Here is a 57671-nt window from a genome sequence, read left to right as displayed (position 1 = left end):
CGGCTGAGCGGCCGATGCTCACCCCATCGACACAGCAGAGCGGCCCGCCCCGTGAGGGGAGCGGGCCGCTCTGGCGCGGGGAGGGTCAGCCGAGGAGCGAACCCACGCGGGCCTGGGCGTTGCCGAAGGCCGAACCGGACGCGACGCCGGTGTCGATGATCGGGCCACCGGCCTTGCGCTTCACCTCGACGACGGCCGGACGCGGCTGGCGGTAGTCGTCGTAGGGGAAGACCGAGACCGGGTGGGCCGGGGACGCGCCGTCGGCCTCACCGGGGTGCTGGACGGCGATGAACACCGAGGTGCCGTCAGCGCCGATCCAGGGGCCGCAGCACTCGGCGGCGGCGGGGACGGAGAGGAACTGCTGCAGCTTGCCGCGGTCCTCACCCTCCACCGGCATGATGTAGAGGCCGTCGCAGTGACCGAGGCCGCTGGGCATGCCGTCGGTGGCGATCCACAGGTTGCCCACCGAGTCGAAGGCCACGTTGTCCGGGCAGGAGATGGGGGCCACCCGGGACTTGTCGTAGCCGGCGAAGTAGGTGGTGGGGTCGGTGGGGTCACCGGCGATGAGCACCAGCATCCACGTGAACTCCTCGGCCGTGTGGTCGCCACCGGCCTCGGTGAGCTCGATGATGTGGCCGTGCTTGTTCTCGGCGCGCGGGTTGGCCTCGTCGATCTCGGAGGGCGAGCGCTTGGAGTTGTTGGTCAGCGCGGCGTAGATCTTGCGGTTGACCGGGTTGGGCTCGACGTCCTCGGGGCGGTCCATCTTGGTGGGGCCCACCTTGTCGGCGGCGATGCGGGTGAAGATGAGCACCTCGGCCACGGACATGCCCTCGACGGCGCTCTTGCCGTCCTTGACCAGCGGGATCCAGGTGCCGGTGCCGTCGCAGACGCCGTCCTCGAAGCCGTCGCCGGTGAACTTGGCGACGTAGAGGTCGCCCTCGGAGAGCAGCGACATGTTGTGCTTCTTGTCGCCCTCCTTGTAGGTGCCGGCGGAGACGAACTTGTACATGTAGTCGTAGCGCTCGTCGTCGCCCATGTAGACCACGACCTTGCCGTTGTCGGCGATGATCGTGTTGCCGCCCTCGTGCTTGAAGCGGCCCAGGGCGGTGTGCTTCACCGGCGTCGAGGTCGGGTCGGTGGGGTCGACCTCCACGATGTAGCCGAAGCGGTGGGTCTCGTTCGGCTCGGCGGCCAGCGAGAAGCGGTCGTCGACCTTCTCCCAGGCGAAGCGGCCCTCGTCGCCGATGCCGTAGCGCTCGATCTCCTCGGCCATCTCGGCCGGGGCGCCGGCGCCGGCGAAGTACCCGTGCCAGTTCTCCTCACCGGAGAGGATGGTGCCCCAGGGGGTCAGGCCACCGGCGCAGTTGTTGTTCGTGCCCAGCACGACCGTGCCGCTCGGGTCGGCGGAGGTCTTCATGAGGTCGTGGCCGGCCGCGGCACCGGTGAGGGTGAACTCGGTGCCCATGTGGATGCGGCGGTTCAGCGGGGAGGACAGGTCGTGGCGGTAGAACTGCTTGTCGTTGCCGCGCTTCAGGCCGACGATGGTCAGGCCGTGCGCCGCCATCGTGATGCGGATCTGCTCGTCGGTGAGGTCCTCGCCGTCGGCGGCGGACTGCCACATCAGCTCGGGGTTCACGTACTCGTTGTTGAAGCCCAGGACGGCGGTGTGCTTGCCGGTGGGGACCACGGTGACGAAGTCGGCGTTGTAGCCGACCTGCTCGAGCTGCGCGGCCTCGGTCTGGTTCTCGAAGTCCAGCTTCGGGGCACCGGCGCGGATGGGGTCACCCCAGCTGGAGATGGCCTTCCACTCGAAGCCGTCCGGCACGCGGAGCTCGTCCACGTCGGCGGGGGTGGGGACGATCGGGTCGAAGCCCAGGACGTTCGCGCCCTCGGTCTGCACGTTCGCGGCGCCGGCGGACGGCATGTTGGCGGTCCCGGCCGCAGCGGCGGCCGCGAGGCCCAGGCCGCCGGCCAGGAGCACCTGGCGGCGGCTGGCGCCGTCGGCCACGACGTCGCCGAAGTAGGTGTTGTCGGAGGTGTTCGGCGTGGGCTGCGCGCACTGGTCGGCGCAGCGGTACTTGCAGGTCATGGACTGACGGCCACCGGTGAGGGGCTGGGTCAGGAGGGGCAGGAGGCGACGGCCTTCGTTGCGCATGGGTTCTCCGCAGGGGTCGGGATGGACGAGGGGTGGTGGGCGTGAGGGCCCAGTCCGTGACCCTAGGGAGAGCACATGGACCGCTGGTGTTGGCGTGGTGAACGCCCGGTGACCGGTCAGTGACCGGTGGGTGCCGGGAGGCGCCAGCCCGCCGGTCCCGGGTGCCCGCGCCCGGGACCAGCGGGTCCCTGCGCCGGGCCTGATCACCCCGCTTGGCTCACCCCGCCTGGCTCAGGTGCCCGAGAGGCTCGTCGCGGATCGGGCCAGCCGGTCGTGGCGACGGCGTCGTCCGGCCGCGGCCACGGTGTCCGCCATCAGCACCACCAGGGCCACCCAGACGATCCCGAACCCGACCCACCGGCTGGCGGGCATGGTCTCGCCCATGATCGTCACGCCCACCAACAGCTGCAGGATGGGGGTGACGAACTGCAGCAGGCCGATGGTCACCAGGGTCACCCGGGAGGCCGCGGCCGCGAAGAGCAGCAGCGGGATCGCCGTCGCGATGCCGGCGGAGGCCAGCCAGAGCATGTGGTCCACCCCGTGGCCGGTGAAGGTCTGGTGGGTGACGGTCGACCCGGCGGGGGACAGGGCCAGCCACACCAGGATGGCGACGGCCACCGGGAACAGGGCGATCGTCTCGGCGGTGAGCGAGTGCACGGCCGAGACCTTGCCGCCCACCTGCTTCTTGATCAGGCCGTAGGTGGCGAAGCTGAGGGCCAGCGAGAGGGAGATCCACGGCGGCTGGCCGTAGTCGATCGTCAGGTAGACCGCGGCCACCGACGCGATGGCGACGGCCACCCACTGCATCGGGCGCAGCTTCTCGCGCAGGACGACCACGCCGATGATGACCGTGGCCAGCGGGTTCATGAAGTAGCCCAGCGCGGCCTCGGTGACGTGCCCCGTGGTCACGGCGGCCACGTAGATCGTCCAGTTGATGCCGATCGTCACCCCCGCGGCGACCATGGTCACCGCGCGGCGGGCCGGCGTGAACAGCGAGCGCAGCGCACCGAGCTGGCGCAGCGCGCCGAGCAGCAGCAGGCAGAAGACGAGGGACCACACCACCCGGTGGGCGAGGATCTCCCACGGGCCCGCAGGGGCCAGGGCTGCGAAGTACAGCGGGAAGGCGCCCCACAGCAGGTAGGCGCCGAAGCCGTAGGCCACGCCCCACGGGGCGGGCGCCCGGGTGCCGCCACCGGGTGTCGGGGTGTCGTTCCCGGCAGGGGTCTGGGAGGTCATCGGGCTCCTTCCGGGGAGTTCGTGCGCTCGCGCTGTTCACGCCGCAGGTCGACCACGCTGATCGCCAGGGCGATCGCTGCGATGACCACGATGGTCAGGAGGGTGACGCGGAAGGCGTCCGACCAGGGGTGGCCGGCGCCCACCATCGCGAAGAGCACGCCCGGCACCAGGGCGGTGCCGATCGCGGTGCCCACGCGCTGTCCGAGCGACATGAGTCCCCCGGCGACCCCGCCCTGGCGGGAGTCCATGGCCTGCAGCGTCAGGGTCGTGTTCGGGCTGACCACGCTGCCCTGGCCCAGGCCGATGAGGACGGCGGCGAACGCGGCCGTCCACCACGGCAGGCGGCCGTCCTCGATGAAGGGCGTCAGCACCGCCATCAGCAGCAGCGCGGAGATCACCACGCAGAAGCCGCCGATGACCAGCTTGCGCCCCCACTGCAGCACCCGCCGCCCGGCGAACTGGGCAGAGAGCCCCGCGGCCACCGAGGAGGGCAGCAGCACCAGGGCCGCGGCGAACGCGCTGTGCCCCAGATGCATCTGCATCCACAGCGGGATCACCAGGAAGATGCTGGTGGCGCCCAGGAAGTGGATGGAGACCACGGCGATGCCGTTGCGGAAGGGCTCGCTGGAGAACATGCTCAGGTCCACCACCGGGGCCCGTCCGGCGGCGCGGTACCGGCGCTCCCAGGCCAGGAAGGCCACCAGCAGCAGGGCCCCGAGCGCCAGCGGCGCCCACCCCAGCACGCCCCCGCGACGCTCCACGAAGGGGAACATCACGCTCAGCACCGTCGCCCCGAGCAGGAGGGTGCCCCACGGGTCGAGGTCCGGCTTGGAGCCCCGGGCGGCGCTGTCGTCGGGCAGCCAGCGCAGGCCGAGCACCACGGTCGCCACGCCCAGCGGCACGTTGAGGGCGAACATCCACCGCCAGCCCGCCTCCGGCCCGAGCACCTCGATGAGGAAGCCGCCCAGCACCGGTCCCACGGCGGTGGCGAGCGCGACCGTGGTGGCCATGGTCGCGAAGGCCCGCGCGCGGGACTGGCCGGTGAAGTGCTTCTGGATCAGGCCGATCGTCTGCGGGTTGATGAGGCCCGAGCCGAGGCCCTGCGCCACGCGCGCGGCGTTGAGGAACTCCGAGGAGGGGGCCACCGCGGCGCCGAGGGAGCCGGCGGTGAACACGCCCACGCCGAGCAGCAGGAGCCGCCGGCGGCCGATGAGGTCGCCCAGTCGGCCCGCGGGCACCAGCAGCACCCCGAAGGCCAGGGCGTAGCCGGAGACCACCCACTGCAACTGGGAGGAGGAGGCCTCCAGGGAGTCGCCGATGGGGGCCAGCGCCACGTTCACCACGGAGACGGCCACCAAGGCCATGAACAGCGGCACCAGCAGGACGGCGAGGAGCTTCCAGCCCGCGGTCTCGGTGGAGGGGGAGCGGGAGGGATCTGTCACCCGGTCAGTCTAGGAGGCTGCGGGCAGTGGCAGGATTCGGCCATGAGGAAGCATCACAACGGTTTGAAGACCACGCTGTTGTTCGCGCTCATCTGGGCCCTCTTCCTGGCGATGGGGGCGCTCATCGGCGGCGGCCGCTTCATCTGGCTCTTCGCCGTCTTCGGCCTGCTCTCCACGGCGTACACGTACTGGAACTCCGACAAGCTGGCGATCCGCGCGATGCGGGCCCGCGAGGTGGGGCCGCACGAGGCGCCGGAGATGCACCGCATCGTCACCGAGCTCGCGGCCACGGCGGGGCAGCCGATGCCGCGCCTGTACATCTCGCCCACCAGCGCCCCGAACGCCTTCGCCACCGGCCGCAACCCGCAGAACGCGGCGGTCTGCTGCACCACGGGCATCCTGGGGCTGCTCGACGAGCGGGAGCTGCGCGGCGTGCTTGGCCACGAGCTCATGCACGTCTACAACCGCGACATCCTCACCTCGGCGGTGGCCTCGGCGATCTCCGGTGTGATCACCTCCATCGCGCAGATGATGTTCTTCTTCGGCGGCGGGCAGGACCGTCCGAACCCGCTGGCGATGCTGGCGATGGCCCTGTTGGCGCCGCTGGGGGCGACCGTGATCCAGCTGGCGATCAGCCGCACCCGCGAGTTCGACGCGGACGAGGACGGAGCCCACCTGACCGGTGACCCGCTCGCGCTGGCCAGTGCGCTCCGCAAGATCGAGGCCGGCGCCTCGGCGCGCCCGCTGCGTCCCGAGCCCAGGCTCGAGAGCGTGAGCCACATGATGATCGCGAACCCCTTCCGGGGCAGCGACGTGGCCAAGCTGTTCTCCACCCACCCGCCGATGGACCAGCGGGTGGCGCGCCTGGAGGCGATGGCGCGGCACGGCACCGGGCGTTGAGCATCAACCGGGTGGTGGGGGTCGCGGCGGGACAGGCAGGATGGGGCCCATGCCCTCGCTGACCCGTGACGAAGCCCAGGCCCGTGCGTCCCTCATCGACGTGGAGTCGATGGAGGTGGACCTGGACCTGACAACCAGCTCGACGACCTTCGAGTCCGACACCCGGATCGTCTTCCGGGCCGCTGCGGCCGAGCCGACCTTCGTGGACCTCAAGGCGGTCGACGTCCACGAGGTGGAGCTGAACGACGTGGCGCTGGACCCAGCCACGGTCGTCGACGGGCGCCTGCCGATCACGCCGGACGAGGGGCGCAACACCCTCTGCGTGCGCGCCACCATGCCCTTCTCCAACGACGGCCAGGGGCTGCACCGGTCGGTGGACCCCGAGGACCACCGGGAGTACGTCTACGGGCACCTCTTCCTGGACGCCGCGCCCAAGGTCTTCGCCTGCTTCGACCAGCCGGACCTCAAGGCGCCCTACACGGTGACGGTCACCGCGCCCCGGGAGTGGGTCGTCACCGGCAACGGCGACCCGGTCCACGAGGGTGACGGGCAGTGGCGCCTGGCCACCACCAAGCCGCTGTCCACCTACTTCGTCACCGTGTGCGCCGGGCCGTACGTGCAGCAGCGCGACACCTGGCGCGGCCCGGACGGCCAGGTGGTGCCGCTGGTGCTGCACGCCCGGGCCTCGCTGGCCGAGGAGCTTGCGGCCCAGGCCCCGCAGATGTTCGAGGTCACCCGCCAGTGCATGAGCTACTTCCACGAGCTCTTCGGCATCGACTACCCGTTCGGCGAGTACCACCAGATCTTCGTGCCGGAGTTCAACGCCGGTGCCATGGAGAACCCCGGCTGCGTGACCTTCCGGGACCAGTTCGTCTTCCAGGGGGCGATCACCCGGCAGGGCCTGCTCTCACGCACGAACACCATCGCCCACGAGATGGCGCACATGTGGTTCGGCGACCTGGTGACCCCCGTCTGGTGGGACGACCTGTGGCTCAACGAGTCGTTCGCCGAGTACATGGCGCACCGCGCGTGCGTCGCGGCCACCGAGTTCACCGAGGCCTGGGTGGACTTCGGCGTCGGTCGCAAGCCGTGGGGGTACGCCGCCGAGCGCTCGCCCTCCACCCACCCGGTGGCCGGCGCCCCGGCGCACGACGGCGACACCGCGCTGCAGAACTTCGACGGCATCAGCTACGCCAAGGGCGCCTCGGCGCTGCGGCAGCTCATCGAGTGGATGGGGGACGAGCACTTCATCTCAGGCGTGCGCGACCACCTCACCACGCACGCCTACGGCAACGCCACGCTGGCGGACTTCCTGGGGTCCATGGAGAGCGCGTCCGGTCGTGACGTCCAGGGCTGGGCGGCGGCGTGGTTGGAGACCGCGGGGCTCGACCGGATCTCGGTGGAGCTCACCACGCGGCAGGACGCCGACGGGGTGCCGGTCATCGAGACGGCGACGGTCGTGCGCGACCAGCCGCAGGATGCCGCCGGTGCGCCGGCGAACCGCCCCCACGCCCTCACCATCGCGGGGTGGACCGACGGCGACCGCGCCTGGGAGGTGGAGCTGGAGCTGGACGCCGACCGCGTGGAGGTGCCGGAGCTGGCGGGCCGCCCCGTGCCGCGCCTGGTGGTCCCCAACGCCGCCGACACCACCTGGGCCACGGCGGTGCTCGATGCGGAGTCCCTGGCCGCGCTGCCCGCTCAGCTGCCGCAGGTGGACGAGCCGGTGACGCGGGCGATGTTGTGGGCCGCCCTCTTCGATGCGGTGGCCGAGGGGGAGACCGACCCGCGCGAGCTCGTGGCGACCTTCACCCGGGCCTTCCCGGCGGAGTCCGACGCCTCGATCCTGGCCACGGCCGGTGCCTCCACCGCACGCTTCGTGCGCACCATGGTCCCCGCCGCCGAGCGGGAGGGTCTGCTCGAGGCGCTCGCGGCCGCGGGCCGGGAGCGCACGGCCACCGCCGAGCCGGGCACGACGACCGCGTGGCTCGGGGCCCGGGTGGTGGCCAGCTGTTCCTCCGATGCCGAGGAGCTGCGCCGCTGGGCGCGGGGGCAGGACCTGCCCGAGGGCCTGGAGGCCGATGACGACTTCCGGTGGCAGGCCGTCAAGCGCCTGGCGCAGCTCGGGGCCCTGGACGGCGAGCTGGAGCTCATGGCGCAGCACGACACGTCGCTCTCCGGGCAGCTCTCGGCGCTCATGGCGCGGGCCGCGCAGCCCGATGCGGAGTCGAAGGCCTGGGCGTGGGCGGAGCTTGCGGGCCGGGAGTCCGGCCGCAGCAACTATGAGCGGAACAACCTCGCACAGGGCTTTTGGTCCTCCGGCGAGCCGGAGGTGCTCGCGGGCTACGTGGAGCGCTACCTCACGGAGGTGCCGGCCCTCTCCGGCGTGGTCGGGGAGGACGCGCTGGCCCGTGTGGCCCAGCTCGCGTTCCCGCTGCCGGTGCCCACGCAGGCCACGGCCGACGCGGTGGACGCCGTCCTGGCCGGTGGCACGGTCTCGCCCGCGGTGCGCCGCAGCATGGTCGACCAGCGGGCGGTCCTGACGGAGGTGCTGCGCTCGCAGGAGCGGCACGGGGCATGACCACGGCCCGGGAGGGTGCGCAGGACCCCACCACGGCCCGGGAGGGTGCGCAGGGCGGGCGTCAGCGGGCGCCCGCGCCCGTCACCTGTAGTTGGTGAAGCTCAGGGCGGCGTCGATGTCGGCGGCGGCCTTCAGGGCCCGCTGGACGGCCTGCAGGTCGTCGCGGCTCTTGGAGCTCACACGCACCTCGTCACCCTGGATGACCGTCTTGACGGTCTTGCCGAACTCGTCGCGGATCAGCTTGGTGACCTTCTTGGCGTTCTCCTGGCTGAGGCCCTCCTTGAGCACCCCCTCCAGGCGGTACTCCTTGCCGGAGGGCTTGGGCTCGGAGTCCTCGCCGAAGTCCACGGACTTCAGGGACACCCCGCGCTTCACGAGCTTGGTCTGCAGCACGTCCAGCACCGCCAGCACGCGCTCGGCGGTGTTGGCCTTCAGCATCAGGTTGTCGCCGTTCAGCTCCACCGAGGCGCCGACGTTCCGGAAGTCGTATCGCGTGCCGATCTCCTTGGCCGCCTGGTTGACGGCGTTGTCCACCTCCTGGCGGTCCACCTTGCTGACGACGTCGAAGGACGATTCGCTGGCCATGGGGAAGCTCCTGTCGGTCGGGGGACGCCGGTTTGGTCATCCCGGGTGCTCGGGCTAGTATCGCCCCGCAGTTTGGCAGGTTGTCCGAGCGGCCAATGGAAGCGGACTGTAAATCCGTCGGCGAAAGCCTACGCAGGTTCGAATCCTGCACCTGCCACCATCCGGGCCCCGGGGAGGATCCTCCCCGGGGCCCGTCGTGTACCCGGTTCCGACAGTCGGCCGGCCGGGGTGCAAGACCCAGCAGCTCAGCGCAAAGGAGCGCCATGGCCACGTTGTCGCGCCCTGCCCTTCCCCCCTCCGGCGGGCGACCCGCGGGAGGGCTGCAGACCCCCGACCAAAACGCCACCCAGGCAGCTGACCTGGGCCAGCGCTTGGGCGGGCTGCGCTTCAACGCCCAGCACCGCAAGCTCATCACCGGGTCCGGGGTCGGCTGGGCCCTGGACGCCATGGACGTGGGCCTCATCTCGTTCGTGATGGCCGCCCTGGCCGCGGAGTGGGGGCTGGGCAAGACCGAGCTCTCCTGGGTGGCCTCCATCGGCTTCCTCGGCATGGCGATCGGTGCAACCTTCGGCGGGCTGCTGGCCGACCGCTTCGGGCGCCGCAACGTCTTCGCGGCGACCCTGCTGGTCTACGGCCTGGCCACCGGCGCCAGCGCCCTGGCCTGGTCGCTGGGGGCGCTGCTCGCCTTCCGCTTCCTGGTGGGGCTGGGGCTGGGGGCGGAGCTCCCGGTGGCCTCGACGCTCGTCTCGGAGCTGTCCCCCACCCGTATCCGGGGCCGCATGGTGGTCGCCCTGGAGTCCTTCTGGGCCGTGGGCTGGATCCTCGCCGCGGCCATCGGCTACTTCGTCGTGCCGGACTTCGGGTGGCGCTGGGCCCTCGCCCTGGGTGTGGTGCCTGCCCTCTACGCGGCCGTCATCCGATGGGGTCTGCCCGAGTCGCCGCTCTGGCTCGCCTCCCAGGGGCGTAGCGCTGAGGCCGAACGGGTCGTCCGCCGCTTCGAGGACGCGGCGCCCACCCACACCGCGCCCGCCGACCCCGCCGCACCCGACGCCCCGCCCACCCCGCGCGCCCCCGCCGATGCGGGGAGCACCCGCCGCGCGAACCGGGTCACCGAGGGCCTGTGGTCCGGTCGGTTCGCGCGCCGCACGGTGGGCATCTGGGCCATCTGGTTCCTGGTCAACTTCTCGTACTACGGCGCCTTCATCTGGCTGCCGACCCTGCTCGTGGACCGCGGCTTCGACATCGTGCAGTCCTTCGGGTACGTCCTGATCATGACGCTGGCCCAGCTGCCGGGCTACCTGCTGGCGGCCGTGCTCATCGAGGTCTGGGGGCGCCGCGCGACCCTGGCCACCTTCCTGGCCGGCTCCGCGGCCTCGGCGGTCCTGTTCGGCATGGCGGACTCGCTGCCGGTGCTGTTGGCCACCGGTGCGGCGCTGTCCTTCTTCAACCTCGGCGCCTGGGGTGCGCTCTACGCGGTCACCCCGGAGATCTACCCCACCCGCCTGCGGGGGTCCGGTGCCGGGGCGGCGGCGGGTTTCGGCCGCATCGCCAGCATCATCGCCCCGCTGCTGGTGCCCGTCCTGCTGCCGGGCATCGGGGCGGCGGGAGTCTTCGCGGTGTTCGCCGTGGCCTTCTGCCTGGCGGCCCTGGCGACGACGCTGCTGCCGGACCGCACGGGGGTCGCGCTGGAGACCTGACCGAGCCTCGTGCCCCGGGCCGCAGACCGTCCGGTCCGGGGGTGGGTTGGCCGCAGGATCACCGGCAGGACTACCGTGGGAAGGATGACCCAGACTGTGACTCCCGTGGACCTGCCCGACGACCAGAACTCGAACGACCCGCAGTGGTACATCGGCCTCGAGGACGAGCACGCGGCTCACAACTACGGTCCGCTGCCCGTCGTGCTGGCCGAGGGGCACAACGCCCAGGTCACCGACGTGGCGGGCAAGACCTACATCGACGCGTTGGCTGGGTACTCCGCGCTGAACTTCGGCCACGGCAACGAGCGCCTCGTCGAGGCGGCGCGCGCACAGCTCGGCACGATGACGCTGACCTCCCGCGCCTTCCACTCCGACCGGCTCGGCCCGTTCGTGCGTGACCTGGCCGCCCTCATCGGCAAGGACATGGTGCTGCCGATGAACACCGGTGCCGAGGCCGTGGAGACCGCCCTCAAGATCGCCCGCAAGTGGGGCGCCGACGTCAAGGGCGTCGAGAACGGCAAGCAGCACATCATCGTGATGGACGGCAACTTCCACGGCCGCACCTCCACCATCATCAGCTTCTCCACCGACGAGGAGGCCCGCGGCGGCTTCGGCCCGTACGCGCCCGGCTTCGAGATCGTGGAGTACGGCAACGCGCAGGCCATCCGCGATGCCATCACCCCGGACACCGTCGCCGTGATGCTCGAGCCCATCCAGGGTGAGGGCGGCGTCGTGATCCCGCCGGAGGGCTACCTGGCCGAGGTGCGCGAGATCACCCGCGAGAACAACGTGCTGATGATCGCCGACGAGATCCAGTCCGGCCTGGGCCGCACCGGCACCACGCTGGCCTGCCAGTACGAGGGTGTCGAGGCCGACGTCTACACCCTGGGCAAGGCGCTCGGCGGCGGCATCGTGCCGGTCTCCGCGGTGGTGGCGAACGCCGACATCATGAACGTGATCACCAAGGGCACCCACGGCTCCACCTTCGGTGGCAACCCGCTCGCGGCCGCCGTCGGCCACGAGGTCGTGAAGATGCTGGCCACCGGCGAGCACCAGAAGGCCGCCCAGGAGCGCGGCAAGCAGCTGGCCGAGGGCCTCGAGTCGCTCATGGGCAAGGGCCTGGTGGCCGTTCGCACCCGCGGCCTGTGGGCGGGGCTCGACATCGACCCCGAGCTCATGACCGGGCGCGAGGCCTGCGAGAAGCTCATGGAGGCCGGCGTCCTGGCCAAGGACACCCACGGTTCCACCATCCGCCTGGCCCCGCCGCTGACCTCCAGCGAGGAGGACATCGACGCGATCATCGGTGCCGTGCGCACCGCGCTGGGGGCCTGAGCACCTCCCGCCCGCGTGACCGAAGGGGCCCACCTGCACTCGATGCGGGTGGGCCCCTTCGTCGTGTCCGGCACCTCAGGTGAGGGTCAGGAAGAGCTTCTCCATCTGCGCCAGGGTGAGGCGGTTCGGGTCGTCGGCTCCGCCGTCGGCGCCCGTCGCGTCCTCCCGGTTCTCCCGGTCCTCCTCCACGAGGCAGTGGCGCATCCCGGTGGCCACGAGGGTGAAGCCTGCGCGGTCGACGGCCTTCGAGGCAGCGGCCAGCTGGGTCATGACGGCACGGCAGTCCTGCTCCTCCTCCAGCATCCGGATCACGGCATCGAGCTGGCCGCGGGCGCGACGCAGGCGGTTGAGGACGGGGGCGGTCTCCTCGGGGGGCAGGTGCACGGGAACCTCCTGGTGGGGTGGTTGGGGGGTGGGGCCTGACGGGCCGGGCTCCTGCTGTCACCGGCTGTCACCAAGACCACATCCTATACCCCCACCCCTATGTTTGCGGAGGTACCCCGGGGGGTATTACTCTTCCGGCCATGACCCCTCGGGAGGAGACCCAGACCATGCAGATCGAGATCATCGAGACCCCGTCCCTGGGCGACCGCAGCTACCTGGTCCACGACGACCGGGAGGCCCTGGTCGTCGACCCGCAGCGCGACATCGACCGCGTGCTGGAGGCGGCCGAGCGTGCCGGGGTGACGATCACCGCCGTCGCCGAGACCCACATCCACAACGACTACGTCACCGGCGGGCACGCGCTGGCCCAGCAGGTCGGTGCCACCTACTACGTCAACGCCGAGGACGAGGTGTCCTTCGAGCGCCACGGCATCCGTGACGGCGAGGAGTTCGCCGTGGGCAGCCTCACCGTGCGCGCCCTGTCCACCCCGGGCCACACCTTCACCCACCTGTCCTACGTCGTGACCCCCGCCGACGGGTCCGAGCCGGCCGTGTTCACCGGCGGCTCCCTGCTCTTCGGCTCCACCGGCCGCCCGGACCTGCTGGGCCCCGACCACACCGAGGCGCTCGCCCACCACCAGTACGACTCCGCCCACCGGCTGGCCCGGGAGCTGCCGGACGAGACGCGCATCATGCCCACCCACGGCTTCGGCAGCTTCTGCTCGGCCACGCAGACCGCCGGCGACAGCTCCACCATCGGGGCCGAGCGCCAGCAGAACCCGGTGATGCACCAGGAGCGCGACCAGTGGCTCGCCGAGCTGTACGAGGGCCTGGCCGCCTACCCGGCCTACTATCGGCACATGGCCCCCGCCAACGCCTCCGGTCCCTCGGCCGCCGTGCTGGAGCGCCCGGCCGTCGCGGACCGGGAGGTCATCGCCGACGCACTGGCCGCCGGGCACTGGGTGGTGGACCTCCGCAGCCGCCGGGCCTTCGCCGAGGGGCATGTCGAGGGCACCATCAGCATCGACCTGGAGGGCCAGTTCGCCACCTACCTCGGCTGGCTGATCCCGTGGGAGACCCCGCTGGTGCTCCTCGGCCAGGACGCCGACCAGGTGGACGAGGCGGTGCGCGAGCTCTCCCGCATCGGCATCGAGGAGACCCTCGCCGGTCACGCCACGGGCTCGCCGTCCGACTGGACCGACCGGGCCGTCCAGAGCTTCCCGCAGGCGACCTTCGCCCAGCTGCGCGACGTCCGGCACCACCGGGAGGTGACGATCGTCGACGTCCGCCAGCGCGCGGAGTGGGAGGACGGCCACCTCGAGGGCGCGGTGAACCTGCCGCTGACCCAGATGGGCGACCTGCGCCAGGGCGAGCTCGTCGCGGGGCTCGACCCGCGGGCCGAGCTGTGGGTGCACTGCGCCGGCGGCTTCCGCGCCTCGGTGGCGGCCTCCCTCCTGGCCCGCGCCGGTCACCGGGTCGTCGCCATCGACGACGGCTTCGACAACGCGGCCAACAGCGGTCTGGCCATTACCCCGTGACTTGGGCCATCGTCCTCGGCGTCGGCGCCCTCGTCGGCCTCCTCATGGGGTCGATGGGGGGCGGCGGGGCGATCATCGCCATCCCGGCCCTGATCTACCTGCTGGGGCAGGACCCGCACCAGGCGACCACCACCTCGTTGGTGATCGTCGGGCTCACCAGCCTCGTCGGCATCGCCCAGCACTCCCGCGGCGGCCGGGTCGTCTGGGGCGAGGGCATCGTCTTCGGCGTGCTCGGCATCGCGGGGTCCGCCGCCGGTGCCGTGGCCTCCCGCACCGTCCCCGAGGCGGCGCTGCTGACGGCCTTCGGGCTGCTGCTCCTCGTCGTCGCAGCCCTCATGTGGCGGCGGGCGGCCGCCGGCCGACGTCGGCAGCGGGCCGGCCAGTCCGATGCGGTGAGCACCCGCCGGGCGCTGGTCTCCTTCCGCCCGTTGAGGGTGGACACCGCGCGCGTGCTGCCCGTGGTGCTCGCGGCCTCGGCGGTCGGCTTCCTCACCGGCTTCTTCGGCGTCGGGGGCGGATTCGCCGTCGTGCCGGCCCTGGCCCTGGTGCTCGGCCTGCCCATGGGACGTGCCGTCGGCACCTCGCTGCTGGTCATCCTCATCAGCGCCGCCTCGGCCCTGGCCGTCCGTGCGTTCGACGGGGGGCTGGCGCTGGACTGGCCGATCACGCTGGCCTTCACCGCCACGGCGATGGTGGCCAGCGTCGTCGGTGGCCGCATCGGCGCCGCCCTGCCGGCCCACCGCCTGCAGGCGGCCTTCAGCGTGCTGCTGGTGGTCGTCGCCGCGGTCACGCTGCTCGAGACCGCCCTGGCCTGAGCACGCCGGCCACCCCGTCCCAACGAACACCCTTCTGTCCACACCTGCAAGGAGAACCCATGACCACCATGACCAACCTCGCGCCCACCACCGAGTCGACCAGCGGTCAGGAGTCCGGCACCCCCGGCATCCGCTCCGTGGCCGACCTGCGCCGCGCCCTCGACGCCGGCGGGCAGACCCCGCTGCTGCTCGACGTGCGCACCGACGGTGAGTTCGGGGCCGGCCACGTCCCCGGCGCGGTCCTGCTGCCGCTGCACCGCATCCAGGAGGACCCTGCGCGCGTGGCCCGCGAGCTGTCGGCCTGTGGCGAGGTCGTCGTCATCTGCCGCTCGGGCAACCGCGCCCGCTCTGCTGCCGAGGCGCTGCGCGGCCACCTGCCCGCAGCGAGCGCCCCGGCCGTGCTCGAGGGCGGGATGGTCGCCTGGGAGCAGGCCGGCGGCGAGACCCGCGAGGGCACCGGCACCGGCGTGTGGGACATGCAGCGGCAGGTGCGTTTCGTGGCCGGCGCCATGGTGCTGACGGCCGTCGTGGCCTCCACGCGCGTCCCGGCCGTGAAGTGGGCCGCCGCCGGCGTCGGGGCCGGCCTGGCCACCTCCGGAGCCACCGGCGCCTGCCCGATGGCGGGTGCGCTGGCCCTGATGCCGTGGAACCGCGGCACCTCCCTGGAGGACGGGCTCTGCGCGGTGCGGGAGCGCCACGCCGGTGGCTGAGCGCCAAGACGCCGGTCACGCAGAGGGCGGGGCCCGGAGGAACGTCCTCCGGGCCCCGCCCCGTCGCTGCGGCCGCTGTGGTCGCTCGACCTCGGTCGCCCGCGGCCCCGCATCCCGCGGCCTGAGTGCTCCCGCGGCTCAGTCCTCCCGCACGAGCCCCGCGTCGTCCTGCCCGTCGAGCAGGGTGCTGGCCAGCCAGGCGTCCGGGATCGCGAAGGCGTCCACCAGGGTCACCGCGTGCGGGCGCAGGTCGGCGCACAGGGCGTTGATCGTGGACGTGACGGACTTCGACTTCGCCGGGCGCATGTGCTCGTGCTCCAGGAACCAGGCGGCGTTCTCCTCGATCACCGACAGGGCGTACAGGTCGCACACCTGGTCGAGCAGCTCGGTCAGTGCCGGGTCCTCGCACTCCTCGACCTGCTGGGCGAAGGCCTCCAGCACCACCCGGTCGATGTGGGCGCGCGCCGCCAGCAGCAGGTGGTCCTGCACGTCGTTGAACGCGGCGAACTGCTCGGCCTCGGTGCCGCGGTCCGCACGCCGCATCCGCTGCGCAGCGGTCTCCAGCAGGTGCTTCTCCCGGAACTCGAAGCACTCCACCTGCCACGCGCGGTCCATCACCACGTCCTCGGTGTCGCGGCGGCGGGCGGCCTCCACGAGCCGGTTCACGAACCCCTTGGCCGCGGTGCGCTCGATGACCACCCCGGAGAACTGGGTGGCGCCGAAGCGCAGCATGCCGGTCATGTTCAGCGAGCCGATGGCCTTGGAGTAGTTGGTCAGCAGGCCCTTGGCCACCAGCTGCAGCAGCACCGTGTTGTCGCCCTCGAAGGTGGCGAACACGTCGGCGTCCATGCGCCGCTGGGTCAGGCCGGAGGTGGCCATGTAGCCCGCGCCGCCGCACGCCTCGCGGCAGAGCTGCAGCACCCGGTTGGCCTCCTCGGTCTGCACCGCCTTCAGCCCCGCGGCGCGAGACTCCAGCTCGCGCTGGGCACGCTCGTCGCGGTCGGCGGGGTCCGCGGTCTGGATCTCGTCGAGGGTCTCCACCAGCTCGTTCTGCGCGAACGCGAAGGCGTAGCTGCGGGCGATGGCGGGCAGCAGCTTGCGCTGGTGCGCCCGGTAGTCCAGCAGGGTCACCTCGCCGTCGGGCCCGTCGAACTGCGAGCGCTGCGCGGCGTATCGGGTGGCGATGGTGAGCCCCGCCCGGGCGGCCGAGCTCGCCCCGCCACCGACGCTCACACGCCCACGCACGAGCGTGCCCAGCATCGTGAAGAAGCGCCGCCCGGGGGAGTCGATGGGGGAGCTGTAGACCCCCTGGGCGTCCACGGCGCCGAAGCGGTCCAGCAGGTTGCCGCGCGGCACGCGGACCGCGTCGAAGCTGATGGTGCCGTTGTCCACGCCCGGCAGGCCGCCCTTGGCGCCGTTGTCGCCGAGGGTGACGCCCGGCATCGGCTGGCCGGCCTCGTCGCGGATTGGCACCACCAGGGCGTGGATGCCCCGGTGCGTCGGGTCGTCGTCCTCGATGCCGTCCGGCAGCGAGTCGTCGTCGGGGGTGATGAGCTGCGCGAAGACGACGGCCATCTGCCCGTCGCGGGCGGCGTTGCCGATGTAGGTCTTCGTGGACGAGCGGGTGGGGGAGTCGATGACGAACTCGCCGGTGGCCGCGTCGTAGGTGGCCGTGGTCTCCAGGGACTGCACGTCCGAGCCGTGGCCCACCTCCGTCATCGCGAAGCAGCCCAGCAGCTCGCCGCTCCCGGTCAACGGCAGCCAGGCGGCGTGCTGCTCGGGGTTGCCCAGGTTGGAGATCGCGCCACCGAACAGTCCGAACTGGACGCCCATCTTCACCGTGAGCGAGAGGTCCAGGGCCGCGATCGTCTCGAAGGCGACGACGGTGCCGCCGACGTCGTTGCGGGCGCCACCGGTCTCGGCGTAGCCCATGCCGGCGAGGTCTTGCTCGGCCAGCTGCAGGAGGGCCGCGGTGGTGGCAGCCCGCTTGTCCTCCAGCGATCCCTCGGCCGGGAGGAGCACCGTGTGCGGGTCCACCTCGGCGCGGATGCGCTGGCGGGTGCCGGCCCAGTGCCCGTCGAGGCAGGCGGTGATCGCGGCGGTGAGCTCGGGGGTCGGCGTGGTGGTCATCGGGTCGCTCCTGGGGTGGGGTGCGTGCAGGGTGTGTCCTGGGGGCCCGGCTGGGCGGCACGGGGCGTGGCGGGCCCGGCGGCGATCGCGTCGAAGCGCGCGCCGAAGAGCTCGGCCACCTCGTTCACCAGCTGCTCACGGGGCGGGCGGTCGTGGCGGGAGACCCAGTCCTCGCAGACGAAGCGCACCAGGCCCACCAGCCCGTGGGCCAGGGTGCGCGCGGTCTCGCTGGTCACGGACGCCGCCCCGGCTGCCCCGCCGGCGCGTGCGGCGGTCCGCAGCAGGTGCTCCATCACCGGGGTGAGGCGTTCGCCCATGCGGCTCGACATGCCGGCCACGGGGTCGTCCCCGTCGGTGTCGTTGAGCGGACGGGTCACGACGAAGCGGTAGATCTCGGGGTCCCGCTCCACGAGGGCCAGGTAGGAGTCGGTGATGGCCGCGATCACCGTCCGCGGGCTCCGCTGGGTGCCGGCGGCCTCGGTGGCGGCGGCCATGTCGCCCCAGACCAGGGCGTCGACGGACTCGATGACGGCGCGCCAGGCGCCGGCCCGGTCACCGAGGTGCCGGTAGAGCACGGTGCGGGAGGTGCAGGCCTCCGCGGCGATCTCCTCCATGCCGATGCCGGGACCGTGCCGGCGCAGTGCGCGCAGGGCCGCCTGGGTCAGCTCGGCCCGGCGTCGCGCCCGGTGGGCGTCCCACCGTGTGGTCCGTCCGTCGATCCGGCGCGCGGCGCCGTGCGGCAGGGTCTCCATGCGCGTCACTGTAGCCGGAAATGACCATATACGGAACGTCGTGTACCTGTTATTCTCGGCAGCAGACCCAGCGTGTGGCCGGGCCCGTCAGGGCCGCCGCGCCAGGCGTCGGGTGACCGAGATCTGCAGCACCCCGCTCTCACACCAGGAGTTCGCAGCATGGCCGAGCACCACCCTCCCACCCCCCGGGGCACCGCGCTCGTGGTGGGCGCCAACCGCATCCCCTTCGCCAAGGCCGGTGGGCACTACGCCCAGGCCAGCAACCAGGACATGCTCACCGCCACGCTCGACGGGCTGGTCGCCCGCTACGGGCTGGCCGGTGAGCGACTGGGTGAGGTCGCAGCCGGCGCCGTGCTCAAGCACGCCCGGGACTTCAACCTCACCCGCGAGGCCGTCCTGGGCTCGGCCCTGGACGCGCGCACCCCTGCCTACGACCTGCAGCAGGCCTGTGGCACGGGTCTGGAGACGGTCATCCAGGTGGCCAACAAGATCGCCGCCGGCCAGATCGAGGCGGGCATCGGCGCCGGGGTCGACACCGCATCGGACGCCCCGATCTCCCTGGGCGACGGCCTGCGCCGGGCGCTGCTCGACCTCTCCCACGCCAAGAAGCCGGCCCAGAAGCTCAAGGCGCTGGGCTCCATCCGCCCCGGCGACCTCGCGCCGGAGTCCCCCCAGAACGCAGAGCCCCGCACCGGCCTGTCGATGGGGGAGCACATGGCCCGCACGGCGGCCGAGTGGAAGATCACGCGCGAGGCGCAGGACGCGCTCGCGGTGCGCAGCCACCAGAACCTCGCCGCGGCCTGGGACGAGGGCTTCTTCGACAAGCTGGTGACGCCCTACCTGGGTCTGTCGCGCGACGCGTTCCTGCGGCCGGACACCACCGAGGAGAAGCTGGCCGGGCTCAAGGTCGTCTTCGGCAAGGACGGCTACGCGGGCCAGCCGGGGACGCTCACCGCCGGGAACTCCACGCCGCTCACCGACGGGGCGGCGGCTGTGCTGCTCTCCTCGCCCGAGTGGGCCGCGCAGCACCGGCTGACCCCGCTGGCGCGCTTCGTGGACGCCGAGGTGGCGGCCGTCGACTACGTCCACGGCGACGACGGGCTGCTCACCGCCCCGATCTTCGCGGTGCCGCGTCTGCTCGAGCGCCAGGGCGTGAGCCTGCAGGACTTCGACTTCTACGAGATCCACGAGGCGTTCGCCTCCACGGTCGAGGTCACGCTGGCAGCGTGGGAGGACGAGGAGTTCTGCCGCACCCGGCTGGGGTTGCCCGGAGCGCTGGGGGCCATCGACCGCAGCCGGTTGAACGTCAAGGGCTCCTCGCTGGCTGCGGGGCACCCCTTCGCCGCCACCGGCGGCCGCATCGTCGGCACGCTCGCCCAGCTGCTGCACCAGAAGGGCAGCGGCCGCGGGCTCATCTCCATCTGCGCCGCCGGTGGTCAGGGTGTCGTCGCGATCCTGGAGGCCGTGTGATGGCCGGGCGCGACGTGAGGACCGATGACCGTGCGACGACTGGAGGCGCTGTGAACCGCTCGCGGGACGGCTACCTGAACTTCGTGAACTCCGACCTCGGGGCCAAGCTCGCCAGCACGCTGGGGCTGCCCCGCCCGGTGCCGCTTCGCCGCTACGAGCCGGGCCAGCTGCTGCTGGACGGCCCGGCCGTGCTCGCCGGTGCCGGGGCCGCCCCGCTGCTGGGTCAGGTCGAGACCTTCCTCGCCGGCCACGGGGTGGAGGTGCTGCGCCCCGAGCTGCCGGTGGAGCAGGCCGACGAGGCACCGCAGCAGGTTGCCGGCGACGCGCGCCCCGCCGCGCTGGTGCTGGACATGACCGCGGCCACCACCTTGGCCGACCTCGACCTGCTGCGCCGCGCCGCACGGGCCACCCTCAAGCGCCTCGCCCGCAGTGGACGGGTCCTGGTGCTGGGCACCACGCCCGACGCCCTGGTCGCGTCGGGCGCTCCCACCGAGCAGGTGGCTGCTGCCCAGGCCCTCGAGGGCATCATGCGCTCCATCGGCAAGGAGCTGCGCGGCGGTGCCACGGCCAACCTGCTCTGGGTGGACCCGGGCCTCGGTCGGGCCGCGGGCGCTGGTGCCGACGGCGGTCAGGTGGCCGCGGCCATCGCGCCGGAGCTGGTCGAGCCGTTGGAGTTCTTCCTCTCGGCCCGCTCGGCCTACGTCTCGGGCCAGCCGCTGCGCGTCTCGCAGTCGGTCGCGGGGCGGTCGGGCGAGGCCCTGGGCTGGCTGGACCCGCAAGCCGCCGACGCGCAGCCGTACGCCGGTGCCACCGTGGTGGTCACGGGCGCTGCGCGCGGCATCGGCGCCGACATCGCCCGCACCTTCGCCCGTGACGGGGCGCGCGTGATCGGCGTGGACGTGCCGCCCGCCGGTGACGCGCTCGCCGCGGTCATGAACGAGATCGGCGGGGTGGCGCTGCAGCTGGACATCACCGCCGCCGATGCGGGGGAGCGCCTCGCCGCCGCCGTGGTCCGGTCCGGTGCGGACCGGCTCCACGCGATCGTCCACAACGCCGGCATCACGCGCGACAAGCTGCTGGTGAACACCGACGCTGCCCGCTGGAACTCGGTGCTGCAGGTGAACCTGCAGGCGCAGTTCGGCATCAACGAGGTGCTGCTGTCCGGCATCGACGGCGGCCTCGGTGCGGGCAGTGCCATCGTCGGCGTGGCCTCCACCTCGGGCATCGGCGGCAACCGGGGGCAGGCGAACTACGCCGCCTCCAAGGCCGGGGTCATGGGTATGGTGCGCTCGATGGCGCCGACTCTCGCCCCGCGGGGCGTGACGGTGAACGCCGTGGCCCCGGGCTTCATCGAGACCGAGATGACCGGCAAGATCCCCGCGGTCACCCGCGAGGTGGGCCGGCGCATCAACTCGATGGCGCAGGGTGGCCTGCCGGTGGACGTCGCCGAGACCATCGCGTTCCTCGCCCGTCCTGCCAACGGCGGGGTCACGGGCCAGGTGCTGCGGGTCTGCGGCCAGAGCCAGTTGGGAGCCTGACATGTCGACCCGAGCCAGCACGCCCGGTATCCCGTCGTCCGGGGCTGCCACCCCCGCACCCTCCCGTCGCGATCTCGAGGTCGAGCACCTGGACGCGGTCCCCAGCCCGGTCTCCCTGTTCGGGCGGGCGGTCCGCGCGAAGGGCCGTTCGTCCCTCGGCCCCGACGACCTGCCGGCACGCCGCCTCGTGGTGGCCGATGCGGGGTGGTCCACCCGCGAGCTCGCCGACTACGCGCGCCTCTGCGGGTACTCGCTGGGCGGTCCGGTCCCCTCGACCTGGCTGCACGTGCGCACCTTCGGCCTGCAGATGAAGCTGATGACGGCCACGGACTTCCCGCTGGCCGTCCTGGGCCTGGTGCACATCGCCAACCGCTGGCGCATGCACGCCCCGGTCGCGCCCGATGCCGAACCCACCCTCTCGGTGTGGGCCGACGGGCTCGCGAGCCACCCCAAGGGGGTGCTCGTGACCCTCGCCGCCTCGGCGGAGGTCGACGGGCGCGTGGTGTGGGAGGGCTGGAGCGACTACCTGGCCCGTGGCGCGCGACTGGAGGGCGCGCCTGGTGACGCAGCCGGCCCGTCGCACGGGGCGGTCGATGCCGGGGCGTTGCCCGAGCGGGCCCGGTGGCGGCTTGGGGCCGACACCGGCCGGCGCTACGCCGGGGTGGCCGGCGACGCCAATCCCATCCACCTCTCGAAGCTCACAGCCAAGGCGTTCGGGTTCAAGCGCGCCATCGCGCACGGCATGTACACCGCCGCCCGTGCGGTGGCCGCGCTGGGACCCCGGGTGCCGGAGGTCCACGAGATCGAGGTGCAGTTCGGCAAGCCGCTGTTCCTGCCCTCGACCGTCGCCCTGCGGACCTCCTCGACGACCCCGGGCGACCTCGCGGCGGCCGCGGGCGGCACTCCGGGTGGCACCGGTCGCGCCGGCGCGCGGCCGGTGCAGATCGCCGTGACCGCGAAGGACCCCTCGATCGTGCACATGACCGGGGTGGTGAGCCCCCTGGGGTGAGCCGAGTTTCGGCGTGCTGGAGCCGATTGGCGCTTCTCGGGGTGCGTGTGTAAGATTCTCCGAGCGGTTCACGCCGCAGGCCCCCATAGCTCAGTCGGCAGAGCGTCTCCATGGTAAGGAGAAGGTCAACGGTTCGATTCCGTTTGGGGGCTCTGGTGGAGGCCGACCAGCCGGTCGGTCATCCCGCCGAGGCGGGGTAGCTCAGCTGGTTAGAGCGCACGACTCATAATCGTGAGGTCAGGGGATCGAGCCCCCTCCCCGCTACTGGTAGACGGCCCTGGACCAGGGCCCGACACCGTGCCCGTCCAGGGCACACCACGAACCATCGTCCGAGAGCAGGTTGCCCCATGGCCAGCAAGAGCGCTGACGTCCGCCCGAAGATCACTCTGGCGTGCACGGACTGCAAGGAGCGCAACTACATCACCAAGAAGAACCGTCGGAACAACCCCGACCGTCTTGAGTTGAAGAAGTTCTGCGCGCGCTGCCAGTCCCACACCGCGCACCGCGAGACCCGCTGAGGTCCGCACCGACGCACACCAGCGAGGGCCGCTCCTACCACGGGGGCGGCCCTCGCGGCGTCCCCGGTCGCATAGGGTTTGGGGCATGACGCCCCAGGACACCCCCGCCGCGTCCCCCGGCACCCTCGCCGAACGGGTCAGCGGCCGCCGTTGGACGTTGTCGGACCCCTACCAGGTGGCGCGTCCCGCCATCCGGGACTTCGCCCGCGCGGTGGGTGCCACGCACCCGCTGCACCACCACGTGGAGTCCGCCGTGGCGGCGGGCTACGGCGACCTCGTGGCGCCGCCGACCTTCGTCGTGAAGGTGACGCAGGCCGCGGACTTCCTGATGCTGGCCGACCCCGACCTGGGCATCCGGCTGCAGAACGTCGTGCACGGGGCGCAGGCGTTCACGCACGAGCGTCCCGTCGTCGCCGGCGACGAGCTCACCGCCACCACCGAGGTGACCAGCGCGAAGATGGTCGGCACCACGTGCATGCTGTCGCTGTCCACGCAGGTGCGGGACGCCGCCGACGAGCTCGTGGCGACCGGTACCTCCACACTCGTCATCGCCACGACACCGGAGCCCGCCCCGGAGGGCGCAGGGTCCGCGCCGGACGCCGCCCCCGCCGCTGGGAAGGACGCCTGATGACCCGTTACGTCGACACCCCCTGCACCACCCCCCCGGAGGCCTCGGAGCTCACCGTGGGCGACCAGGTCCTCGAGCGGGCGATCCGCCTCACGCGCGCGGACCTCATCGCGTACGCCGGCGCGTCGGGTGACCACAACCCCATCCACTGGAGCGACCGCATCGCCTCCGAGGTCGGCCTGCCCGGCGTCCTGGCCCACGGCATGCTCACGATGGGGCAGGTCGCCAGCTGCATCGCGTCCTGGGCGGGCGATCCCGCGCGGGTCACCTCGATCTCCACGCGCTTCTCCGCGCCGGTGGTCGTGCCGGACCCCGGGGAGGCGGTCCTGACGCTGGTGGCGACCGTGCAGGCCGTCGAGGACCAGACGGTCACCCTGAAGCTCGCCGTCACCGCTGAGGGCGCCTCCAAGCCCGTGCTGGGCAGGGCCACCGCCGTGGTCGACCTCTCCGGGGACCGCGCATGAGCACCCCCGCGCTCTCGGAGGCCTCGACCGTCGAGCACGACGCACCGCTGGCGCCGCTGACGACGCTGCGGGTGGGCGGCCCGGCCCGCACCCTGGTGCGCGCCGGGAGCACCGACGACCTGGTGGCCGCGGTCCGCGCCGCGGACGAGGCCGGGGAGGACCTGCTTCTCGTCTCCGGTGGGTCCAACCTCGTCATCAGCGATGCGGGTTTTGCCGGCACCGTCGTCCAGGTCGCCACGCGGGGCATCGAGCTGCTCGAGGACGCGGTGCGGCCCGCTGGTGACGGTGGCGAGCCCGGCCGGTCGGGCGAGCGCGTCCTGGTGCGCGCCGCCGCGGGAGAGCCCTGGGACGGGTTCGTCGCCCACGCGGTGGAGCAGGGGTGGAGCGGCGTCGAGGCGCTCTCCGGCATCCCCGGCTGTGTCGGGTCGACCCCCATCCAGAACGTCGGGGCCTACGGGCAGGACGTCTCGCAGACGATCACGGGGGTGGAGGTGCTGGATCGTGACTCGGGCGAGCTCGAGCGGTTCAGCGCCGCCGACTGCGGGTTCGCCTACCGCGACTCGGTGTTCAAGCGCACCCGGAAGGGGTCGACGGGGCGTTACGTCGTCCTGGCGGTCACCTTCTCCCTGGAGCGCAGCGAGCTCTCGCAGCCCGTCGGCTACGCCGCCCTGGCGCAGGGGCTCGACGTCGCGATGGGGGAGCGCGTCCCCTTGGCGGACGCTCGGGAGGCCGTGCTGGCTCAGCGGCGCCAGCGGGGCATGGTCTGGGACGCCGACGACCACGACACGTGGTCCTGTGGCTCGTTCTTCACCAACCCGATCATCACGACCGCCCAGATGGACGACGTCCGGGCCCACGTCATCGAGCGGATGGGGCCGAACGCGCCCGAGCCGCCGGAGTTCGACGCCGGTGAGGGGCTGGTCAAGACCAGTGCCGCGTGGCTGATCGACAAGGCCGGCTACGGCAAGGGCTACGCGATGCCGGGGCCGGCGGCCCTGTCGACCAAGCACCCGCTGGCCATCACGAACCGGGGCGGCGCCCGCGCGGCAGACGTCGCCAATCTGGCGCGCGAGATCCGCGAGGGCGTCGAGGACGCCTTCGGGGTGCGGTTGGTGAACGAGCCGGTGTTCGTCGGCCACCAGCTCTGACCCGTCCGTCAGGACTGCTGGGCCACCCAGGCGCTGATGCCGCGTTCGGCGGCGTCCCGCACCTCCTGCGGTGCCCGGCTGGCGGTGAACGACGCCCGGGCGAGGTCGCCCAGCTCCGCGGCGCCCAGGCCGTGCACGTCGCGTGCGGCCACGTACTGGTCGGCGAGTCGGGAGCCGAACAGCAGCGGGTCGTCGGCCCCGAGCGCGACGACCGCCCCCGCATCGAGCAGGCGGCGCAGGGGCACCTCGGCGAGCGCGGAGTAGACGCCCAGCGCCACGTTGCTGCCCGGGCAGACCTCCAGCGCGATGCCGCGGCGCACCACCTCGGCGAGCACGTCGGGGTCCTCCACCGAGCGCACGCCGTGCCCGAGCCGGTCCGGGCCCAGCGAGTCCAGGGCGTCGGTGACGTGCTGCGGGCCCAGCAGCTCCCCGGCGTGGGGGAGGGACGCCAGCCCGGCACGGCGGGCGATCTCGAACGCGCGGCCGAAGGCGGCGGTGTCGCCGCGGCGCTCGTCGTTCGACAGGCCGAAGCCCACCACCTCGCCGGGCCCGTCCCCGGCGTACTGCGCGGCGAGGCGGGCCAGGGTGCGGGCGTCGTAGGGGTGCCGGGTGCGGCTGGCGGCCACGACGACGGCCACGCCGATCCCCTCCTCGGCACTGGCCAGGCGGGCCTCGTCGAGGACGATCTCCAAGGCCGGGGTGATGCCCCCGACGTGCGGGGCGTAGCTGGTCGGGTCCACCTGGATCTCGAGCCAGTGGGAGCCCTCGGCGGCGTCGTCGATCGCGGCCTCGCGCACGATGCGGCGCATGTCCGCCTCGGTGGTGACGCAGGCGCGGGCGGCGTCGTAGAGCCGTTGGAAACGGAACCACCCGCGTTCGTCGGTGGCGCGCAGGCGCGGCGGCCACTCGTCCACCAGGGCTGACGGCAGGCGCATGCCCTTCTGGCGGGCGAGGTCACGCAGGGTGTCGATCCGCATCGACCCCGTGAAGTGCAGGTGCAGGTGCGCCTTGGGGAGGTCGAGCACCGGGTCGCCCGCGGTGACGAGCCCCCCGGTCACCAGCCCCTCGTCGGTCGGGCCGCCGGAGGGGGTGGCGGGATCAGACCTCATCCGCCAGGGGTGCCTCGGTCGCGTCGTCGGCGCTGCCGCCGTCGGTGCCGGTGGGGTCCACGGGGTCGTTCGGGTCCGCCGCGGCGGTATGGTCGACGCTCGGGTCGCTGGGCGCGCCGGCGCCGGAGCCCGTGCCGGCTTGCTCGTTCACCAGCCGGTCCTGGTCGTCGGTCCCGGGATCGGCGTCGGTGAGCTCCAGGTCGGCCGAGGCATCGGCGTCCTCGACCAGCTCGCTGCCGTCCTGCACGAGCTCGTCGGTGCTCAGGTCCTCGGCGGTGACCTCGCCGTACTCCTGCTGGACGTCGACCTCCTCGGCCGCGGTGTCGGGCTCGTCGTCGAAGGACAGGGTGCCGTCAGTGGTGGTCTCCTGGTCCGGGTCGACCAAGCCGTCGACGGAGTCGAGGTTCTCGGCGGGGCGGGGGAAGGTGTCGTTGCTCATGACCCGAGTCTGTCACCCCGGCCCCGGCGGTGCAGGGGGTGTGGGCCCCGTTCGGCCGCCTGTTCCCTCGGGAGCTCGCCGTGTGGAGGACGCTTTGCCTTCCGTGCGAATGGCCTGGCTGCCTCATGGAGTCCTTGACCAACCGGGGGGGGTGGCTAGCGTGCTGTGTGCACAGTGGATCACGAGAAAAGGGCTCTTCCCAATCCAGGGTGGGTCGCGGGGCGGCGCGTCGGTCCTGGGGTAGGCGTCGAGGTCTCCACATGATGGGAGTTCTCACACTCCCCACCTGGAAGACCTCGACATGCCTGACGGTACCTGCACCACGCCTGATCTGACGACGTTCTGCCGCCTCGACGGCCTCGGGTTGGAGGTGACCGGGCAACGCCTCGAGCCGGACCGGGCGGTGCTGGCCTGCCGGGTCGTCGATGATGACCGGTGGTGCCGGCGGTGTGGCTGTGAGGGGACCGTGCACGACGTGGTCACGCGACGCCTGGCACACGAGCCGTTCGGGTGGCGACCCACGACGTTGCTGGTCGCGGTCCGCCGGTACCGGTGCACCGGCTGCGCGCGGATGTGGCGGCAGGACACCACTGCGGCGGCGGAGCCGAGGGCCAAGATCTCCCGCGGTGGGCTGCGCTGGGCGTTGCTCGCGCTGGTCGTGCAGCACCTGACCATCGCTCGGGTCGCCGAGGCGTTGGCGGTGGCGTGGGACACCGCCAACGACGCCGTCCTGGCCGAGGGCCGGCGCGTCCTGATCGGTGACCCGGCCCGGTTCGAGGGGGTGAAGGTGGTCGGGGTCGACGAGCACGTGTGGCGGCACACGCGCAAGGGCGAGAAGTACGTCACCGTGATCATCGACCTCACCCCGATCCGAGACGACACCGGCCCCGCCCGGTTGCTGGACATGGTCGAAGGCCGGTCCAAGGCCGCGTTCAAGACCTGGCTCGCCGAGCGGCCACAGGCGTGGCGTGACGCCGTGGAGGTGGTCGCGATGGATGGGTTTCCCCCGGCTGCGCCGCTGACGCGGAGTATCGCAGCGGGCGGTGCCCCCACCGGCTTCAAGACCGCAGCCGCCGAAGAGCTCCCGTGCGCCCTCGCGGTGATGGACCCCTTCCACGTCGTGCGCCTCGCCGGGGACGCCCTGGACTCCTGCCGCCGCCGGGTCCAACAAGACCTCCACGGCCACCGCGGCCTCAAGAACGACCCGCTCTACCGGGCCCGGCGCACCCTACACACCGGAGAGGACCTGCTCACCGACCGCCAACGAGAACGACTCATCGTCCTGTTCACCAACCCCGACCACGTCGAGGTCGAGGCCACGTGGGGCATCCTGCAACGGATGATCGCCGCCTACCGACACCCCGACCGGGCAACCGCCCGCGCGGCGATGACCGCCGTCATCGACGCCCTCCGCGACGGCGTGCCCGCGGCCCTCGTCGAGCTCCGTCGCCTCGGCCGGACCCTGAACCAGCGCGCCGCCGACGTCCTGGCCTACTTCGAGCGGCCCGGTACCTCCAACGGACCCACCGAAGCCCTCAACGGCCGCCTCGAACACCTACGCGGCTCCGCCCTCGGCTTCCGCAACCTCACCAACTACATCGCCCGCAGCCTGCTCGAGACAGGCGGCTTCCGAACCCACCCTGGATTGGGATGAGCCACCAATGCGAGGAACAGGTGGTCGATGTCGGCTTCGCGGAGCCCGAGCCGGGATGCTTCCTCCATGGCGGCCAGGGACAGCGATTGGCTGGTTTGAGCGGCGCGGACGAGTTTGTTCATCTGTTCCTCCTGGGTGTCGAGATCGCTGGGTCAATTCTTTTGGAGTGCTTCTTGTGGGCGGCTTGTCGCGTCACTCCGAGCGCGTCGGCGATCTCCTGCCAACTCATGCCCGAGCGCAACGCGGCCTCGACCTGTCGAAGTTCCAAGGTGTCCGCGAGTACGCGCAAGGACGCTACGGCCCGCAATCCTGCTTTCGGGTCGCTGGTATCGGCTGCTACTGCTGCGATCCGCGGAGAGTCCATGCCGTCAACCTACGTTGCTAAGTGACGGGTTGTCAACCTGGGTTGCGCCCCCCGCTCGGCGAGCTCGATAATTGCCGAGCCAGTCGAGGGCCGTCATTTTTGGGGATTCGCCGGGTTCACAGAGGTTGGTATCTGCGGCGACGTGGTGGAGTTCCGGTTCAACGTGTAGTTGATTCTGGCCCAGACGTGCTGGCTGGGAGGGGCAGGCCCAGCCGGCCTGGGTTCACGCTGGGTCTTCGCCCTGCGTGCCCCGGCGGGTGATCATCCGGTCGATGTGGCCGATGTGTTCATCGATGCGATCTGCGGGAATGCGCGCAGATGCCTGGAGTGTGGCCAGGCCGTGACAGCAGGCCCACAGGAGCTCGGCTGCGGCTACCGCGTCGTCGATGTGAGGCGCTTGGCGAGCCACATGCTCCGTGAGCGCGTTGAACGCGCCGGTGAGTTCAGGTGGAGTATGGGTGTCCGCAAAGGGTAGTGGCGTGGGGTTCGTGAACATGGCCTCGTATAGGCGCGGATGCTCGCGCACGAAGCCGAGATAGGTGTGGCATACCGCTTCGAGGCCAGGGCGTTCGCCGATTCCGGCGTCGAGAGCGCGGACGCGTTGCTCGAGGTCGGCGAACCCTTGGAGGGTGACGGTCCGGATCACATCTTCGCGGCTGGAGAAGTGTTGGTAGAGCACCGGTTGGCTGAAGTCGATGCCGTCCGCGAGTCGACGAGTCGTGACCGCCTCCCAGCCGTCTGCTTCGGCTATCTGGCGAGCCAACTCGATGATCTGCTGGCGACGGGCGAGTTTTCGGCGTTCGCGCGGTGTCGTATCGGTGCTGCGGCTGTTCATCGGGACCCCATAATCAGGAGGGCGGCCCCGACAATCATGAGCAGGGCGGTCGGCGCGTGGATGCACCACGCGGCCAGCCGACTTCCTCGTGAGGCGAGAACCGTTGCTGCGTCTCCGAGTGGGATGAGTGCGAACGCGAGCACAGCCCATCCGATTGTGTCGAGGGGGGCGGTCAGCAGGAGCACCCCAGCGACGACACCGCAGGTTGCATCGCGCACTCCTTTGATTCGCAGCCAGGGCGTGCTGCTGGACTCGGGGATCTCCGTGAGTCCGAAGGAGGTGGCGGCGGCCCTGGGTGCGAGAAGGTACATCAAGCCGATGGCGGCAATGGCCAGACCGGATAGAGCGGTGATGACGAGGCCCGTGAAGATCATGGCACCAGGTTATCGGTGATAGATCTTCTGTCAATGACAGGCACAGGTTCGGCCGGACATCGTGAGCGCGGTTCGGCCGGGGGACTGCTGAGGGTTTGGTTGATACCTGATCTGTGGGGACTGGGTCCCTGCTGGAAGGATGTCACCATGCCTGCACCTCTCCCCAAGGAGTTCCGTGACGACGTGATCGGTGTCGCCCGTCGTGGCGAGGCGTCGATCGCGCAGACGGCGAAAGACTTCGGGATCTCGGAATCAACCCTGCGCAACTGGCTCCGCCAGGCCGACGTCGAGGACGGCGCCCGTCCGGGCGTGACGGTGGCCGAGTCCGAGGAGGTGCGTGCCCTGAAGCGCCGTAACCGGTTGCTGGAGCAGGAGAACGAGGTCCTGCGCCGAGCAGCGGCGTACCTGTCACAGGCGAACCTGAAGCTGGGCCAGTCCCCAAAGTGACCTACCCGCTGGTCCGTGACCTTGCCGCTGACGGGATCCCCGTCACGGTGACCTGCCGGGTGCTGAAGTTCTCCCCGCAGGCGTTCTACGCCTGGTGTGCCCACCCGGTCAGCGACCGGGACCTGGTGGATGCCTACGCGATGAACGCCGCGTACGAGATCCACGCCGAGGACCCTGGACTGGGGTATCGATTCATCGCTGATGAACTCGCGGACGCCGGTCATGCCCTGTCTGAGCGACGCGTGTGGAAGATCTGCCACCAGGGGCAGATCGTCTCCGCGCACTCCCGTACCCGGGGTCGGTGGAAGAAGCCCGGCCCGCCGGTCCCCGACGACCTCGTCCAGCGCGATTTCACCGCCGAGGCCCCGAGTCGGTTGTGGTTGACCGACATCACCGAGCACCCCACGGCCGAGGGGAAGTTGTACCTGTGCGCCGTGAAGGACGTCTGGTCACGGCGGATCGTGGGGTACTCCATCAATGACCGGATGACCTCCCAGCTGGCCGTCGACGCCCTGGAGATGGCCATCGCCCGCCGGGGCCGCGACACCACCGCCGGGTGCGTGGTCCACGCCGACCGGGGCAGCCAGGGTGGATTCAACTGGTCGTCGCAACACCTTCAGTGCGGAGGTGGTCAGGGATGGCGACGGTGGACTGGAGCAGGAAGACCAGCGATGTGCCGGAGGGGCTTCGTCGACAGTGGCGTGCTGATCGGGCGTTGCGCCCGCCGATGCGTTCGCCGGGCCGGCCTGAGCCCTCGCGTGCGGTCCAGCGTCAGTTCTGGCGATTGATCGCCACGGGTATCACCTCGGCCGAGGCTGCGGTGAGGGTGGGCGTGTCCGTGCCGGTCGGTTCTCGCTGGTTTCGTCACGCTGGCGGCATGCCACCGATCTCGCTGGTTGAACCCACCGGCCGCTACCTGTCTTTCGAGGAACGCGAGGAGATCGCGATCCTGCGCGCCCGAGGTCAGGGCGTGCGCGAGATCGCGCGCGCGATCGGCCGTGACCCTGGGGCGATCTCGCGTGAGCTGCGCCGCAACGCCGCGACCAGGAGCGGGAAGCAGGAGTACCGGGCGGTGGTGGCGCAGTGGAAGGCTCAGCAGGCTGCGAAGCGTCCCAAGACCGCGAAGCTCGTCAAGAACGACCGGTTGCGGGAGTACGTCCAAGAGCGGCTCGCTGGCAGCATCCGTCGACCTGACGGCACGTTCGTCGATGGTCCGACACCACCGGCATGGAAGGGCTTGAACAAGGCCCGCCGGGCGGATCGTCGCTGGTCGAGGGCATGGAGCCCGGAGCAGATCAGCCAGCGTCTGAAGGTCGACTTCCCCGATGATGAGTCCATGCGCATCAGCCACGAGGCGATCTACCAGTCGCTGTTCATCCAGGGCCGCGGCGCGCTCCAGCGCGAACTGGTCGCCTGCCTGCGCACCGGCCGGGCTCTGCGTCGTCCGCGGGAGCGGTCCCGGAACAAGGCGCAGGGGCATGTCACCGCTGATGTGGTCCTGTCCGAGCGTCCGGCCGAGGCCGATGACCGGGCGGTGCACGGACATTGGGAGGGCGATCTGATCATCGGAACCGGTAGGTCGGCGATCGGCACCCTCGTCGAACGCAGCAGCCGCGCCACCCTGCTGGTGCACCTGCCGCGCATGGAAGGCCATGGCGAGACGCCGTACGTGAAGAACGGGCCAGCGCTGGGTGGCTACGGTGCCGTGGCGATGAACGCCGCGCTGACCGCGTCGATGACCACGCTGCCCGAGCAGCTGCGCAAGACCATCACCTGGGACCGCGGCAAGGAACTGTCCGGCCACGCGACGTTCGCGCTGGAGACCGGCACCAAGGTGTTCTTCGCCGACCCGCACTCGCCCTGGCAGCGGCCGACCAACGAGAACACCAACGGGCTGCTGCGGCAGTACTTCCCCAAAGGCACGGACCTGTCGCGCTGGTCGGCCGAAGACCTCGAGGCCGTCGCGTACACCCTCAACAACCGCCCCCGCAAGGTCCTCGGGTGGAAGACCCCCGCCGAGGTCTTCGACGAGCAACTACGCTCCCTTCAACAACCCGGTGTTGCATCGACAGGTTGAACTCGCCCAGTTCCGGTCGCGCACGTACCTCTGCGCGCTGCACCGGCATGGCCTGACCGGGTCCATGGGTCGGGTGGCTTCCAGCGCGGACAACGCCGCGATGGAGTCCTTCTTCGCCCTGGTGCAGAAGAACGTCCTGAACAGCCGCCGCTGGGCCACCCGGGAGCAGCTCCGGCTGGCCATCGTCACCTGGATCGAGCGGACCTACCACCGCAGACGCCGGCAACGGGCTCTGGGCAAGACCACCCCGATCGAGTTTGAGACCATCTACTGGCCCGCTCACGCGGCCTGAAACACCACACCCGAAGTGTCAACCGAACCTACAGCAGTCCCGTCTGCTCGTATGGCGAGTGAGTCACCGCTCAGCGCCGGATGGGCGGTCGTGACCCCGTGACCGCGCGGCCCGTCCTTTCGGGCCCCGCACGACACCCAAGGGCCGGTCACCACATGGCACGTGGTGACCGGCCCTTGGGTGTCGCGCGTCGTGCGCGCCGGTCAGTCCCTCGCCTCGGCCAGCAAGCGCTGGATCCGGGCCACGCCCTCCACCAGGTCCTCGTCGCCCAGTGCGTAGGCGAGGCGCAGGTAGCCCGACGGCCCGAAGGCCTCGCCCGGCACCACGGCCACCTCGGCCTCGGTGAGGATCAGCTCGGCCAGCTCCAAGGAGGTCTGCGGACGCTGGCCGCGGATCTGCTTGCCCAGAACACCCTTGACCGACGGGTAGGCGTAGAAGGCGCCCTCGGGGATCGGGCACTCCACCCCGTCGATCTCGTTGAGCATCGCCACCATGGTCCGGCGACGGCGGTCGAAGGCCTCGCCCATACGGTGCACGTCCTCCAGCCCGCCGTTCAGGGCGGCGATCGCGGCGCGCTGGGAGACGTTGGCCACGTTGGAGGTCGCGTGCGACTGCAGGTTGGTCGCGGCCTTGATGATGTCGGCGGGGCCGGCCATCCAGCCCACGCGCCAGCCCGTCATCGCATAGGTCTTGGCCACCCCGTTGAGCACCACGCAGGTGTCGGCCAGCTCCGGCACCACGACCGGCACCGAGTGGAACTCGGCGTCGCCGTAGACGAGGTGCTCGTAGATCTCGTCGGTCACCACCCAGATGCCGTGCTCCAGGGCCCAGCGGCCGATCTTCTCCATCTCGTCGCGCGTGAACACGGCGCCGGTGGGGTTGGACGGGGAGACGAACACCAGGGCCTTGGTCTTCCCGGTGCGGGCGGCCTCGAGCTGCTCGACGGTGACCTTGTACTCCTGGGTCTCGTCGGCGAACACCTCGACGGGCGTCCCGCCCGCCAGCGCGATGGACTCCGGGTAGGTCGTCCAGTAGGGCGCGGGCAGCAGCACCTCGTCACCGGGGTCGATGAGGGCGGCGAAGGTGTTGTAGACGGCCTGCTTACCGCCATTGGTCACCAGCACCTGCTGGGGCGTCAGCTCCAGTCCGGAGTGGCGCGCGGTGGCCTCGATGATGGCCTGCTTCAGCTCGGGCAGGCCGCCGGCAGCGGTGTATCGGTGGTTCGCCGGGTCGTGGCAGGCCGCGGCCGCGGCCTCGACCACGTGGTCCGGGGTCGGGAAGTCGGGCTCGCCGGCGCCGAAGCCGATGACGGGCCGGCCCTGGGCCTTGAGCTCCTTCGCCTTGGCGGTGACCGCCAGCGTCGCGGATTCGGCGATCGCGCCGATGCGGCGGGAGACGCGGGCGGGCTGCTGCGGTGCGGACTGGTCCGGTGTCATGGGGACATTCTGGCAGCCGGCCATGAGGAGTTCCTGAGTGCTGCATGAGGGGGCCGTCACGGGGGCCGGGTGGAAATCCGCCCCGCGACTGCAGTAGAGTGCCCGGTCGGTGCATCGACGCGATGCGCCGCCTCGACGTCCACCCCACCCGGACGTCGAAGGGCATTAGCTCAATTGGTAGAGCACCGGTCTCCAAAACCGGGGGTTGGGGGTTCGAGTCCCTCATGCCCTGCGCAGTCCGTCCCCGCGGCACCAGTACGTGAAGGAGTCCACCGTGACCGAGCACAGCCCGGCTACTGCCGAGCGCGGCCCGGCCCCGGCCGATCCGAACGCCGAGGTGCCCCTGCGGGAGCGCAAACCCCGCGGCAACAACCCGATTTCCCGTTTCTCCAGTGCTGTCGTGCTGTTCCTGCAGCAGGTCATCGATGAGCTGCGGAAGATCGTCCGCCCGACGCGGGACGAGCTCGTGAGCTACACCATCGTCGTGATCGTGTTCGTGGTGGTGCTCATGGCGTTCGTGTTCGGACTCGACCAGTTGTTCTCGCGCCTCATCAGCTTCGTCTTCGGCTGAGACCGGGCGCGGGCCCCTGAGTAGGGGGCTGCCGCCAGCAGGCCCGCCAGGGCCGCGGCCGACGTGGGCGCCGTCCACGGCAATCGGCCATCAGTTCACGTGGAGGTACCAGAGCATGTCCGAGCAGACGCCCGATCCGGCGACCGAGGTCGAGGCCGACCAGGCCGTCGAGGAGGCCACCGTGGCCGATGAGGTCGAGGTGGCCGGGGCTGACGCTGCCCCGCAGCCCGACGAGGCCCCCGAGGGTGACTCCGTGGACGCCGCGGACGACGAGGCCGCTGCCGACGCCGCTGACGAGTCCGCCGCCGACGCGGAGGGGGACGCGACCGACGAGGCTGCCGCCGAGGGGGAGTCCGACGAGGACGCCACCCCCACCGCCGAGGACCAGGCCGCCGAGTTCCGCGACATGCTGCGTGGCCAGTTCGGTGACTGGTACGTGCTCCACACCTACGCCGGCTACGAGAAGCGGGTGAAGGCCAACCTGGAGCAGCGTGCGGTCTCCATGAACATGGAGGACTACATCTTCCAGGCCGAGGTGCCCATGGAGACGGTCACCGAGATCAAGAACAACCAGAAGAAGACCGTCGAGCGCGTCCGCATGCCCGGGTACTGCCTGGTGCGCATGGACCTGACGAACGCCTCCTGGGGCACCGTCCGCAACACCCCGGGTGTGACCGGATTCGTCGGCAACGCCACTGACCCGGTGCCGCTGAGCCTCGGCGAGGTCTTCGACATGCTGGCCCCCGACTTCGAGTCGCAGGCCCAGGCCGCTGCCGGCTCCCAGGAGGGCGCCACCACGGTGGAGCCGAAGTCCGGCACCCCCCAGATGCCACTCGTCGACTTCGAGGTCGGCGAGGCCGTCACCGTCATGGAGGGTCCGTTCGAGACCCTTCCTGCCACGATCTCCGAGATCAACGTCGAAGCACGCAAGGTGCAGGTGCTGGTCTCGATCTTCGGCCGGGAGACCCCGGTCGAGCTCGCGTTCAACCAGGTCGCCAAGATCTGATGCGGGCAGCGGGGCCCCGTGCCCCGCGCCGCCGGACCCTCCACGGGTCCTGACCAGCCACCGTGCGCGACGGTGGTCATGCAACCGGGTCATCGCCCACGGCGTCGGCCCACAACGAAAGAGGAACTCACATGGCTCCCAAGAAGAAGGTCGCCAGCTTCATCAAGCTGCAGATCGAGGCCGGTGCCGCCACCCCGGCGCCCCCGGTCGGCCCGGCCCTCGGTGCCGCCGGTGTCAACATCATGGACTTCGTCAAGGCGTACAACGCTGCGACGGAGAACCAGCGCGGCAACATCATCCCGGTGGAGATCACGGTCTACGAGGACCGCTCCTTCACCTTCATCACCAAGACCCCGCCGGCCGCCCAGCTCATCAAGAAGGCTGCGGGCGTCCCCAAGGGTTCCGGTGAGCCGCACGTGACCAAGGTCGGCAAGATCAGCGACGCCCAGATCGCCGAGATCGCCGAGCTGAAGATGGCCGACCTCAACGCCAACGACCTCGACATGGCCAAGCGCATCATCGCCGGCACCGCCCGCTCCATGGGCATCACCGTCGAGGGCTGAGGCCCCCGTGCCGGTGCACCTGCACCGGCCCACCCCCAGTGGTAGGGCCAGCGCTGGCCCGCACGACCACGAACTCCCACCACGCACATCAGGAGAATCATGAAGCGCAGCAAGAACTACCGCGCCGCAGCGGAGAAGATCGAGGCCGGCAAGGCCTACGCCCCCGCCGAGGCGATCGCCCTGGCCCAGGAGATCTCCACCACCACGTGGGACTCCACCGTCGACGTCTCCCTGCGCCTGGGCATCGACCCGCGCAAGGCCGACCAGATGGTCCGCGGCACCGTCAACCTGCCGAACGGTACCGGCAAGACCGCCCGCGTGCTCGTCTTCGCGAACGCCGAGAAGGCCGAGGCCGCGCGTGAGGCGGGCGCCGACCACGTCGGCTCCGACGAGCTCATCGAGAAGGTGGCCGGCGGGTGGCTCGACTTCGACGCCGTCGTCGCGACCCCGGACCTCATGGGCAAGGTCGGTCGTCTGGGCAAGGTGCTGGGTCCCCGTGGCCTGATGCCGAACCCGAAGACCGGCACGGTGACCATGGACGTCGCCAAGGCCGTCAACGACATCAAGGGCGGCAAGATCGAGTTCCGCAACGACAAGCACGCCAACGTGCACTTCATCATCGGCAAGTCGTCCTTCCCCACTGAGCAGTTGGTGGAGAACTTCGACGCCGCGATGGACGAGATCATGCGTCTGAAGCCGTCGGCCTCCAAGGGTCGCTACATCACCCGCGCCGTGCTGAGCACGACGATGGGCCCCGGCATCCCGCTGGAGATCGCTTCCAAGAGCGAGTGACCCACCGCGTCGCCCGGCGCACCGCGGCACCGCCGCACTGACCGGAGCCCGTCCCACCGAACGGTGGGGCGGGCTCCGGTGCGTCCGCCGCTCAGAGGGGCCAGCTCTCGTGGGCGTCCGAGGGGCGGATGCTGAGACCGGCGATGCTGCCCGCGCGGCCCACCAGGACGTGGGCGACGGGGCGGCCGTGCTCGGCCACGAGCTCGATGCGGGCGACCAGCGGCAGCGCCCCGGTGGCAGGGACGGCCCCCTCCGGCGTGTGGGTCGTGGGCGGTTCCAGCCGCCAGACGGGGCCCACGGCGTCGGGCAGCTCTTCGGCGAGCTCCGAGAGCACCTGGTGAGTGAGCTGTCGCCGGGCGGTGCTGCTGAGCAGACGCCGCAGGGTGGCGATGTCGTGTTCCAGCAGGCGCTCGAGGGCCGTGGTGGCCAAGCGTCCCACCCGGTCACCGACTGGGTCGTCGACGGGTCCCCCGTGGTCGTACATGGGGGAACGGCCGGGGACCGGTGGGGCGTCGGTGGGCCCCCCACCGAACCGCTGGGCCGCCGCCTGGCGGGTGACCCCCAGCAGGTCAGCGAGCTGCTGCCAGCTGAGCCCCACGCGGCGGGCCGCGTGCACTGCATCGACCAGCTCCTGCTCGGCGCGGGCCCCGGCGGCAAGGGCAGCCTCACGGGAGGCCAGGGCACGGCGCACGGCGTCGACGGCCGCGGTGTGGTCGGCGGCTCCAGCGTCGGTCACGCGTCGCGGTGGGCGTGCGGGTTGGCGGCGTCGTGCTGGGCGTCGACCCTACCCGGCGCGGGGAGCAGCGCCCCCACCCCGATCGCGACGGCAATCCCCAGGATGGCTGCCGTGCCCGGTTGGAACTGCAGCGCCAGCACCAGGACTGCGGTGGCGATGGTTCCCGAGAGCACCTGGAGGGTCTTGGGTCGGTCCCACTCCGGGCGCCACCGGGCGAAGAGGGTGCCGGGCAGGGCGCCGTCGGCGGCGAACAGCGGTGCGCACCAGACACCCACGAGGGTCGCGAGGGCCCCGAGGGCAGCAGTGGCCCACCGGCCCCACAACCCCCCGTCCGCCAGCGTGGGGTGCAGGGTGCTGACGACGGTGAGTGCGACGAACGCGACGACGGTGACGAGACGGGGAGCCATGGGGCAAGCGTGTCGAGGAGTGCGTGCCGTTGTCAACCCACCGTTGACAGCGACCAGGGGTTCGGGATGCTGGGTCACCCCCTGCCCCGCGCCCCGGCTTTGCGCTGGCGCGCACAGGCGGCTATCGTTGGCTGGACCAATGACCGCCGGTCGTTGGTGTTCTGCTGTGAGTCCTCGGTGCAGAGGCATGCCGGACACCATCGAAGGTTCCGCTCGACGGACGACCCGCGTAGGTGTGAGACGAGTTCCGGTGGAGCCGTCACGTTCCCTCCCAGGAGGTGACGTGCACGATCCGCGGGAGTTTGCCCCGTGCCTGCGCACGGGGTTTTTTCGTTCGTGGGGCCCGGCACCACCACTGTAAGGAGGCCCACATGGCGAATCCCCAGAAGGATGCCGTCATCGCCGAGATCGCGTCTCAGCTGCGCGACTCGAACGCGGCCGTGCTGACCGAGTACCGCGGCTTGACCGTGGCGCAGATGGCGGAGCTCCGCAAGGCGCTCCGCGGCAACGCGACGTACTCCGTGGTGAAGAACACGCTGACCGCCCGTGCGGCGGCCGAGGCGGGCGTCGACGCGTTCGACGGCTACCTGTCCGGCCCCACCGCCATCGCCTTCGTCACCGGTGACGCGGTCGAGGTGGCCAAGGGCCTGCGTGACTTCGCCAAGGAGAACGAGGCTCTGGTCATCAAGGCCGGTCTCGTCGACGGTCAGGCCTACACGGCCGACGACCTGACGAAGCTCGCCAGCCTGGAGAGCCGCGAGGTCCTGCTGGCCAAGCTGGCCGGCGCGATGAAGGCTCCGATGGCCAACACCGCGGCGCTGCTCAACGGCGCCCCGGCCCAGATGGCGCGCCTGGCCGAGGCCCTGCGCGCCAAGGTCGAGACGGAGGGCCCGGTCTCCGGCGCCCCCGCCGACTCCGCCGAGGCCCCGGCCGCGGACGAGCAGACCGACACCGACGTCGCCGAGGGTGGCGACGACAACTGATCGCCCGGGACCCCTCCCGCGCATCAGCCCCCTGAAACACCGCCCGATCCCGGGCAACGCCACTCACGGCAGGAACGAAAGGAAGCCATCATGGCCAAGCTCAGCAACGACGAGCTCATCGAGCAGTTCAAGGAGATGACCCTCATCGAGCTCTCCGAGTTCGTGAAGCAGTTCGAGGAGGTCTTCGAGGTCACCGCCGCCGCCCCGGTCGCGGTCGCCGGTGCCGCCCCGGCCGCTGCCGGTGACGCCGGTGACGCCGCCGAGGAGAAGACCGAGTTCGACGTCATCCTGGCTGCCGCCGGTGACAAGAAGATCGGCGTCATCAAGGAGGTGCGCGGTCTGACCTCCCTGGGTCTGAAGGAGGCCAAGGACCTCGTGGACGGCGCCCCCAAGGCCGTCCTGGAGGGTGTCTCCAAGGAGGAGGCCGACAAGGCCAAGGAGGCCCTCGAGGGCGCTGGCGCCACCGTCGAGGTCAAGTGATCTCCGGGGGTCGCTGACCCCCTCTCCGTCCACGGGCGGGCTCCCCACTGCGGGGGGCCCGCCCGTGGCGTGTCCGGGGTGGGGAAAATGCGGTGCGCGTGTCGGAGGGGGGGTTACTGTGCGCGGGTGATTCCGAGCGCCGACGTGCCCACCACCCCGCCCCGCCCCGTGACCTGGCGGCGGCTGGCCACCCCGGTCTCGGCAGGGGCGCTGCTCGTGCTCACGGTGGGTGGCGTCGGCCAGTCGGTCGGGGCGGTGCTGGCGGGCCGGCTCGCCGAGGACGCCCGCATGGGCCTGGTCGGCTGGCTGGCGCTGGCGCTGGTGGGGGGCGCCCTCCTCGACGCGCTGGGACGCGTGCTCTGGGTGGGGGAGGTCGACCGGGCCGAGGGGGAGCTGCGACGGGACGTCCTGCGTGCCGTCACCGCCCAGCCGGTCTCCGCGCTCGGGGACCAGGCCGTCGGCGAGCTGCTCGACCGGATCGACGACGACGCCTACGAGATCGGCTCCCTGAGCCGGGACATCCTCTGGGGTGTCCTGTCGACCCTCGTGACGATCGTCCCGATGTGGGTGGTCGCGGGGCTGACCTGGTGGCCGGCATGGTTCCTCTTCCCGGCCATCGGGGTGCTCACGCTCGTGGTCATCCGTCCGTTGCTCCCCCGGATCGCGGAGCTCAAGGTGCACGAGGAGGCCGCCTTCACCGCCCACGCCGCGGCGCTGGAGGAGGGGATCGCCGCGCGGGACGACCTGCGCACGAGCCTCGGGCAGCCCTTCGCGGTGCGTCGCCTGGCCGAGCTCTCGGCAGAGGTCCACCGGCGCTTCCTGGCGGTGCTGCGCCAGGAGATCACGGTGATCCTCCGCAGCGGCCTGACCCTGCAGCTCCTCATGGTGCTCCTGGTGGTCGGGGGCGCCCTGGCGGTGGAGGGCGGGGCCCTGGGGGTGTCGGCGCTGGTCACGCTCTTCCTGGTGAGCAGCCGCTTCGTGGGGGTGATGTCGCAGCTCGCCGAGCGCCTCCCGGACCTGCAGGCGGGCATGGGGGCGGTGATCCGGGTGCGGCAGATCATGGACTCCGAGCCGGAGCCGGCGGGCGGTGCGCCGGTCCCCGAGGGGCCGCTGGACCTCACCGTCCGGGATCTCACCTTCTCCTACGGCGAGGGGACCTTCGCCCTGCAGGGGATCGACCTGCACCTCCCGGCGGGCCAGACCCTGGCCCTCGTCGGGCGCACCGGCTCCGGCAAGTCCACCCTGGCCTCGATGGTGACCCGGGCGATCGAACCGCCTGCCGGGACGGTCCTCCTCGGGGGACAGGACGTCACGGACACGGACCTGGCCTCCCTGCGGGAGACGGTGGGCACGGTCACGCAGCGCACCGAGGTCCTCGCCGGCACGCTGGCCCAGAACATCACTCTCTTCGACGACCGGCCGGACCACGAGGTCGAGGCGGTGGTCGCTGAGCTGGGACTCACCGACTGGGTGGCAGCCCTCCCCGAGGGCATCCACACGCCGCTCGGTCCCGGCGGGCTGACCCTGTCGGCGGGAGAGGAGCAGCTCCTGGCCTTCGCCCGCCTGCTCATCCGCGACGTCCGGGTGGTGGTGCTCGACGAGGCGACGGCCCGCATGGACCCGCTCACCGAGCAACGGGTGGTGCGGGCCTCCGAGCGGCTCCTGACCGGCCGCACCGGCATCCTCGTGGCCCACCGGCTGGGCACGATCGAGCGGGCTGATCTCGTGGCGGTGCTCGACGCGGGCCGGATCTCTCAGTTCGGCTCGCACGCCGACCTGTCCCTGCAGGAGGGGCACTTCCGGGACCTGCTCTCCGCGGCGAGCGAGGCGGAGCGGGAGGTGGGGGAGGAGCCCCCGGCGTCCTCGGCCGAGCTCGTCGCACCGCCCGCAGGTGCGGCCCAGGAGGACGCTGGGCGGGGGATCGGGACCGCCCGACGGGTGACGACGCCCCCACCCAGCCGTGTCGCCGGCCGAGCGCCGGCGCTGGCCCGTGCGGTCTGGCGGGCGATCACCACCCGGCCGGAGTGGGGACTGCTCTCGGTGCTCCTTTTCCTCCTCCTCTCGCTGACCGGAGCCGTGGGGGCCGGAACGGCCTGGGCCTGGGGGCGTCTGGTGGAGACCCTCCAGGCCGGCGAGAGCCCCTGGTTCTGGGTGGGGGTCATCGTCGTGGCACTCCTGGCCGCCCCGCTGCTGCTCGCAGCCGGCGTCCTGCGCTACCCCCGCTGGTGGGTCGACCTCATGCTCCGGGTGAGGATGAACGTCCTGGTGGGGCAGACCGACCAGCGGCGCACGGCCAAGGAGCCGGCCGGGGAGGTCGTCGCCCGCGCCATGGACGCCGACCGCTACGTCCGGTACACCGACCGGTGGGTCGACGTCTGCAACGGCCTGCTCGTCGTCGTGTTCACCGCGGTGGTCTCCGGGCACGTCACCAGCGGGCTGCTCCTCCTGGTGGTGATGGTGGCCTCGGCGCTGGTCTCGGCCCTCGGTCGGCCCGTCGCGGGGCGTTCCGCGACACGCGCCTCGGCTCTCCGGGCCGAGTTCGGGCGTGCCGTGGGCTCCGCGCTGGAGTCCGCCCGCACCGTCAAGCTCGCGGGACGGATGCCGCAGGTGCGCGCCCACCTGCTCGAGCTCGACCGGGGGCGGGTGGAGGCCGCGGTGCTGGAGCACCGGGTCTCCGCGGCCCTCATGGGACTCCCGCCGACCCTGCTCCAGGCCGCTGCCGTCGGGGCCTGGTGGGCCCACGTGCGCGGGATCTGGGACCTGTCGACCACTCTGCTGGTGGCCAGCACCGTGCTCGGGTTCGTCTACTTCGGCCAGGTCGCCGGGGCCGTCGTGACCGAGGCGCCGGGGGTGCGCTCCTGGCAGCAGGCGACCCACGAGTTCGCCGCAGGTCGGGACCTGGTCCGGCTGCCCGAGGGGGTCGACCTGGAGGCCGGGACCGCCCCCGGCCCGGTCGAGCTGCCGCGGGCCCCCCTGCGGCAGCTGGAGCTCGAGGACTTCTCGGTGGTGCACGACGACGGCACCGTGGGCGTGGAGGGGGTTGACCTCCGTGTCGGACCCGGGGAGCTGGTGCTCCTGGTCGGCCCGGTGGGCTCGGGGAAGTCCAGCCTGCTGCGCGGCTTGGCCGGGCTCGAGTACGGGACCGGGACGATCCGGTGGAACGGCGAGGTGGTGGAGGAGCCGGAGACCTTCCTCCGGCCCGGACGGGTGGCCTGGGTGGCCCAGGTCCCGCGCGTGATGTCCGGGAGCTTCGCGGAAAACCTCCGGCTCGACCACGAGCGGGCCTTGGAGGGGGCGATCGACGTCGCTCGTCTCGGGCCGGACGTGTCGCAGGCCGGGGGAGTGGACTCCCTGGTCGGGCACCGGGGCGTCCGCCTGTCCGGCGGCCAGGTCCAGCGGCTCGCCCTGGCCCGGGCCCTCGCCGCCGACGCCGAGCTGGTGCTCGCCGACGACGTCTCGAGCGCCCTGGACGCCCGCACGGAGCTCGAGTTGTGGGGTGCCCTCCAGGAGCGCGGTTCCACGGTGGTGGGGGCCAGCTCCAAGCGCGCGGCGCTGTCCCGGGCGGACCGGGTGGTCGTCCTGGTGGCCGGTCGGATGGTGGCCGCCGGACCCTGGGAGCAGCTCCGCGACCGCTGGGGCCACCTCGCCGGCTGACCTGTAGCGGCCCGACGGCCCGACACCGGCGCCACGCGCCTGCGTGTCGGATTGACCCGGCAGGGTGGCGTGGGGCACAGTTCAAGCGCTTCACGGAGCACGCATGAGGGACCGGGGTGGGTCCTGGACGCGGGGCCGGCGCGAGGGGGCCGCGGCGGCGCTCCGTCGTCTGTTGACGTGTCCGGGGTGGTCGTGTACTCTAACTCGTTGCGCTGCCCTTGCCCTCTATCTCTCCTCATGACGCTCGCGCGCCAGATGTCCGCCGGCTCCTCCGCTCCGCGTGTGAGAGGAACTGGCGTCACTGGCAGCACCTGACCAGCACCACGCCCCGGTGGCGTGGCGGACCAGAGTCCCGATGATCGTTCCTCCACCTGTGGCCCACGGCCGGAGGACGGCGGACATCGGGGCAGTGGCCCGCAGCGACGGTCGGTGAGCAGCAGCCCGTGGGGAGGGCACCGGGGGGTTCGGCCCGCAGCGTGACCGCACCGAACATGCATGGCCTTGAGGAAGGACACTCCTTGGCTGCCTCGCGCACTGCTGACCAGAACGTCTCGACCGCACGCACCGCTTCCGGGCGTCTGTCGTTCTCCCGCATCCACGAGCCCCTCGAGGTCCCCGACCTCCTGGCGCTCCAGACCGAGAGCTTCGACTGGCTCCTCGGCAACGAGGCCTGGCAGGAGCGGGTCGCCGAGGCTTCGGCCGCAGGTCGCAACGACACCTCCACCACCTCGGGTCTGGAGGACATCTTCGAGGAGATCTCCCCCATCGAGGACTTCTCGGAGACGATGTCCCTGAGCTTCTCCGAGCACCGCTTCGAGGAGATCAAGTACACCGAGGAGGAGTGCATCGAGCGGGACATGACCTACTCGGCGCCCCTGTTCGTGACCGCCGAGTTCATGAACGGCGAGACCGGCGAGATCAAGTCGCAGACCGTCTTCATGGGCGACTTCCCGTTGATGACCAAGCGCGGCACCTTCATCATCAACGGCACCGAGCGTGTCGTGGTGTCCCAGATCGTGCGTTCCCCGGGCGTCTACTTCGAGCGCTCCATCGACCGCGCGACCGACAAGGAGGTCTACTCCGCGAAGGTCATCCCCAGCCGTGGTGCGTGGCTGGAGTTCGAGGTCGACAAGAAGGACATGGTCGGCGTGCGCGTCGACCGCAAGCGCAAGCAGTCCGTCACCGTCCTGCTCAAGGCCCTCGGCTGGACCGAGGCGCAGATCCTCGAGGAGTTCGGCCAGTACGAGTCCATCCGCGCGACGCTGGAGAAGGACCACACGGCCAACCAGGACGAGGCCCTGCTGGACATCTACCGCAAGCTGCGCCCGGGGGAGCCGCCGACCGTCGAGGCCGCCCAGAACCTGCTGGACAACCTCTACTTCAACGGCAAGCGCTACGACCTCGCGAAGGTCGGCCGCTACAAGATCAACAAGAAGCTGGGCCTGGACGCCCCGCTGACCGACTCCACGCTCAGCGTGGACGACGTGGTGCGCACCATCAAGTACATCGTCGCGCTGCACGCCGGCGAGACCACGATGGAGGGCGTCCGCCACGGCGAGGCCGTGGACCTGCGGGTCGAGACCGACGACATCGACCACTTCGGCAACCGTCGTCTGCGCACCGTGGGTGAGCTCATCCAGAACCAGGTCCGCACCGGTCTGTCCCGCATGGAGCGCGTCGTCCGGGAGCGCATGACCACCCAGGACGTCGAGGCGATCACGCCGCAGACGCTGATCAACATCCGTCCGGTCGTGGCGGCGATCCGCGAGTTCTTCGGCACCAGCCAGCTCTCGCAGTTCATGGACCAGAACAACCCGCTGGCCGGGCTGACGCACAAGCGTCGCCTCAGCGCCTTGGGCCCCGGTGGTTTGTCCCGTGACCGCGCCGGCATGGAGGTCCGCGACGTCCACCCGTCGCACTACGGCCGCATGTGCCCCATCGAGACGCCGGAAGGCCCGAACATCGGTCTGATCGGCGCCCTGGCCTCCTACGGGCGGATCAACCCGTTCGGCTTCGTCGAGACCCCCTACCGCAAGGTCAAGGGCGGCTTCGTCACCGATGACGTGGAGTACCTGACCGCCGACGAGGAGGACGACTTCGTCATCGCGCAGGCCAACGCGCCGCTGACCGAGGACGGCCAGTTCGCCGGTGAGCGCGTGCTGGTCCGCTCCAAGGGCGGCGAGGTCGAGTTCGTGCCGCGCGACGAGGTGCACTACATGGACGTCTCGCCGCGCCAGATGGTGTCCGCCGCCACGGCGATGATCCCCTTCCTGGAGCACGACGACGCCAACCGCGCCCTGATGGGCGCGAACATGCAGCGCCAGGGCGTGCCGCTGGTGAAGGCCGAGGCCCCGCTGGTGGGTACCGGCATCGAGTACCGCGCCGCGCTGGACACCGGCGACGTCGTGCGTGCCGAGAAGGCCGGCGTCATCCAGTCGGTCTCCGCCGACCTGGTGACGGCGCAGAACGACGACGGCACCTACCAGAGCTACCGCATCGACAAGTTCAGCCGCTCCAACCAGGGCACCTGCTACAACCAGCGGGTCGTCGTGGCGGCGGGTGACCACGTCGAGAAGGGCCAGCTGATCGCCGACGGCCCCTCCACCGACAACGGTGAGATGGCGCTGGGCAAGAACCTGCTCGTGGCCTTCATGCCGTGGGAGGGCTACAACTACGAGGACGCGATCATCCTGTCGCAGCGCCTCGTGCAGGACGACACGCTCTCCTCGATCCACATCGAGGAGCACGAGATCGACGCCCGCGACACCAAGCTGGGCCCGGAGGAGATCACGCGGGACATCCCGAACGTCTCCGACGAGGTGCTGGCCGACCTGGACGAGCGCGGCATCATCCGCATCGGTGCCGAGGTCCGCGACGGCGACCTGCTCGTCGGCAAGGTCACGCCCAAGGGTGAGACCGAGCTGACCCCGGAGGAGCGCCTGCTGCGCGCCATCTTCGGCGAGAAGGCCCGCGAGGTGCGCGACACCTCCATGAAGGTGCCGCACGGCGAGACCGGCACGGTCATCGGCGTGAAGGTCTTCGACCGCGAGGAGGGCGACGAGCTGCCCCCGGGCGTGAACCAGATGGTGCGCGTCTACGTGGCCAACAAGCGCAAGATCACCGATGGTGACAAGCTCGCCGGCCGCCACGGCAACAAGGGCGTCATCTCCAAGATCCTGCCGGTCGAGGACATGCCCTTCCTGCCCGACGGCACCCCGGTGGACGTCGTGCTGAACCCGCTGGGTGTGCCCAGCCGCATGAACGTCGGCCAGGTGCTCGAGCTGCACCTCGGCTGGGCGGCTGCGAACGGCTGGAAGATCGAGGGCTCGCCCGAGTGGGCCGAGAACCTCGCCGAGGAGCACCGCGAGGCCGGCCCGTGGACCCGTGTGGCCACCCCGGTGTTCGACGGCGCCCGCGAGGAGGAGATCACCGGCCTGCTCGACTCGACGATCCCCTCGCGCGACGGTCAGCGCCTCATCGACGGCTCGGGCAAGGCCCAGCTGTTCGACGGCCGCACCGGTGAGCCGTACCCGGAGCCGGTGTCCGTGGGCTACATGTACATCCTCAAGCTCCACCACCTGGTGGACGAGAAGATCCACGCCCGCTCGACCGGCCCGTACTCGATGATCACGCAGCAGCCGCTGGGCGGTAAGGCCCAGTTCGGCGGCCAGCGCTTCGGCGAGATGGAGGTCTGGGCCCTGGAGGCGTACGGCGCCGCCTACGCCCTGCAGGAGCTGCTGACCATCAAGTCGGACGACGTGACCGGCCGCGTGAAGGTCTACGAGTCCATCGTCAAGGGCGAGAACGTCCCCGAGCCCGGCATCCCCGAGTCCTTCAAGGTGCTCATCAAGGAGATGCAGTCCCTGTGCCTGAACGTCGAGGTCCTCTCGACCGACGGCCAGAACATCGACCTGCGCGAGCAGGACCAGGAGGTCTTCCGCGCGGCGGAGGAGCTCGGCATCGACCTGAGCCGGCGGGAGCCGAGCTCGGTCGAAGAGGTCTGAGAAGACCCCGAGCAAACCCTCTAGCCCCCGGAACACGAGAGAAGGACATCTGTGCTCGACGTCAACTTCTTCGACGAGCTTCGCATCGGCCAGGCAACGGCCGAGGACATCCGCCAGTGGAGCCACGGCGAGGTCAAGAAGCCCGAGACGATCAACTACCGCACCCTGAAGCCCGAGAAGGACGGACTCTTCTGCGAGAAGATCTTCGGTCCCACCCGGGACTGGGAGTGCTACTGCGGCAAGTACAAGCGCGTCCGCTTCAAGGGCATCATCTGTGAGCGCTGCGGCGTCGAGGTGACCCGTTCGGCCGTGCGCCGTGAGCGCATGGGCCACATCGAGCTGGCCGCCCCGGTCACGCACATCTGGTACTTCAAGGGTGTGCCCAGCCGCCTCGGCTACCTGCTCGACCTGGCGCCGAAGGACCTCGAGAAGGTCATCTACTTCGCGGCCTACGTGATCACCTCGGTGGACGTGGAGGGTCGCCACAACGACCTGCCCTCGCTCGAGGCCGAGATCCAGACCGAGATCAAGGCTGCCGAGAACCGTCGGGACGCGGACGTGGAGGCCCGGGCCAAGAAGCTCGAGACCGACATCGCCGCGCTCGAGGCCGAGGGCGCCAAGTCCGACGCCAAGCGCAAGGTCCGCGACTCCGCGGAGCGCGAGATGAACCAGATCCGCAAGCGCGCCGACCAGCAGATCGAGCGCGTGGAGCAGGTCTGGGACCGCTTCAAGAACCTCAAGGTCCAGGACCTCGAGGGCGACGAGATGCTCTTCCGCGAGATGCGTGACCGCTTCGGCATGTACTTCGAGGGCGGCATGGGTGCCGCGGCGCTGCAGAAGCTGCTGCAGGACTTCGACCTCGAGGCCGAGGCCGAGAAGCTGCGCGAGATCATCGCCACCGGCAAGGGCCAGAAGAAGACCCGTGCCCTGAAGCGACTGAAGGTCGTCACGGCTTTCCTGACCACGGACAACGAGCCGCAGGGCATGGTCCTGGACGCCGTCCCGGTCATCCCGCCGGACCTGCGCCCGATGGTGCAGCTGGACGGTGGCCGCTTCGCGACCTCCGACCTGAACGACCTGTACCGCCGCGTCATCAACCGCAACAACCGCCTCAAGCGCCTGTTGGACCTCGGTGCCCCCGAGATCATCATCAACAACGAGAAGCGGATGCTGCAGGAGTCGGTCGACTCGCTGTTCGACAACGGTCGTCGCGGTCGTCCGGTCACCGGGCCGGGCAACCGCCCGCTGAAGTCGCTGTCCGACATGCTCAAGGGCAAGCAGGGGCGTTTCCGCCAGAACCTGCTGGGCAAGCGCGTGGACTACTCGGGCCGTTCGGTCATCGTGGTGGGTCCGCAGCTGAAGCTGCACCAGTGTGGTCTGCCCAAGCAGATGGCCCTGGAGCTCTTCAAGCCGTTCGTGATGAAGCGCCTGGTCGACCTCGACCACGCGCAGAACATCAAGTCGGCCAAGCGCATGGTCGAGCGCCAGAACCCGATGGTGTGGGACGTCCTCGAAGAGGTCATCACCGAGCACCCGGTGCTGCTGAACCGTGCGCCCACGCTGCACCGCCTCGGCATCCAGGCCTTCGAGCCGCAGCTGATCGAGGGCAAGGCGATCCAGATCCACCCGCTGGTCTGCACCGCTTTCAACGCCGACTTCGACGGTGACCAGATGGCCGTGCACGTGCCGCTGTCCGCCGAGGCGCAGGCCGAGGCCCGCATCCTGATGCTGTCGAGCAACAACATCCTGAAGCCGGCCGACGGTCGACCGGTGACCATGCCCACCCAGGACATGATCATCGGCCTGTACCACCTCACCTCCCAGGTGCTCGGCACCGAGGAGACCGAGGTGAAGGACATGCGTCACTTCACCAGCCAGGCCGAGGCCCGCATGGCCTTCGACCGGGGCGAGATCCAGCTGGGCACCCCGGTCGTCATGCGCCTGCCGCACGTCGTGCCGCCGGCGGACTTCGAGGGCGAGGTGGAGCTCGACGACAAGGGCTACGCCCCGGTGCTGACGCTCCCGACGACGCTGGGCCGGGCGATCTTCAACGAGTCCCTGCCGGAGAACTTCCCGTTCGTCAACAACCCGGTGGACAAGAAGGTCCTGTCCAACATCATCAACGCCCTGGCTGAGCGCTACGACAAGGTCGACGTAGCCGCCTCGCTGGACGCGTTGAAGGAGAACGGCTTCTACTGGGCGTCCCGCTCGGGCACGACCGTGGCCATCTCCGACGTCGTGGTGCCGGACAACAAGACCGACATCCTCGAGGGTTACGAGACCAAGGCCGCCAAGGTCCAGGTCCAGTACGAGCGCGGTCTGATCACCGACGACGAGCGCCGTCAGGAGCTCATCGAGATCTGGACCCAGGCGACCAACGAGGTCGCGAAGGTGATGGAGGCCAACTTCCCGGCCGACAACCCCATCTACCGCATGGTCACCTCCGGTGCCCGTGGTAACTGGTTCCAGCTGCGTCAGATCGCTGGCATGCGTGGCCTGATGGCCAACCCGAAGGGCGAGATCATCCCGCGTCCGATCAAGGCCTCGTTCCGCGAGGGCCTGACGGTGCTGGAGTTCTTCATCTCGACGCACGGTGCCCGCAAGGGTCTGGCCGACACCGCCCTGCGTACCGCGGACTCGGGCTACCTGACCCGTCGTCTGGTGGACGTCTCGCAGGACGTCATCGTCCGCGAGGCCGACTGTGGCACCGGTCGCGGTGTCGAGGTGACCATCGGTCACCGCGGCTCGGACGGCACCGTCGTGATGGACGAGGAGGTCGAGTCGAGCGCCTACGCCCGGACGATCGCCGAGGACGTCGAGGCCGATGGTGTGACCGTCGCCGAGGCGGGTGACGACCTGGGTGACGTGCTCATCGAGCAGCTCGTCGCCGCGGGCGTGGACAAGGTCAAGGTGCGCTCGGTGCTCACCTGCCAGTCCTCCGTCGGCACCTGTGCCAAGTGCTACGGCCGCTCGCTGGCCACCGGCCAGCTGGTGGACATTGGTGAGGCCGTCGGCATCGTCGCCGCGCAGTCGATCGGTGAGCCCGGTACCCAGCTGACGATGCGTACCTTCCACACCGGTGGTGTGGCCGGTGACGACATCACGCAGGGTCTGCCGCGTGTGGTCGAGCTGTTCGAGGCCCGTACCCCCAAGGGTGTGGCCCCGATCGCCGAGGCCGCGGGTCGCATCCGCATCGAGGACGCGGACAAGCAGCGCCGCATCATCCTGGTGCCGGACGACGGCACCGAGGAGCACGCCTACCTCGTCGGCAAGCGCGCCCGCGTGCTGGTCGAGGAGGGCCAGGCCGTCGAGGCCGGGCAGCAGCTGGTCATGGGTGCCGTCGACCCGAAGCAGGTCCTGCGCATCCTCGGTCCGCGTGCGGTGCAGCAGCACCTCGTGGACGAGGTCCAGGGCGTGTACCGCCAGCAGGGTGTGTCGATCCACCAGAAGCACATCGAGGTCATCGTGCGGCAGATGCTGCGCCGCATCACGATCATCGAGGAGGGCGAGGCCAACCTGCTCGCCGGTGACCTGGTGGAGCGGTCCCGCTTCGAGACCGAGAACCGCCGCGTGGTGGCCGAGGGTGGCAAGCCCGCCTCCGGTCGTCCTGAGCTGATGGGCATCACCAAGGCCTCGTTGGCCACGGAGTCCTGGCTGTCGGCCGCCTCCTTCCAGGAGACGACCCGCGTCCTCACCGAGGCCGCGATGCACGGCAAGGGCGACCCGCTGCTGGGCCTCAAGGAGAACGTCATCCTCGGAAAGCTCATCCCGGCCGGTACCGGGCTGCAGCGCTACCGCAACGTGACGGTGGAGCCCACCGAGGAGGCGAAGGCCCAGGCGTACTCGATGACCGACTTCGAGAGCTTCGACTTCTCGACCTTCGGCGAGGGCACCGGCGAGGCCGTCCGCCTCGACGAGGTCGACACCGGCGACTACCGCTGGTGATCGCGGCCTGACGGCCCCGGCCGTCGGCCACCGGAGGAGGGCCCACCCGCGCACTGCGGGTGGGCCCTCCTCGATTTGTCCGCATCCCGTGCGTGTCATAGACTCCTCGATTGGCGTGGGTCCATCTCGCGTCACCTCTGCCGGGCAGCCGAGCCGCCCGCGCACCGGACGGTCGACCGGAACCCCTCGTGGGAGACGGGCCCGATCCCTCGCGTGCGGGGCACGGAAGTGCAGGTGGAGGAGCGTGCGACTCACCTCGGGTGGTCGTTCCGCGTGCGGAGCCCAGCGCTCCCGCGTGACCCCAGCCCGACCGTCGCACGACTGACCCAGGAGCCGCGTCTGCGGCGACAACGACGAAACACGGAGTTTCATCAGTGCCTACCATCAACCAGCTGGTCCGCAAGGGCCGCCGGGACAAGGTCAAGAAGCTTGACGCCCCGGCCCTCAAGGGCTCGCCCCAGCGTCGTGGCGTGTGCACCCGCGTGTACACGACCACCCCGAAGAAGCCGAACTCGGCCCTCCGCAAGGTTGCGCGTGTGCGCCTGACCAGCGGCATCGAGGTCACGGCCTACATCCCCGGCGTCGGCCACAACCTGCAGGAGCACTCCATCGTGCTCGTGCGTGGCGGCGGCGTGAAGGACCTCCCGGGTGTCCGCTACAAGATCATCCGCGGTGCCCTCGACGCCCAGGGCGTCAAGGACCGCAACCAGGCACGTTCGCACTACGGCGCCAAGAAGGAGAAGAAGTAATGCCTCGTAAGGGCCCCGCTCCCAAGCGTCCGTTGGCCGTCGACCCGGTGCACGGGTCGCAGCTGGTCACCCAGCTGGTGAACAAGATCCTGCTGGACGGCAAGAAGTCCGTCGCCGAGTCCATCGTCTACGGCGCCCTCGAGGGCGTTCAGGAGAAGACCGGCACGGACCCCGTCCAGACCCTCAAGCGCGCGCTGGACAACATCCGTCCGGCCCTCGAGGTCAAGTCCCGCCGCGTGGGTGGCGCCACCTACCAGGTGCCGATCGAGGTCAAGCCCGGTCGTGCGACCACGCTGTCCCTGCGCTGGCTGGTGGGCTACGCCCGCCAGCGTCGCGAGAAGACGATGACCGAGCGCCTCATGAACGAGATCCTCGACGCGTCCAACGGCCTGGGTGCCGCGGTGAAGCGTCGCGAGGACACGCACAAGATGGCCGAGGCCAACAAGGCGTTCGCGCACTACCGCTGGTGACCGGGTGGTCACCGGGAGCAGTCCCTGCCCCCGGTGACCACCGTCCCGGCGCCTGCACCCCCGCAGGCCACCCTGACGAACACACACTCGAGCGAGAAGAGAGACCGTGGCACAGGACGTCCTCACGGACCTCAAGCAGGTCCGCAACATCGGCATCATGGCGCACATCGATGCCGGAAAGACCACGACCACCGAGCGCATCCTGTTCTACACGGGTGTGAACCACAAGATGGGTGAGACCCACGACGGTGCGTCGACGACCGACTGGATGGAGCAGGAGAAGGAGCGGGGCATCACCATCACCTCCGCTGCTGTCACCTCCTTCTGGAAGGGCACGCAGATCAACCTGATCGACACGCCCGGCCACGTGGACTTCACGGTCGAGGTGGAGCGCAACCTCCGCGTCCTGGACGGCGCCGTCGCCGTCTTCGACGGCAAGGAGGGTGTCGAGCCCCAGTCCGAGACCGTGTGGCGCCAGGCCGACAAGTACGGCGTGCCCCGCATGTGCTTCATCAACAAGATGGACAAGATGGGCGCGGACTTCTACTACTCCGTGCAGACGATGGTCGACCGCCTCGGCGCGAACCCGCTCGTCATGCAGTTGCCCATCGGTGCGGAGTCCGACTTCATCGGCATGGTCGACCTGGTCACCATGAAGGCGTTCACCTGGTCCAAGGAGACCCCGCTGGGCGAGGCCTACCAGATCGAGGAGATCCCGGCCGACCTGCAGGACAAGGCTGACGAGTACCGCGCTGCCCTGGTGGAGAAGGTCGCCGAGTCCGACGAGGCGCTGCTCGAGAAGTACCTGGGCGGCGAGGACCTGACCGAGGACGAGATCCGCGCCGGCGTGCGTACCCTCACCCTCGCGGGCGAGGTCAACCCCGTGTTCTGTGGCACCGCCTTCAAGAACAAGGGCGTGCAGCCGCTGCTCGACGCCGTCGTGGCCTACCTGCCCTCCCCGGTGGACCTGCCCCCGATCGAGGGTCACCTGCCGGGCGACGAGGAGAACGTGGTGCTGCGCAAGCCGTCCTCGGACGAGCCCTTCGCGGCCCTGGCCTTCAAGATCGCCACGCACCCCTTCTTCGGCACGCTGACTTACATCCGCGTGTACTCCGGTGAGATCACGTCCGGTTCGGCCGTGCTCAACGCCACCAAGGGCAAGAAGGAGCGTCTGGGCAAGCTGTTCCAGATGCACGCCAACAAGGAGAACCCGGTCGAGAAGGTCTCCGCGGGCCACATCTACGCGGTGATCGGCCTCAAGGACACCACCACCGGTGACACGCTGTCGTCGCCGGAGAAGCCGGCCGTCCTGGAGTCCATGACCTTCCCGGCGCCGGTCATCCACGTCGCCATCGAGCCGAAGACGAAGGGTGACCAGGAGAAGCTCTCCACGGCCATCCAGAAGCTGGCCGAGGAGGACCCCACCTTCACTGTGAACCTCGACGAGGACACGGGCCAGACCGTCATCGGCGGCATGGGCGAGCTCCACCTGGACATCCTGGTGGACCGCATGAAGCGTGAGTTCAAGGTCGAGGCCAACGTGGGCGCCCCGCAGGTGGCCTACCGCGAGACCATTCGCGGCACGGTCGACAAGCTGGACTACACCCACAAGAAGCAGACCGGTGGTTCGGGTCAGTTCGCCAAGGTCCAGCTCAAGTTCGAGCCGCTGGAGCAGGGCGACGAGGACGCGGCGCTCTACGAGTTCGAGAACGCCGTCACCGGTGGTCGCGTGCCGCGTGAGTACATCCCCTCGGTGGACCAGGGCATCCAGGAGGCCATGCAGCTCGGTGTCCTCGCCGGCTACCCGCTGGTCGGCATCAAGGCGACGCTGCTCGATGGCGCCTACCACGACGTCGACTCGAGTGAGATGGCGTTCAAGATCGCCGGTTCCATGGCGCTCAAGGAGGCCGTCCGCAAGGCCAACCCGGTTCTCCTCGAGCCGATGATGGCGGTCGAGGTGCGCACGCCCGAGGAGTACATGGGCGACGTCATCGGCGACATCAACTCGCGTCGTGGCACCATCCAGTCGATGGAGGACGCCTCGGGTGCGAAGGTCGTGCGCGGCACGGTGCCGCTGTCCGAGATGTTCGGGTACGTCGGTGACCTGCGGTCCAAGACCCAGGGTCGCGCCAACTACTCGATGCAGTTCGACTCCTACGGCGAGGTTCCCAAGAGCGTCGCCGAGGAGATCGTCAAGAAGGTTCGTGGCGAGTGAGCCCTCACGGGTACACTCTGTGAGCCTGATTCGCAACACTTCCCAGTAACCAGCAATACTCACGCACTGACCACCGCAATCCCGCGGTGACCCCAGCGTGACACCACACGTCCAACAGGAGGACCCCAGTGGCGAAGGCAAAGTTCGAGCGGAGCAAGCCGCACGTCAACATCGGCACCATCGGTCACATCGACCACGGCAAGACGACGCTGACGGCTGCCATCTCCAAGGTGCTGCACGACCGTTACCCCGAGCTGAACGAGGCGTCGCCTTTCGACACCATCGACAAGGCTCCGGAGGAGAAGCAGCGCGGCATCACGATCTCGATCTCCCACATCGAGTACCAGACCGAGGAGCGCCACTACGCGCACGTCGACTGCCCCGGTCACGCTGACTACGTGAAGAACATGATCACCGGTGCTGCCCAGATGGACGGCGCCATCCTCGTGGTCGCCGCCACCGACGGCCCGATGCCGCAGACCAAGGAGCACGTCCTCCTGGCCCGCCAGGTCGGCGTTCCGTACATCTGCGTGGCGCTCAACAAGTCCGACATGGTCGACGACGAGGAGATCATGGAGCTCGTCGAGATGGAGGTCCGTGAGCTCCTCTCGGAGTACGACTTCCCGGGCGACGACGTCCCGGTGGTCCAGGTGTCTGCTCTGAAGGCCCTCGAGGGCGACGAGAAGTGGGGCGACCAGATCATCGAGCTGATGACCGAGGTCGACAAGGCGATCCCGGAGCCGGAGCGCGACATCGATAAGCCCTTCCTCATGCCGGTCGAGGACGTGTTCACCATCACCGGTCGCGGCACCGTGGTGACCGGTCGTATCGAGCGTGGCATCCTGAACGTCAACGACGAGATCGAGATCGTCGGCATCCAGGAGGAGAAGCAGTCCACCACGGTCACCGGCATCGAGATGTTCCGCAAGCTGCTCGACGAGGGCCGCGCCGGTGAGAACGTCGGCCTGCTGCTCCGTGGCACCAAGCGCGAGGACGTCGAGCGCGGTCAGGTCATCTGCAAGCCGGGCTCGATCACCCCGCACAAGAAGTTCGAGGGCTCGGTCTACATCCTGTCCAAGGACGAGGGTGGCCGTCACACCCCGTTCTACGACAACTACCGCCCGCAGTTCTACTTCCGCACCACCGACGTGACCGGTGTGGTCGACCTGCCGGAGGGCACCGAGATGGTCATGCCCGGTGACAACACCGAGATGTCCGTCGAGCTGATCCAGCCCGTCGCCATGGAGGACGGTCTGAAGTTCGCCATCCGTGAGGGTGGTCGTACGGTCGGCGCCGGCCAGGTCACCAAGATCCTGGACTGATCCAGCGCCCGCGAGGGCACTGCGCCGACGCGCTCAGCCGCGTTGACGAAGGCCTCCGATCCCGCAAGGGGTCGGGGGCCTTCGGCGTGGGTGGCGGTCCCTACGCTGTCCGCCATGGACGGACTCTTCCCCGGCGCGGGGACCCTGCTCAACGTGGTCGCGGTGCTGATGGGGTCCGCGGCGGGCATCGCCTTCGGTTCCCGGTTGCCGCAGCGCATCCACGACGTCGTCACGGACGGGCTGGGGCTGGTGACGCTGATGATGGCGGGTCTGTCGGTGGTGGCGGTCACCTCGCAGGACCTGGTCGCTGCCGTGGGGGAGGGGGTCCCCGTGTTGTTGGTGCTCGGCGCGCTGCTGATCGGTGGCGTGACGGGCTCGGCCCTGCAGATCGAGCGGCGCATGGAGGGGGTGGCCGGGTGGCTGCAACGGCGCCTGGACCGGACGGGCGTGCAGGACGTCCTGGCCGAGGGGGGCGAGGACGGCCCCGGCCCCGATGGGGCGAACGCGCAGGAGCCTGATCACGAGGCCACGCCGCAGGAGCGCTTCGTGCAGGGGTGGACCTCGGCGTCCCTGCTCTTCTGCGTGGGGCCGTTGACGGTGTTGGGGGCCCTGAGCGACGGCCTGGGACTGGGCATCGAACAGCTCGCGCTGAAGTCCGCCCTGGACTTCTTCGCGGCGCTGGCCTTTGCCTCGGCCTTCGGCGTCGGGGTCGTGTTCTCCGCCCTGTCGGTCCTCGTGGTGCAGGGGCTCCTGACGCTGGTGGGCCGGCTGGCAGGGGAGGTGGTCCCCCTGTACGCCGTTGACGTCATGACCGCGGCGGGTGGCTTGTTGCTCATCGGGATCGCCCTGGGGTTGCTGCGCATCCGCACCGTTCCGGTGGGGGACCTGCTCCCAGCCCTCGTGGTCGCGCCGGTGCTGGCCTGGTGCGTCACGCTGGTGTGACGGCCGGGCGATGCGGGTCACGCCCGCACGGATTTGGTGCCCGGACCGCTCTGTGCCACACTAGGGAAGTTGCTTGTTGGGCGATGTATCTGCCTGTCCCCACAGCGTGACCGGGCTCCACCGGCCGGACGTGAACACCACGTATCCGGGCGGCCAGGATGAGGTCACCGACGCGGAGGCAGCCGATCGCCTTTCTGGACGAGGCAGGTCCGACCGTGGAGTCGTGCTCCACTTCCCCTGGGGACGGTCACTGCCCGGCCGGAGCACGAACCCGGTCATCCAGGGGAACGGCCACGCCGATCCCCCACCCCGGAACGACGCCGACGGTGTGGTGTGTCCCGCAAGGGCGACACACCCGAGAGCGTGGGTCGGGGGGATGGCCGCCAAGACCATTAGCGGCACGACGAGAGAGAGTCAACGAACCGATGGCGGGACAGAAGATCCGCATCCGGCTGAAGTCGTATGACCATGAGGTCATCGACTCCTCGGCGCGGAAGATCGTGGACACCGTGACCCGTGCGGGCGCGACCGTGGTGGGCCCTGTGCCCCTCCCGACGGAGAAGAATGTCTTCTGCGTCATCCGGTCCCCGCACAAGTACAAGGACAGCCGAGAGCACTTCGAGATGCGGACGCACAAGCGTCTGATCGACATCGTGGACCCGACCCCCAAGGCCGTGGACTCCCTGATGCGTCTCGACCTGCCGGCTGACGTGAACATCGAGATCAAGCTGTGAGCGCCACGATGACTGAGAACACCATGCAGCGCACCGTCGCCG

47 protein-coding genes, 4 tRNA genes and 2 pseudogenes (1 of these 53 only partly in view) are annotated in these 57671 nt (G+C 70.6%); 38 read left to right on the top strand and 15 right to left on the bottom strand.

Annotated features, from left to right (window positions below; all coding sequences use genetic code 11):
- Positions 1-85 precede the first annotated feature (85 nt).
- The 3 genes from KSED_RS10490 to KSED_RS10480 all read right to left on the bottom strand — a co-directional run bounded on the left by KSED_RS10490 (position 86) and on the right by KSED_RS10480 (position 4833).
- Complete coding sequence (locus tag KSED_RS10490) at positions 86-2155, bottom strand: PhoX family protein (RefSeq protein ID WP_015780064.1); 2070 nt, start codon at positions 2153-2155, stop codon at positions 86-88.
- A gap of 231 nt (positions 2156-2386) precedes the next feature.
- Positions 2387-3391 carry an EamA family transporter RarD gene (rarD, locus tag KSED_RS10485; protein ID WP_015780063.1) on the bottom strand — a complete coding sequence of 335 codons (1005 nt, stop codon included), beginning with the start codon at positions 3389-3391 and terminating at the stop codon, positions 2387-2389.
- On the bottom strand, positions 3388-4833 hold the full coding sequence (locus KSED_RS10480; RefSeq protein ID WP_015780062.1) for an MFS transporter: 1446 nt from the start codon (positions 4831-4833) through the stop codon (positions 3388-3390). The genes rarD and KSED_RS10480 overlap by 4 nt, the downstream gene beginning before the upstream one ends.
- A 42-nt stretch (positions 4834-4875) precedes the next feature.
- Between KSED_RS10480 and htpX the strand changes: the two genes are divergently transcribed.
- Together htpX and pepN are read left to right on the top strand one after the other, a co-directional pair.
- The gene (gene htpX / locus KSED_RS10475; protein WP_041290932.1) at positions 4876-5733 is read left to right on the top strand and encodes a zinc metalloprotease HtpX; all 858 of its coding nucleotides are present in this window, start codon (positions 4876-4878) and stop codon (positions 5731-5733) included.
- A gap of 49 nt (positions 5734-5782) precedes the next feature.
- Positions 5783-8311, top strand: coding sequence for an aminopeptidase N (pepN, locus tag KSED_RS10470; protein WP_015780060.1), 2529 nt, complete (start codon positions 5783-5785; stop codon positions 8309-8311).
- Between the two features lie 81 nt (positions 8312-8392).
- Here the strand turns inward: pepN and KSED_RS10465 are convergent, their stop codons facing one another.
- On the bottom strand, positions 8393-8896 hold the full coding sequence (locus KSED_RS10465; protein ID WP_015780059.1) for a YajQ family cyclic di-GMP-binding protein: 504 nt from the start codon (positions 8894-8896) through the stop codon (positions 8393-8395).
- 74 nt (positions 8897-8970) lie between these two features.
- Here KSED_RS10465 and KSED_RS10460 point away from each other — a divergent pair.
- From KSED_RS10460 to rocD, 3 genes are all read left to right on the top strand, one after another.
- Positions 8971-9056 (top strand) — tRNA-Tyr (locus KSED_RS10460).
- A gap of 103 nt (positions 9057-9159) precedes the next feature.
- Complete coding sequence (locus KSED_RS10455) at positions 9160-10593, top strand: MFS transporter (protein WP_015780058.1); 1434 nt, start codon at positions 9160-9162, stop codon at positions 10591-10593.
- An 84-nt stretch (positions 10594-10677) separates the two neighbouring features.
- Positions 10678-11925, top strand: a complete 1248-nt coding sequence (gene rocD / locus KSED_RS10450) for an ornithine--oxo-acid transaminase (protein WP_081439841.1) — start codon at positions 10678-10680, stop codon at positions 11923-11925.
- Positions 11926-12000: 75 nt separating this feature from the next.
- Here the strand turns inward: rocD and KSED_RS10445 are convergent, their stop codons facing one another.
- Positions 12001-12309, bottom strand: coding sequence for a metal-sensitive transcriptional regulator (locus tag KSED_RS10445; protein ID WP_015780056.1), 309 nt, complete (start codon positions 12307-12309; stop codon positions 12001-12003).
- Between the two features lie 167 nt (positions 12310-12476).
- On the opposite strand from KSED_RS10445, the gene KSED_RS10440 reads away from it, so the two are divergent.
- Genes KSED_RS10440 through KSED_RS10430 form a run of 3 tightly spaced genes read left to right on the top strand, consistent with a single transcriptional unit; the run spans position 12477 to position 15372 of the window.
- Positions 12477-13847, top strand: a complete 1371-nt coding sequence (locus KSED_RS10440; protein ID WP_015780055.1) for an MBL fold metallo-hydrolase — start codon at positions 12477-12479, stop codon at positions 13845-13847.
- Entirely contained in the window at positions 13844-14662 is an 819-nt protein-coding gene (locus KSED_RS10435) for a sulfite exporter TauE/SafE family protein (protein WP_015780054.1), read from the top strand. Before KSED_RS10440 ends, KSED_RS10435 begins: the two co-directional genes overlap by 4 nt.
- 59 nt (positions 14663-14721) lie before the next feature.
- The gene (locus tag KSED_RS10430; protein ID WP_015780053.1) at positions 14722-15372 is read left to right on the top strand and encodes a rhodanese-like domain-containing protein; all 651 of its coding nucleotides are present in this window, start codon (positions 14722-14724) and stop codon (positions 15370-15372) included.
- A gap of 138 nt (positions 15373-15510) precedes the next feature.
- Here the strand turns inward: KSED_RS10430 and KSED_RS10425 are convergent, their stop codons facing one another.
- Together KSED_RS10425 and KSED_RS10420 are read right to left on the bottom strand one after the other, a co-directional pair.
- On the bottom strand, positions 15511-17502 hold the full coding sequence (locus KSED_RS10425) for an acyl-CoA dehydrogenase family protein (RefSeq protein ID WP_015780052.1): 1992 nt from the start codon (positions 17500-17502) through the stop codon (positions 15511-15513).
- On the bottom strand, positions 17499-18254 hold the full coding sequence (locus KSED_RS10420; protein WP_015780051.1) for a TetR/AcrR family transcriptional regulator: 756 nt from the start codon (positions 18252-18254) through the stop codon (positions 17499-17501). The genes KSED_RS10425 and KSED_RS10420 overlap by 4 nt, the downstream gene beginning before the upstream one ends.
- A gap of 159 nt (positions 18255-18413) precedes the next feature.
- Here KSED_RS10420 and KSED_RS10415 point away from each other — a divergent pair, with 159 nt between their 5' ends.
- The 9 genes from KSED_RS10415 (at position 18414) to KSED_RS10375 (ending at position 25029) form a co-directional block, all read left to right on the top strand.
- Positions 18414-19724: an acetyl-CoA C-acetyltransferase gene (locus tag KSED_RS10415; protein WP_015780050.1), complete on the top strand. Its 1311-nt coding sequence runs from the start codon at positions 18414-18416 to the stop codon at positions 19722-19724.
- A 50-nt stretch (positions 19725-19774) separates the two neighbouring features.
- A complete protein-coding gene (locus tag KSED_RS10410) occupies positions 19775-21262 on the top strand; it encodes a 3-oxoacyl-ACP reductase (RefSeq protein ID WP_015780049.1) in 1488 nt (495 codons plus the stop codon).
- Position 21263: 1 nt separating this feature from the next.
- Positions 21264-22271 carry a MaoC family dehydratase gene (locus KSED_RS10405; RefSeq protein ID WP_015780048.1) on the top strand — a complete coding sequence of 336 codons (1008 nt, stop codon included), beginning with the start codon at positions 21264-21266 and terminating at the stop codon, positions 22269-22271.
- A 79-nt stretch (positions 22272-22350) separates the two neighbouring features.
- Positions 22351-22423: transfer RNA gene (locus tag KSED_RS10400), tRNA-Thr, on the top strand.
- 38 nt (positions 22424-22461) lie between these two features.
- Positions 22462-22535: transfer RNA gene (locus KSED_RS10395), tRNA-Met, on the top strand.
- A gap of 83 nt (positions 22536-22618) precedes the next feature.
- Positions 22619-22789, top strand: a complete 171-nt coding sequence (gene rpmG / locus KSED_RS10390; RefSeq protein WP_015780047.1) for a 50S ribosomal protein L33 — start codon at positions 22619-22621, stop codon at positions 22787-22789.
- An 85-nt stretch (positions 22790-22874) separates the two neighbouring features.
- Positions 22875-23417 carry an FAS1-like dehydratase domain-containing protein gene (locus KSED_RS10385; RefSeq protein ID WP_015780046.1) on the top strand — a complete coding sequence of 181 codons (543 nt, stop codon included), beginning with the start codon at positions 22875-22877 and terminating at the stop codon, positions 23415-23417.
- The gene (locus KSED_RS10380) at positions 23417-23881 is read left to right on the top strand and encodes a MaoC/PaaZ C-terminal domain-containing protein (protein ID WP_015780045.1); all 465 of its coding nucleotides are present in this window, start codon (positions 23417-23419) and stop codon (positions 23879-23881) included. Before KSED_RS10385 ends, KSED_RS10380 begins: the two co-directional genes overlap by 1 nt.
- Positions 23878-25029 carry a UDP-N-acetylmuramate dehydrogenase gene (locus KSED_RS10375; protein ID WP_015780044.1) on the top strand — a complete coding sequence of 384 codons (1152 nt, stop codon included), beginning with the start codon at positions 23878-23880 and terminating at the stop codon, positions 25027-25029. The genes KSED_RS10380 and KSED_RS10375 overlap by 4 nt, the downstream gene beginning before the upstream one ends.
- Before the next feature lie 8 nt (positions 25030-25037).
- Here the strand turns inward: KSED_RS10375 and KSED_RS10370 are convergent, their stop codons facing one another.
- Both KSED_RS10370 and KSED_RS10365 read right to left on the bottom strand, forming a co-directional pair.
- Entirely contained in the window at positions 25038-26138 is a 1101-nt protein-coding gene (locus KSED_RS10370) for an adenosine deaminase (protein WP_081439840.1), read from the bottom strand.
- Positions 26128-26577 (bottom strand): hypothetical protein, encoded by a 450-nt coding sequence (locus KSED_RS10365; protein WP_015780042.1) that lies wholly within the window; start codon positions 26575-26577, stop codon positions 26128-26130. The genes KSED_RS10370 and KSED_RS10365 overlap by 11 nt, the downstream gene beginning before the upstream one ends.
- Positions 26578-26878: 301 nt before the next feature.
- Between KSED_RS10365 and KSED_RS10360 the strand changes: the two genes are divergently transcribed.
- Complete coding sequence (locus tag KSED_RS10360) at positions 26879-28231, top strand: ISL3 family transposase (protein ID WP_015780041.1); 1353 nt, start codon at positions 26879-26881, stop codon at positions 28229-28231.
- Between the two features lie 118 nt (positions 28232-28349).
- Here KSED_RS10360 and KSED_RS15400 read toward each other — a convergent pair whose 3' ends face one another.
- From KSED_RS15400 to KSED_RS10345, 3 genes are all read right to left on the bottom strand, one after another.
- Positions 28350-28595 (bottom strand): hypothetical protein, encoded by a 246-nt coding sequence (locus tag KSED_RS15400; protein WP_015780040.1) that lies wholly within the window; start codon positions 28593-28595, stop codon positions 28350-28352.
- Between the two features lie 223 nt (positions 28596-28818).
- Positions 28819-29430 carry a TetR/AcrR family transcriptional regulator gene (locus KSED_RS10350; protein WP_015780039.1) on the bottom strand — a complete coding sequence of 204 codons (612 nt, stop codon included), beginning with the start codon at positions 29428-29430 and terminating at the stop codon, positions 28819-28821.
- Positions 29427-29804 carry a DUF4267 domain-containing protein gene (locus tag KSED_RS10345; RefSeq protein ID WP_015780038.1) on the bottom strand — a complete coding sequence of 126 codons (378 nt, stop codon included), beginning with the start codon at positions 29802-29804 and terminating at the stop codon, positions 29427-29429. The genes KSED_RS10350 and KSED_RS10345 overlap by 4 nt, the downstream gene beginning before the upstream one ends.
- Before the next feature lie 147 nt (positions 29805-29951).
- Here KSED_RS10345 and KSED_RS15395 point away from each other — a divergent pair.
- The 3 genes and pseudogenes from KSED_RS15395 to KSED_RS10325 form a co-directional block, all read left to right on the top strand.
- Positions 29952-30838, top strand: a pseudogene (locus tag KSED_RS15395) (IS3 family transposase); the annotation flags it as partial.
- Between the two features lie 50 nt (positions 30839-30888).
- Positions 30889-32328, top strand: coding sequence for an IS30 family transposase (locus KSED_RS10330; protein WP_081439838.1), 1440 nt, complete (start codon positions 30889-30891; stop codon positions 32326-32328).
- Positions 32329-32332: 4 nt separating this feature from the next.
- Positions 32333-32620, top strand: a pseudogene (locus KSED_RS10325) (integrase core domain-containing protein); the annotation flags it as partial.
- Between the two features lie 203 nt (positions 32621-32823).
- Here KSED_RS10325 and KSED_RS10320 read toward each other — a convergent pair.
- The gene (locus KSED_RS10320) at positions 32824-34056 is read right to left on the bottom strand and encodes a pyridoxal phosphate-dependent aminotransferase (protein ID WP_015780036.1); all 1233 of its coding nucleotides are present in this window, start codon (positions 34054-34056) and stop codon (positions 32824-32826) included.
- Between the two features lie 159 nt (positions 34057-34215).
- Here KSED_RS10320 and KSED_RS10315 point away from each other — a divergent pair.
- From KSED_RS10315 to rplA, 5 genes are all read left to right on the top strand, one after another.
- Positions 34216-34288, top strand: a tRNA-Trp gene (locus KSED_RS10315).
- Between the two features lie 42 nt (positions 34289-34330).
- Positions 34331-34627 (top strand): preprotein translocase subunit SecE, encoded by a 297-nt coding sequence (gene secE / locus KSED_RS10310; RefSeq protein WP_015780035.1) that lies wholly within the window; start codon positions 34331-34333, stop codon positions 34625-34627.
- A 115-nt stretch (positions 34628-34742) separates the two neighbouring features.
- Positions 34743-35633 (top strand): transcription termination/antitermination protein NusG, encoded by an 891-nt coding sequence (gene nusG, locus KSED_RS10305; protein ID WP_015780034.1) that lies wholly within the window; start codon positions 34743-34745, stop codon positions 35631-35633.
- A gap of 131 nt (positions 35634-35764) precedes the next feature.
- Positions 35765-36196, top strand: coding sequence for a 50S ribosomal protein L11 (rplK, locus tag KSED_RS10300; protein WP_015780033.1), 432 nt, complete (start codon positions 35765-35767; stop codon positions 36194-36196).
- Positions 36197-36295: 99 nt separating this feature from the next.
- Positions 36296-36988, top strand: coding sequence for a 50S ribosomal protein L1 (gene rplA / locus KSED_RS10295; RefSeq protein WP_015780032.1), 693 nt, complete (start codon positions 36296-36298; stop codon positions 36986-36988).
- A gap of 91 nt (positions 36989-37079) precedes the next feature.
- On the opposite strand, the gene KSED_RS10290 is transcribed toward rplA, so the two are convergent.
- The gene (locus KSED_RS10290) at positions 37080-37724 is read right to left on the bottom strand and encodes a hypothetical protein (protein ID WP_015780031.1); all 645 of its coding nucleotides are present in this window, start codon (positions 37722-37724) and stop codon (positions 37080-37082) included.
- Positions 37721-38131, bottom strand: a complete 411-nt coding sequence (locus KSED_RS10285) for a hypothetical protein (protein WP_015780030.1) — start codon at positions 38129-38131, stop codon at positions 37721-37723. The genes KSED_RS10290 and KSED_RS10285 overlap by 4 nt, the downstream gene beginning before the upstream one ends.
- A gap of 371 nt (positions 38132-38502) precedes the next feature.
- Here KSED_RS10285 and rplJ point away from each other — a divergent pair, with 371 nt between their 5' ends.
- The 12 genes from rplJ to rplC form a co-directional block, all read left to right on the top strand.
- Positions 38503-39114 carry a 50S ribosomal protein L10 gene (rplJ, locus tag KSED_RS10280; protein ID WP_015780029.1) on the top strand — a complete coding sequence of 204 codons (612 nt, stop codon included), beginning with the start codon at positions 38503-38505 and terminating at the stop codon, positions 39112-39114.
- A 90-nt stretch (positions 39115-39204) separates the two neighbouring features.
- Positions 39205-39594 carry a 50S ribosomal protein L7/L12 gene (gene rplL, locus KSED_RS10275; protein ID WP_015780028.1) on the top strand — a complete coding sequence of 130 codons (390 nt, stop codon included), beginning with the start codon at positions 39205-39207 and terminating at the stop codon, positions 39592-39594.
- Between the two features lie 126 nt (positions 39595-39720).
- Positions 39721-43248 carry an ABC transporter ATP-binding protein gene (locus tag KSED_RS10270; RefSeq protein WP_015780027.1) on the top strand — a complete coding sequence of 1176 codons (3528 nt, stop codon included), beginning with the start codon at positions 39721-39723 and terminating at the stop codon, positions 43246-43248.
- Positions 43249-43766: 518 nt separating this feature from the next.
- Positions 43767-47252 carry a DNA-directed RNA polymerase subunit beta gene (rpoB, locus tag KSED_RS10265; RefSeq protein WP_015780026.1) on the top strand — a complete coding sequence of 1162 codons (3486 nt, stop codon included), beginning with the start codon at positions 43767-43769 and terminating at the stop codon, positions 47250-47252.
- A 51-nt stretch (positions 47253-47303) separates the two neighbouring features.
- A complete protein-coding gene (locus KSED_RS10260) occupies positions 47304-51197 on the top strand; it encodes a DNA-directed RNA polymerase subunit beta' (protein WP_015780025.1) in 3894 nt (1297 codons plus the stop codon).
- 374 nt (positions 51198-51571) lie between these two features.
- Entirely contained in the window at positions 51572-51946 is a 375-nt protein-coding gene (rpsL, locus tag KSED_RS10255; protein ID WP_015780024.1) for a 30S ribosomal protein S12, read from the top strand.
- Positions 51946-52416 (top strand): 30S ribosomal protein S7, encoded by a 471-nt coding sequence (rpsG, locus tag KSED_RS10250; protein ID WP_015780023.1) that lies wholly within the window; start codon positions 51946-51948, stop codon positions 52414-52416. Before rpsL ends, rpsG begins: the two co-directional genes overlap by 1 nt.
- Positions 52417-52522: 106 nt before the next feature.
- On the top strand, positions 52523-54631 hold the full coding sequence (gene fusA / locus KSED_RS10245; protein WP_015780022.1) for an elongation factor G: 2109 nt from the start codon (positions 52523-52525) through the stop codon (positions 54629-54631).
- A 128-nt stretch (positions 54632-54759) separates the two neighbouring features.
- On the top strand, positions 54760-55953 hold the full coding sequence (tuf, locus tag KSED_RS10240) for an elongation factor Tu (RefSeq protein ID WP_015780021.1): 1194 nt from the start codon (positions 54760-54762) through the stop codon (positions 55951-55953).
- A gap of 114 nt (positions 55954-56067) precedes the next feature.
- A complete protein-coding gene (locus tag KSED_RS10235; protein ID WP_015780020.1) occupies positions 56068-56895 on the top strand; it encodes a DUF554 family protein in 828 nt (275 codons plus the stop codon).
- Between the two features lie 425 nt (positions 56896-57320).
- Positions 57321-57629, top strand: coding sequence for a 30S ribosomal protein S10 (gene rpsJ, locus KSED_RS10230; protein WP_006946210.1), 309 nt, complete (start codon positions 57321-57323; stop codon positions 57627-57629).
- 8 nt (positions 57630-57637) lie between these two features.
- Positions 57638-57671, top strand: partial view of a 50S ribosomal protein L3 gene (gene rplC / locus KSED_RS10225; protein ID WP_015780019.1) — the start only. The gene runs 626 nt beyond the window's last position; the window shows 34 of its 660 coding nt (coding positions 1-34); its start codon is at positions 57638-57640; the stop codon falls past the right edge of the window.

The sequence above is a fragment of the Kytococcus sedentarius DSM 20547 genome (genome assembly GCF_000023925.1).
Lineage (GTDB): Bacteria > Actinomycetota > Actinomycetes > Actinomycetales > Dermatophilaceae > Kytococcus > Kytococcus sedentarius.
The sequence above is the reverse complement of the archived record's forward strand: the minus strand, read 5'-3'. Positions and strand labels throughout refer to the sequence as shown.

Excerpts from the sequence above, each read along its gene's own strand:
- KSED_RS10490 (WP_015780064.1), bottom strand. The coding sequence starts at position 2,155 with ATGCGCAACGAAGGCCGTCGCCTCCTGCCCCTCCTGACCCAGCCCCTC.
- rarD (WP_015780063.1), bottom strand. The coding sequence starts at position 3,391 with ATGACCTCCCAGACCCCTGCCGGGAACGACACCCCGACACCCGGTGGC.
- htpX (WP_041290932.1), top strand. The coding sequence starts at position 4,876 with ATGAGGAAGCATCACAACGGTTTGAAGACCACGCTGTTGTTCGCGCTC.
- pepN (WP_015780060.1), top strand. The coding sequence starts at position 5,783 with ATGCCCTCGCTGACCCGTGACGAAGCCCAGGCCCGTGCGTCCCTCATC.
- KSED_RS10465 (WP_015780059.1), bottom strand. The coding sequence starts at position 8,896 with ATGGCCAGCGAATCGTCCTTCGACGTCGTCAGCAAGGTGGACCGCCAG.
- KSED_RS10455 (WP_015780058.1), top strand. The coding sequence starts at position 9,160 with ATGGCCACGTTGTCGCGCCCTGCCCTTCCCCCCTCCGGCGGGCGACCC.
- rocD (WP_081439841.1), top strand. The coding sequence starts at position 10,678 with ATGACCCAGACTGTGACTCCCGTGGACCTGCCCGACGACCAGAACTCG.
- KSED_RS10440 (WP_015780055.1), top strand. The coding sequence starts at position 12,477 with ATGCAGATCGAGATCATCGAGACCCCGTCCCTGGGCGACCGCAGCTAC.
- KSED_RS10430 (WP_015780053.1), top strand. The coding sequence starts at position 14,722 with ATGACCACCATGACCAACCTCGCGCCCACCACCGAGTCGACCAGCGGT.
- KSED_RS10425 (WP_015780052.1), bottom strand. The coding sequence starts at position 17,502 with ATGACCACCACGCCGACCCCCGAGCTCACCGCCGCGATCACCGCCTGC.
- KSED_RS10420 (WP_015780051.1), bottom strand. The coding sequence starts at position 18,254 with ATGGAGACCCTGCCGCACGGCGCCGCGCGCCGGATCGACGGACGGACC.
- KSED_RS10415 (WP_015780050.1), top strand. The coding sequence starts at position 18,414 with ATGGCCGAGCACCACCCTCCCACCCCCCGGGGCACCGCGCTCGTGGTG.
- KSED_RS10405 (WP_015780048.1), top strand. The coding sequence starts at position 21,264 with ATGTCGACCCGAGCCAGCACGCCCGGTATCCCGTCGTCCGGGGCTGCC.
- rpmG (WP_015780047.1), top strand. The coding sequence starts at position 22,619 with ATGGCCAGCAAGAGCGCTGACGTCCGCCCGAAGATCACTCTGGCGTGC.
- KSED_RS10385 (WP_015780046.1), top strand. The coding sequence starts at position 22,875 with ATGACGCCCCAGGACACCCCCGCCGCGTCCCCCGGCACCCTCGCCGAA.
- KSED_RS10380 (WP_015780045.1), top strand. The coding sequence starts at position 23,417 with ATGACCCGTTACGTCGACACCCCCTGCACCACCCCCCCGGAGGCCTCG.
- KSED_RS10375 (WP_015780044.1), top strand. The coding sequence starts at position 23,878 with ATGAGCACCCCCGCGCTCTCGGAGGCCTCGACCGTCGAGCACGACGCA.
- KSED_RS10370 (WP_081439840.1), bottom strand. The coding sequence starts at position 26,138 with ATGAGGTCTGATCCCGCCACCCCCTCCGGCGGCCCGACCGACGAGGGG.
- KSED_RS10365 (WP_015780042.1), bottom strand. The coding sequence starts at position 26,577 with ATGAGCAACGACACCTTCCCCCGCCCCGCCGAGAACCTCGACTCCGTC.
- KSED_RS10360 (WP_015780041.1), top strand. The coding sequence starts at position 26,879 with ATGCCTGACGGTACCTGCACCACGCCTGATCTGACGACGTTCTGCCGC.
- KSED_RS15400 (WP_015780040.1), bottom strand. The coding sequence starts at position 28,595 with ATGGACTCTCCGCGGATCGCAGCAGTAGCAGCCGATACCAGCGACCCG.
- KSED_RS10350 (WP_015780039.1), bottom strand. The coding sequence starts at position 29,430 with ATGAACAGCCGCAGCACCGATACGACACCGCGCGAACGCCGAAAACTC.
- KSED_RS10345 (WP_015780038.1), bottom strand. The coding sequence starts at position 29,804 with ATGATCTTCACGGGCCTCGTCATCACCGCTCTATCCGGTCTGGCCATT.
- KSED_RS10330 (WP_081439838.1), top strand. The coding sequence starts at position 30,889 with ATGGCGACGGTGGACTGGAGCAGGAAGACCAGCGATGTGCCGGAGGGG.
- KSED_RS10320 (WP_015780036.1), bottom strand. The coding sequence starts at position 34,056 with ATGACACCGGACCAGTCCGCACCGCAGCAGCCCGCCCGCGTCTCCCGC.
- nusG (WP_015780034.1), top strand. The coding sequence starts at position 34,743 with ATGTCCGAGCAGACGCCCGATCCGGCGACCGAGGTCGAGGCCGACCAG.
- rplK (WP_015780033.1), top strand. The coding sequence starts at position 35,765 with ATGGCTCCCAAGAAGAAGGTCGCCAGCTTCATCAAGCTGCAGATCGAG.
- rplA (WP_015780032.1), top strand. The coding sequence starts at position 36,296 with ATGAAGCGCAGCAAGAACTACCGCGCCGCAGCGGAGAAGATCGAGGCC.
- KSED_RS10285 (WP_015780030.1), bottom strand. The coding sequence starts at position 38,131 with ATGGCTCCCCGTCTCGTCACCGTCGTCGCGTTCGTCGCACTCACCGTC.
- rplJ (WP_015780029.1), top strand. The coding sequence starts at position 38,503 with ATGGCGAATCCCCAGAAGGATGCCGTCATCGCCGAGATCGCGTCTCAG.
- rplL (WP_015780028.1), top strand. The coding sequence starts at position 39,205 with ATGGCCAAGCTCAGCAACGACGAGCTCATCGAGCAGTTCAAGGAGATG.
- rpsG (WP_015780023.1), top strand. The coding sequence starts at position 51,946 with ATGCCTCGTAAGGGCCCCGCTCCCAAGCGTCCGTTGGCCGTCGACCCG.
- KSED_RS10235 (WP_015780020.1), top strand. The coding sequence starts at position 56,068 with ATGGACGGACTCTTCCCCGGCGCGGGGACCCTGCTCAACGTGGTCGCG.
- rpsJ (WP_006946210.1), top strand. The coding sequence starts at position 57,321 with ATGGCGGGACAGAAGATCCGCATCCGGCTGAAGTCGTATGACCATGAG.